53 protein-coding genes, 4 pseudogenes and 3 riboswitches (2 of these 60 cut by a window edge) are annotated in these 55,859 nt (G+C 71.3%); of the genes and pseudogenes, 33 read left to right on the top strand and 24 right to left on the bottom strand.

All coding sequences use genetic code 11. The annotated features are described in order from the left end of the window. The 4 genes and pseudogenes from Sdi02f_RS06665 to Sdi02f_RS36980 form a co-directional block, all read right to left on the bottom strand. Positions 1 to 794, bottom strand: a pseudogene (locus Sdi02f_RS06665) (IS3 family transposase); it reaches 411 nt to the left of the window's first position. Positions 795 to 864: 70 nt separating this feature from the next. Beyond that, positions 865 to 1,107: pseudogene (locus Sdi02f_RS06660) on the bottom strand (hypothetical protein); the annotation flags it as partial. Positions 1,108 to 1,546: 439 nt separating this feature from the next. Beyond that, complete coding sequence (locus tag Sdi02f_RS06655; protein WP_031085079.1) at positions 1,547 to 2,314, bottom strand: hypothetical protein; 768 nt, start codon at positions 2,312 to 2,314, stop codon at positions 1,547 to 1,549. Between the two features lie 290 nt (positions 2,315 to 2,604). Then, positions 2,605 to 2,766, bottom strand: a pseudogene (locus tag Sdi02f_RS36980) (IS110 family transposase); the annotation flags it as partial. 391 nt (positions 2,767 to 3,157) lie between these two features. On the opposite strand from Sdi02f_RS36980, the gene Sdi02f_RS06640 reads away from it, so the two are divergent. Beyond that, positions 3,158 to 3,811 (top strand): hypothetical protein, encoded by a 654-nt coding sequence (locus Sdi02f_RS06640; RefSeq protein WP_159107633.1) that lies wholly within the window; start codon positions 3,158 to 3,160, stop codon positions 3,809 to 3,811. A 556-nt stretch (positions 3,812 to 4,367) separates the two neighbouring features. Further along, entirely contained in the window at positions 4,368 to 4,520 is a 153-nt protein-coding gene (locus Sdi02f_RS06635; protein ID WP_159107632.1) for a hypothetical protein, read from the top strand. A gap of 207 nt (positions 4,521 to 4,727) precedes the next feature. On the opposite strand, the gene Sdi02f_RS06630 is transcribed toward Sdi02f_RS06635, so the two are convergent. The 5 genes from Sdi02f_RS06630 to Sdi02f_RS06610 form a co-directional block, all read right to left on the bottom strand. After that, on the bottom strand, positions 4,728 to 6,110 hold the full coding sequence (locus tag Sdi02f_RS06630; RefSeq protein WP_108932874.1) for an MFS transporter: 1,383 nt from the start codon (positions 6,108 to 6,110) through the stop codon (positions 4,728 to 4,730). A 48-nt stretch (positions 6,111 to 6,158) separates the two neighbouring features. Then, positions 6,159 to 7,082 carry an amidohydrolase family protein gene (locus tag Sdi02f_RS06625; protein ID WP_030401090.1) on the bottom strand — a complete coding sequence of 308 codons (924 nt, stop codon included), beginning with the start codon at positions 7,080 to 7,082 and terminating at the stop codon, positions 6,159 to 6,161. Between the two features lie 17 nt (positions 7,083 to 7,099). After that, the gene (gene ligK / locus Sdi02f_RS06620; protein ID WP_030401091.1) at positions 7,100 to 7,783 is read right to left on the bottom strand and encodes a 4-carboxy-4-hydroxy-2-oxoadipate aldolase/oxaloacetate decarboxylase; all 684 of its coding nucleotides are present in this window, start codon (positions 7,781 to 7,783) and stop codon (positions 7,100 to 7,102) included. 62 nt (positions 7,784 to 7,845) lie between these two features. Continuing rightward, positions 7,846 to 8,871, bottom strand: a complete 1,026-nt coding sequence (locus Sdi02f_RS06615) for an amidohydrolase family protein (RefSeq protein ID WP_053664020.1) — start codon at positions 8,869 to 8,871, stop codon at positions 7,846 to 7,848. Beyond that, on the bottom strand, positions 8,868 to 10,055 hold the full coding sequence (locus Sdi02f_RS06610; protein WP_108932873.1) for a 4-oxalomesaconate tautomerase: 1,188 nt from the start codon (positions 10,053 to 10,055) through the stop codon (positions 8,868 to 8,870). The genes Sdi02f_RS06615 and Sdi02f_RS06610 overlap by 4 nt, the downstream gene beginning before the upstream one ends. Before the next feature lie 289 nt (positions 10,056 to 10,344). On the opposite strand from Sdi02f_RS06610, the gene Sdi02f_RS06605 reads away from it, so the two are divergent. Further along, entirely contained in the window at positions 10,345 to 11,016 is a 672-nt protein-coding gene (locus Sdi02f_RS06605; protein WP_030401094.1) for a GntR family transcriptional regulator, read from the top strand. Between the two features lie 1,104 nt (positions 11,017 to 12,120). Here Sdi02f_RS06605 and Sdi02f_RS06600 read toward each other — a convergent pair. The 3 genes from Sdi02f_RS06600 to Sdi02f_RS06590 form a co-directional block, all read right to left on the bottom strand. Next, positions 12,121 to 13,785: an ADP-ribosyltransferase domain-containing protein gene (locus Sdi02f_RS06600; RefSeq protein ID WP_245962144.1), complete on the bottom strand. Its 1,665-nt coding sequence runs from the start codon at positions 13,783 to 13,785 to the stop codon at positions 12,121 to 12,123. Between the two features lie 124 nt (positions 13,786 to 13,909). Next, a complete protein-coding gene (locus tag Sdi02f_RS06595) occupies positions 13,910 to 14,578 on the bottom strand; it encodes a macro domain-containing protein (RefSeq protein WP_108932871.1) in 669 nt (222 codons plus the stop codon). A gap of 950 nt (positions 14,579 to 15,528) precedes the next feature. Further along, positions 15,529 to 16,008 carry a CGNR zinc finger domain-containing protein gene (locus Sdi02f_RS06590; protein ID WP_030401097.1) on the bottom strand — a complete coding sequence of 160 codons (480 nt, stop codon included), beginning with the start codon at positions 16,006 to 16,008 and terminating at the stop codon, positions 15,529 to 15,531. Positions 16,009 to 16,113: 105 nt separating this feature from the next. Here Sdi02f_RS06590 and Sdi02f_RS06585 point away from each other — a divergent pair, with 105 nt between their 5' ends. Then, entirely contained in the window at positions 16,114 to 16,980 is an 867-nt protein-coding gene (locus Sdi02f_RS06585) for an alpha/beta fold hydrolase (RefSeq protein ID WP_108932870.1), read from the top strand. A 169-nt stretch (positions 16,981 to 17,149) separates the two neighbouring features. After that, positions 17,150 to 17,317, top strand: a complete 168-nt coding sequence (locus tag Sdi02f_RS06580) for a hypothetical protein (protein ID WP_199819603.1) — start codon at positions 17,150 to 17,152, stop codon at positions 17,315 to 17,317. Between the two features lie 534 nt (positions 17,318 to 17,851). Here the strand turns inward: Sdi02f_RS06580 and Sdi02f_RS06570 are convergent. Then, on the bottom strand, positions 17,852 to 18,943 hold the full coding sequence (locus Sdi02f_RS06570; RefSeq protein WP_108932869.1) for an SIS domain-containing protein: 1,092 nt from the start codon (positions 18,941 to 18,943) through the stop codon (positions 17,852 to 17,854). A 98-nt stretch (positions 18,944 to 19,041) separates the two neighbouring features. Between Sdi02f_RS06570 and yhfZ the strand changes: the two genes are divergently transcribed. The 10 genes from yhfZ to Sdi02f_RS36820 all read left to right on the top strand — a co-directional run bounded on the left by yhfZ (position 19,042) and on the right by Sdi02f_RS36820 (position 27,630). Then, on the top strand, positions 19,042 to 19,980 hold the full coding sequence (gene yhfZ, locus Sdi02f_RS06565; protein ID WP_108932868.1) for a GntR family transcriptional regulator YhfZ: 939 nt from the start codon (positions 19,042 to 19,044) through the stop codon (positions 19,978 to 19,980). A 130-nt stretch (positions 19,981 to 20,110) separates the two neighbouring features. Further along, positions 20,111 to 20,485, top strand: coding sequence for a PRD domain-containing protein (locus Sdi02f_RS06560; protein WP_031044276.1), 375 nt, complete (start codon positions 20,111 to 20,113; stop codon positions 20,483 to 20,485). A gap of 110 nt (positions 20,486 to 20,595) precedes the next feature. Then, positions 20,596 to 20,955, top strand: coding sequence for a DUF2620 domain-containing protein (locus tag Sdi02f_RS06555; protein WP_031085055.1), 360 nt, complete (start codon positions 20,596 to 20,598; stop codon positions 20,953 to 20,955). A 39-nt stretch (positions 20,956 to 20,994) separates the two neighbouring features. Beyond that, positions 20,995 to 22,353 carry a YhfT family protein gene (locus Sdi02f_RS06550; protein WP_030401103.1) on the top strand — a complete coding sequence of 453 codons (1,359 nt, stop codon included), beginning with the start codon at positions 20,995 to 20,997 and terminating at the stop codon, positions 22,351 to 22,353. 22 nt (positions 22,354 to 22,375) lie between these two features. Next, positions 22,376 to 23,323: a phosphotriesterase family protein gene (locus Sdi02f_RS06545; RefSeq protein WP_055468820.1), complete on the top strand. Its 948-nt coding sequence runs from the start codon at positions 22,376 to 22,378 to the stop codon at positions 23,321 to 23,323. After that, the gene (locus tag Sdi02f_RS06540; RefSeq protein ID WP_030401105.1) at positions 23,316 to 24,440 is read left to right on the top strand and encodes an aminotransferase class V-fold PLP-dependent enzyme; all 1,125 of its coding nucleotides are present in this window, start codon (positions 23,316 to 23,318) and stop codon (positions 24,438 to 24,440) included. The genes Sdi02f_RS06545 and Sdi02f_RS06540 overlap by 8 nt, the downstream gene beginning before the upstream one ends. A 2-nt stretch (positions 24,441 to 24,442) precedes the next feature. Beyond that, positions 24,443 to 25,624 carry an alanine racemase gene (locus Sdi02f_RS06535; RefSeq protein ID WP_030401106.1) on the top strand — a complete coding sequence of 394 codons (1,182 nt, stop codon included), beginning with the start codon at positions 24,443 to 24,445 and terminating at the stop codon, positions 25,622 to 25,624. Continuing rightward, complete coding sequence (locus Sdi02f_RS06530; RefSeq protein WP_031085050.1) at positions 25,621 to 26,838, top strand: phosphopentomutase; 1,218 nt, start codon at positions 25,621 to 25,623, stop codon at positions 26,836 to 26,838. The genes Sdi02f_RS06535 and Sdi02f_RS06530 overlap by 4 nt, the downstream gene beginning before the upstream one ends. Positions 26,839 to 26,930: 92 nt before the next feature. Then, positions 26,931 to 27,197 (top strand): HPr family phosphocarrier protein, encoded by a 267-nt coding sequence (locus Sdi02f_RS06525; RefSeq protein ID WP_108932867.1) that lies wholly within the window; start codon positions 26,931 to 26,933, stop codon positions 27,195 to 27,197. 130 nt (positions 27,198 to 27,327) lie between these two features. Next, entirely contained in the window at positions 27,328 to 27,630 is a 303-nt protein-coding gene (locus Sdi02f_RS36820) for a hypothetical protein (protein WP_438363735.1), read from the top strand. A 149-nt stretch (positions 27,631 to 27,779) separates the two neighbouring features. On the opposite strand, the gene Sdi02f_RS06515 is transcribed toward Sdi02f_RS36820, so the two are convergent. From Sdi02f_RS06515 to Sdi02f_RS06505, 3 genes are all read right to left on the bottom strand, one after another. Continuing rightward, positions 27,780 to 28,022 carry a helix-turn-helix domain-containing protein gene (locus Sdi02f_RS06515; protein ID WP_053664013.1) on the bottom strand — a complete coding sequence of 81 codons (243 nt, stop codon included), beginning with the start codon at positions 28,020 to 28,022 and terminating at the stop codon, positions 27,780 to 27,782. Continuing rightward, positions 28,022 to 28,642, bottom strand: a complete 621-nt coding sequence (locus tag Sdi02f_RS06510; RefSeq protein WP_108932940.1) for a DUF2975 domain-containing protein — start codon at positions 28,640 to 28,642, stop codon at positions 28,022 to 28,024. The genes Sdi02f_RS06515 and Sdi02f_RS06510 overlap by 1 nt, the downstream gene beginning before the upstream one ends. 326 nt (positions 28,643 to 28,968) lie before the next feature. Next, on the bottom strand, positions 28,969 to 29,622 hold the full coding sequence (locus Sdi02f_RS06505) for a hypothetical protein (RefSeq protein WP_245962143.1): 654 nt from the start codon (positions 29,620 to 29,622) through the stop codon (positions 28,969 to 28,971). A 253-nt stretch (positions 29,623 to 29,875) separates the two neighbouring features. Between Sdi02f_RS06505 and Sdi02f_RS35570 the strand changes: the two genes are divergently transcribed. From Sdi02f_RS35570 to Sdi02f_RS36975, 3 genes and pseudogenes are all read left to right on the top strand, one after another. After that, entirely contained in the window at positions 29,876 to 30,058 is a 183-nt protein-coding gene (locus Sdi02f_RS35570) for a hypothetical protein (protein ID WP_030401112.1), read from the top strand. A gap of 403 nt (positions 30,059 to 30,461) precedes the next feature. After that, the gene (locus Sdi02f_RS06495) at positions 30,462 to 31,100 is read left to right on the top strand and encodes an NADPH-dependent F420 reductase (RefSeq protein ID WP_108932865.1); all 639 of its coding nucleotides are present in this window, start codon (positions 30,462 to 30,464) and stop codon (positions 31,098 to 31,100) included. A gap of 121 nt (positions 31,101 to 31,221) precedes the next feature. Then, a pseudogene (locus Sdi02f_RS36975) lies at positions 31,222 to 31,486 on the top strand (hypothetical protein); the annotation flags it as partial. 49 nt (positions 31,487 to 31,535) lie between these two features. On the opposite strand, the gene Sdi02f_RS06485 reads toward Sdi02f_RS36975, so the two are convergent. The 3 genes from Sdi02f_RS06485 to Sdi02f_RS06475 form a co-directional block, all read right to left on the bottom strand. Continuing rightward, positions 31,536 to 32,246 carry a (2Fe-2S)-binding protein gene (locus Sdi02f_RS06485; RefSeq protein ID WP_108932864.1) on the bottom strand — a complete coding sequence of 237 codons (711 nt, stop codon included), beginning with the start codon at positions 32,244 to 32,246 and terminating at the stop codon, positions 31,536 to 31,538. A gap of 36 nt (positions 32,247 to 32,282) precedes the next feature. Continuing rightward, entirely contained in the window at positions 32,283 to 32,624 is a 342-nt protein-coding gene (locus Sdi02f_RS06480; protein WP_108932863.1) for a hypothetical protein, read from the bottom strand. Positions 32,625 to 32,812: 188 nt separating this feature from the next. After that, a riboswitch (cobalamin riboswitch) is annotated at positions 32,813 to 32,936 on the bottom strand. 71 nt (positions 32,937 to 33,007) lie between these two features. After that, a complete protein-coding gene (locus Sdi02f_RS06475) occupies positions 33,008 to 33,988 on the bottom strand; it encodes a ferric reductase-like transmembrane domain-containing protein (protein ID WP_030401116.1) in 981 nt (326 codons plus the stop codon). Positions 33,989 to 34,206: 218 nt separating this feature from the next. Next, a riboswitch (cobalamin riboswitch) is annotated at positions 34,207 to 34,438 on the top strand. 193 nt (positions 34,439 to 34,631) lie between these two features. Here Sdi02f_RS06475 and Sdi02f_RS06470 point away from each other — a divergent pair. From Sdi02f_RS06470 to Sdi02f_RS06425, 10 genes are all read left to right on the top strand, one after another. Then, complete coding sequence (locus Sdi02f_RS06470) at positions 34,632 to 35,540, top strand: GHMP family kinase ATP-binding protein (RefSeq protein ID WP_108932862.1); 909 nt, start codon at positions 34,632 to 34,634, stop codon at positions 35,538 to 35,540. Continuing rightward, entirely contained in the window at positions 35,537 to 36,559 is a 1,023-nt protein-coding gene (locus Sdi02f_RS06465) for a cysteine synthase family protein (protein ID WP_108932861.1), read from the top strand. The genes Sdi02f_RS06470 and Sdi02f_RS06465 overlap by 4 nt, the downstream gene beginning before the upstream one ends. Continuing rightward, positions 36,556 to 37,797, top strand: a complete 1,242-nt coding sequence (locus tag Sdi02f_RS06460) for an ATP-grasp domain-containing protein (protein WP_031085036.1) — start codon at positions 36,556 to 36,558, stop codon at positions 37,795 to 37,797. Before Sdi02f_RS06465 ends, Sdi02f_RS06460 begins: the two co-directional genes overlap by 4 nt. Next, the gene (locus tag Sdi02f_RS06455; protein WP_108932860.1) at positions 37,790 to 39,058 is read left to right on the top strand and encodes an MFS transporter; all 1,269 of its coding nucleotides are present in this window, start codon (positions 37,790 to 37,792) and stop codon (positions 39,056 to 39,058) included. Before Sdi02f_RS06460 ends, Sdi02f_RS06455 begins: the two co-directional genes overlap by 8 nt. Next, positions 39,027 to 39,776 carry a class I SAM-dependent methyltransferase gene (locus tag Sdi02f_RS06450; protein WP_030401121.1) on the top strand — a complete coding sequence of 250 codons (750 nt, stop codon included), beginning with the start codon at positions 39,027 to 39,029 and terminating at the stop codon, positions 39,774 to 39,776. The genes Sdi02f_RS06455 and Sdi02f_RS06450 overlap by 32 nt, the downstream gene beginning before the upstream one ends. A gap of 35 nt (positions 39,777 to 39,811) precedes the next feature. Further along, positions 39,812 to 40,007, top strand: a riboswitch (cobalamin riboswitch). A gap of 28 nt (positions 40,008 to 40,035) precedes the next feature. Next, entirely contained in the window at positions 40,036 to 41,061 is a 1,026-nt protein-coding gene (locus tag Sdi02f_RS06445; protein WP_108932859.1) for an ABC transporter substrate-binding protein, read from the top strand. Then, on the top strand, positions 41,058 to 42,173 hold the full coding sequence (locus tag Sdi02f_RS06440; RefSeq protein WP_108932858.1) for a FecCD family ABC transporter permease: 1,116 nt from the start codon (positions 41,058 to 41,060) through the stop codon (positions 42,171 to 42,173). Before Sdi02f_RS06445 ends, Sdi02f_RS06440 begins: the two co-directional genes overlap by 4 nt. Further along, positions 42,170 to 42,970, top strand: a complete 801-nt coding sequence (locus tag Sdi02f_RS06435) for an ABC transporter ATP-binding protein (RefSeq protein WP_031085030.1) — start codon at positions 42,170 to 42,172, stop codon at positions 42,968 to 42,970. The genes Sdi02f_RS06440 and Sdi02f_RS06435 overlap by 4 nt, the downstream gene beginning before the upstream one ends. A 276-nt stretch (positions 42,971 to 43,246) precedes the next feature. Beyond that, the gene (locus Sdi02f_RS06430; protein WP_031085028.1) at positions 43,247 to 44,050 is read left to right on the top strand and encodes an alpha/beta fold hydrolase; all 804 of its coding nucleotides are present in this window, start codon (positions 43,247 to 43,249) and stop codon (positions 44,048 to 44,050) included. Beyond that, positions 44,050 to 45,336, top strand: a complete 1,287-nt coding sequence (locus Sdi02f_RS06425) for a PP2C family protein-serine/threonine phosphatase (protein WP_108932857.1) — start codon at positions 44,050 to 44,052, stop codon at positions 45,334 to 45,336. Before Sdi02f_RS06430 ends, Sdi02f_RS06425 begins: the two co-directional genes overlap by 1 nt. Before the next feature lie 30 nt (positions 45,337 to 45,366). On the opposite strand, the gene Sdi02f_RS06420 is transcribed toward Sdi02f_RS06425, so the two are convergent. Further along, on the bottom strand, positions 45,367 to 45,723 hold the full coding sequence (locus tag Sdi02f_RS06420) for a helix-turn-helix transcriptional regulator (protein ID WP_031051043.1): 357 nt from the start codon (positions 45,721 to 45,723) through the stop codon (positions 45,367 to 45,369). Between the two features lie 251 nt (positions 45,724 to 45,974). Between Sdi02f_RS06420 and Sdi02f_RS06415 the strand changes: the two genes are divergently transcribed. From Sdi02f_RS06415 to Sdi02f_RS06395, 5 genes are all read left to right on the top strand, one after another. Beyond that, positions 45,975 to 46,358, top strand: coding sequence for an STAS domain-containing protein (locus Sdi02f_RS06415; RefSeq protein ID WP_031085024.1), 384 nt, complete (start codon positions 45,975 to 45,977; stop codon positions 46,356 to 46,358). Between the two features lie 182 nt (positions 46,359 to 46,540). Continuing rightward, complete coding sequence (locus tag Sdi02f_RS06410) at positions 46,541 to 46,783, top strand: DUF5133 domain-containing protein (protein ID WP_031185502.1); 243 nt, start codon at positions 46,541 to 46,543, stop codon at positions 46,781 to 46,783. A gap of 905 nt (positions 46,784 to 47,688) precedes the next feature. Continuing rightward, on the top strand, positions 47,689 to 49,719 hold the full coding sequence (locus Sdi02f_RS06405) for a SpoIIE family protein phosphatase (RefSeq protein WP_159107631.1): 2,031 nt from the start codon (positions 47,689 to 47,691) through the stop codon (positions 49,717 to 49,719). A gap of 252 nt (positions 49,720 to 49,971) precedes the next feature. Beyond that, positions 49,972 to 50,142 carry a 50S ribosomal protein L32 gene (gene rpmF, locus Sdi02f_RS06400; RefSeq protein ID WP_007387878.1) on the top strand — a complete coding sequence of 57 codons (171 nt, stop codon included), beginning with the start codon at positions 49,972 to 49,974 and terminating at the stop codon, positions 50,140 to 50,142. 7 nt (positions 50,143 to 50,149) lie between these two features. Beyond that, the gene (locus Sdi02f_RS06395) at positions 50,150 to 51,337 is read left to right on the top strand and encodes a GTP-binding protein (RefSeq protein WP_053663992.1); all 1,188 of its coding nucleotides are present in this window, start codon (positions 50,150 to 50,152) and stop codon (positions 51,335 to 51,337) included. A gap of 224 nt (positions 51,338 to 51,561) precedes the next feature. Here Sdi02f_RS06395 and Sdi02f_RS06390 read toward each other — a convergent pair whose 3' ends face one another. The 4 genes from Sdi02f_RS06390 to Sdi02f_RS06375 all read right to left on the bottom strand — a co-directional run. Continuing rightward, the gene (locus tag Sdi02f_RS06390; RefSeq protein ID WP_051783386.1) at positions 51,562 to 51,873 is read right to left on the bottom strand and encodes a hypothetical protein; all 312 of its coding nucleotides are present in this window, start codon (positions 51,871 to 51,873) and stop codon (positions 51,562 to 51,564) included. A 326-nt stretch (positions 51,874 to 52,199) separates the two neighbouring features. After that, positions 52,200 to 53,606, bottom strand: a complete 1,407-nt coding sequence (locus Sdi02f_RS06385; RefSeq protein WP_030401132.1) for a salicylate synthase — start codon at positions 53,604 to 53,606, stop codon at positions 52,200 to 52,202. Positions 53,607 to 53,670: 64 nt separating this feature from the next. Beyond that, positions 53,671 to 55,428, bottom strand: a complete 1,758-nt coding sequence (locus Sdi02f_RS06380; RefSeq protein ID WP_108932855.1) for an ABC transporter ATP-binding protein — start codon at positions 55,426 to 55,428, stop codon at positions 53,671 to 53,673. After that, a protein-coding gene (locus Sdi02f_RS06375) for an ABC transporter ATP-binding protein (protein ID WP_108932854.1) crosses the window boundary here: on the bottom strand, positions 55,425 to 55,859 show its 3' portion. Its footprint extends 1,452 nt past the window's final position; only the last 435 of its 1,887 coding nucleotides appear in the window; its start codon lies beyond the right edge, outside the window; the stop codon is at positions 55,425 to 55,427. Before Sdi02f_RS06375 ends, Sdi02f_RS06380 begins: the two co-directional genes overlap by 4 nt.

Here is a 55,859-nt window from a genome sequence, read left to right as displayed (position 1 = left end):
GCCGGCCAGACGGCGTGAGGCGAGCTCGATGACGGTGGCGAGGTAGCAGAACTTCCCGCCGTCGAGGGGCAGGTAGGTGATGTCGCCGACGTACTTCTTGCTCGGTTCTGCTGCGGTGAAGTCGCGGCCGATCAGGCCGGGCGCCTTGGCCGCGGCCGGGTCGGGGACGGTGGTGCGGTGCCGGCGGCGCAACCGGACTCCCTCGAGCCCGGACGCCCGCATGATCCGAGCGACACGCTTGTGGTTGACCGCCTCATCGCCGGTCTCCCGGAGCTCAGCGGTGATCCTCGGGACTCCGTAAGTACCGTCCGACTCGAGGTGGACCGCCCGTATCCGGACGGCCAGACGGGCGTCGGCCGCCTGCCGGGCGGCCCGGTCCGCGGCCGTCCGGCGCCAGTAGTAGTAGCTGGAGCGGGCGATTCCGAGGATGGTGCACAGCCGCTTCACGCCGTGGCGGCGCTGATGGTCGGCGACGAACTGGAAGCGGTTCACCAGCGCGTCTCCCCGGCGAAATACTTCGCCGCCTTCCGCAGGATCTCGCGTTCCTCCTCCAACTCGCGGACCTTCTTGCGCAAAGCGGCGTTCTCGGCCTCCAGCGGTGTCGGCGGCTCGGTCGGCGTCTCTGCCCGCCGGCCCCGGGGCCGGCTCACACCAGCCGCCCGAACCCAGTACCGCAGGGTCTCCGGGTTGATCCCCAGATCGGCGGCGACCTGCCTGATCGTCGCCTCGGGCCGCGACTCGTACAACGCGACCGCGTCCGCCTTGAACTGCGGCGGACAGTTCTTCATGACCACGAGATGTCCGTTCTCAGATCCTCAGGATCCAGTGTCTCGTGTGTCCAACATCAAGGGTCAAGGCCCCAACCGGCCAGACCCGCAGGTCCGGACACTGGGCATCCGCCGGGCGGGACAGCACGGCCTCCGCCCGGGGCACCGGAAGCATTGTTCCTCCCTCGGAGTACTGGCGCTTCCAGCCCTTCTCCGCGACCAGACCGAGGAGCGCCTGCCAGTCCTCCACCGAGGCATCCGGGACACGCACGTCCGGCAGCGACCCCATCAAGTCAGGGTCGAAGAAGCACTTCACGTCATCCCACAGCAGATCAGCCACCCCGCCATGCTGCCCCGGCTCACCGACCCGACGCACCCCCGTTTCCCTTGACCAATGACATAGGGGCACCCCCCCCGGTCGCGCACCTGCCTGTGGCGGTTCTTGTCACGTGATGGGCCTCCCCGGGCCTCACTTGCGCAGGTTGGGAGACCCGCAGCGCAGACCCGGGCTGCTCCGGCATGGGCTGAAGCGCCCGGACGACTCGTGCGCGGCGGGGCCGGGGTGCTGTTCGTGGCTGCCTCGGGGTGGTTGTGGGCGAGGACGTCGGTCAGGGTGCGTACAGGACCAGGCGTTGCCGCTGCTTCATGGGGGCGACGTGCGGGATGCAAGGCGTCGGGTCCGCCGGGATGGTGGCGGACGCGACGCCTTGACCGTCGGAGCCGTTGCCGCCGGTTCTGCCCCCGTCAGCCCGCCGGCAACCGCACCAGCAGTGCGGACATCACTTCACCACGACGTTGTCCCCGGGCGACGTCGAAGGCCCGGTGGTGGTATTGCCGTAGTACACCCAGCGCCACATGCCCGTCTTGGAGGCCTTCACGGTCGTCCGGAGAACACCCGAACCGTTCGCGTACACCTTCTTCACCGTGGTGTAGGAGGCGGTGCCGGCAGGCTTGAACTGAAGGCTCATCAGGCGACCTCCGTAGGCGGCGTACTTCCTGGTCTCCCAGTTGGCGCGCGTGACCTTCCCGGTGACGGTGATGGTCCGTCCCTTGGACACCGGTTCGGGCGAGGCGTCGACGGTCAGGTGGGAGTTGCGCTTGACGTGGACCGTCAGGCCCTCGTCGTCGGTGTCACCGCCACCGCCCTTGAAGAACACCTCGGCCCCGACCTTCCAGGCTCCGGCCTCGCTGTTGCGCATCGCCCACTCGCTGGGGTCGAAGTACATCGTCTCGTTGAAGTCGCAGACTCCCGAGCCCGCCTTGATGCAGTCGCTCGTCTCGATGGCGTGCCACAGCCGCTCGCCCGCCGCACCACCGCGGTACAGGAATACCGCCGGCCATTTCCACTGGCGTGTGGTCGCCATCCGGAAGGATGCGGGCACCGCGACCTCGTTCGACACTCCGATAACGATCGGCTTGCCGCCGTTCACCCGGACGCGGGTGAACGAGACCCCGCCCTCGGCCGCCTCGGCCGGCACCGCGGCCAGGGCGGTGAACACCGCCGCCGCACCGCCAGCCACGACGGCTCTCCAGATCTGTTTCCCCACCTGATCCCCACTCTCCGTACGCGATGGCGCCGAAGGCTGTTCCCTCCGGCGTCCTACAGACGGCCGGCGTCCGCACGGGGTTGTACACCCGCGCGTCACGATGGGGCATCGGGACGGTCCCTGCGGTCATCGCCCGGCTCGGCGGGCACGCGGGCGCCGAGCAACGGCTCCAGGTCCGGGAATCTGAGGAGGATCTCGCTGTCGGCGTGCTGGGGAAGGGCGGCTGTGGCTGCCGGGGGTCCGCAACTGGGCGGGAGTGGGTTTCGCAGCCTTGGCCGGAGTCGGGGTCAAAGTTGGGTGCGCGGGTTGTTCGCCAGGACCAAGGCGTCGACCGGGTCGGGCTTCTTGCGGCTGGCGCCGTGGCGGTCGCGGTAGTGGTGGTGGGCAGTGGCGAGGGGGGTAATCGCGAGGGCAAGGCGGCTGCCGGTGTGCAGGCTCGTCACCAGGAGGCCGCAGAGCTCGCAGGCTCGTGGATGGGCAAGAGGTCGGCCCTGGAGCGGGCCCGTAACGGACAGCGATGCCGCTAAGGCGGGAGCAGCCAGCCTCAAACTGGCCATAGCAACTCGCTCTCGGCATCCGTGCCACTCCTGCCCTTTCGGCTGCGCCCCTGGCCAGGCCCAGGACCTCGACGATCCGCCGGACCGCGGCCGGGCCGTCAGCCTGCCGCACCGCAGCGAGGATGTGCTGGCCCGGTCTGGGTTCAACCGTGCCGTTCATGGCGAAGAGTTGGACGTGCCGTTGATCGTGAGGCGCGGATCCGAAAGGATTGGGCACTGGTGACGCGCCGGGCGGGCGCTTACGGGGATGCAGGGGGGGGAAGCAGTGACAAGGGCTCGGGGCATCGTGTCGGTTGTGGTCGGCGGTGTCGTGCTGCTGGCGTCGGCGTGCAGCGGGGGCGGCGGTGACGACGGGGAAAGGGCCGCTCCGTCCCCGACGAACCTGGCCACCGCAGCCTCGGCCGACCCTCACCCCACCGCGACGACCTCCAACGAACTCGGGGGGTACTGCTACCCGCATGGCCCCGAGACGCTGCTCACGGGCCAGCCGGCCTACCGGGGCAAGGGGCCGCATCCCGTGCAGCTCGGCACCAGCGACCCGTCGGGTGTTCCGGCCACGCAGGCGCCGCTCCCGTCGCCGGGCGAGACGGCGTCGGCCCCGCCGGTCGACACGTACCACCCCGATCCAGCGACGGTCCAGCTCATCGCCTGCGTCGCCAACGAGCACAAGGGCAAACTGGTGGCGACCTGCCGTTTCATGCACCAGGCCGACCACTACGTCCGCTATGTCCGGCAGGGTCAGTACACCGTCACGCTGTACGAGGCCAGGACGGGCCGCAAGATCGGCAGTACGAAGGTGAAGGGTGACGACCGGTATACATGTCCAGCTCAGCAGTTCTTCCTTGACGGGGAGCCTCAGTCGAAGACCGAGTGGCTGTCCGCCGGTCTGCCGGCGTTCCGCAAGGCCCTGGCTCCCTGGGTGGACGCCACGAAGCCCTGACTGATCCTTTCGGGACGAGGTGGCGTGTGGGAACGCGTTGCCCCGTTGCTTCCTCCTCGCCCGCCGGGGCGTCGGCGGTGTCCAGGCCGGTTCAGGCCGGTTGTCGACGGATGAGTGCGCTGCCTGTGCTGGATGCGGTGCTGCCCCCCTGTCCGAGGGGTACGCGGACGGCCATGTCGCCGGCCTCGCCGGCTGTTCGCGGACTGCGGCTACGGCCGCGGCTACGACATGTACTGGCGTCTCCTGCGGGCCTGCGGCGTCACGTCAAGGACCGTGTGGAAGGGCACTGTTCATGGTTCCGGCCTGGAGGGAGAGACCCGCCGGGTGATCGAGTGGGCCTTCGCCTGGGCTCCATCCGTGCAGACGGATCTGGATCCGTTACGGGATACGCGCCGGCCTCCACGTCGGCCTGCTCCAGCTCGCCTGCGGCGTCATCTCTCTCCTCCCCCTCCCCCGGGTGTTCCCGCTTCGTCTCGGTCGGCTCCGCGACGGCTTCATGTGCGTGGCGCGGAACGCGGGGGTGTCCAGGTCGTCACGGGTCGTGGGGTCCGTCAGCGTGAGCGTTTTTGCCGCGGGCCGGCAGCAGGCCAAGGTGTTCCGGGCCGACCGCGTGTTCCTCGGAGGCGACCTCACGGCCGTGGTGGTCTGGTCCCGGGTGCGGGTGGTGTGGGCGACCCGCGCGGCCGGTTTGTCGCTGCCGGGGCCGTGACCGATGGTGCCGGCCCCCGGGGTTCGTCTCCGGCGGGTGTTCTCCGTTCCGGCACGTGCTGTGCGGGGTGGGCGGGGCCGCCCTTGCCGTACGGCTGTGTCGAATTCGCCTGCTGGGCGGCTCTGGCGGCCGGGGGCTTCCGCGCGCGATGGGCGGGTCGGAAATGTTTTCCGGCCCGCCCGTCGTGCGTGGGGTCGTCCTCGTCCTTTAGGGGGTGGCGGTGACGGAACGCGGCCGGGGCTGGGCGGCCGCCTCCTCTGCCAGGCGCCGCCGCCGGGTCGCCGGTCCGAAGATTGCCAGGACCAGTGCGCCGAGCGTCCAGGTGCCCGCGATGACCATGAAGACCGCCTGGTAGCCGACGCCGTTGTACACACCGGCGATCATCAGCGGGCCCGCCGCGTTCGACAACCGCCCCAGGCCGTAGGCGATGCTGGTGCCCAGCGAGCGGCCCTCGGTGCTGTACAGCTCGGGGGCGTAGGCGTACGCCAGGGCGGTGTAGCCCCGTTCGAAGAGGTTGACCAGGAAGCCGAAGACGACGATGAGCACCGGGGTGAACGTGAGCCCGTAGAGCAGTCCGGACGCGGCGATGACCAGTCCGAACACCACCAGGCACCACTTGCGCTCGAAGCGGTCGGTGACCAGCGCCGCGAGGAACGAGCCGAGCGGTGCGCCCACCGTCGTCAGCGCGATGTAGAAGATCGAGTTCTCCACGCTGACGCCCTCGGCGGCCAGCAGGGTCGGCGCCCAGCTGGAGTAGCCGAAGAAGCCGATGGTCTGGGTGATCCACAGGACCGACAGCAGGATCGTGGGGTAGAGGAACTTCTTGTCCTTCAGCATGCCCAGGCCCGGCTTGGCCGCGGGGCCCTTGGGTGTGGGCTGCTGCGGCTCGGGCAGCGGGCCGCGCTCGGTCACCGCGTGGGCCTCGATCCGGGCCAGTGTCGCTTCTGCCTCCTCGTGCCGGCCGCGGGCCTCCAGCCACAGCGGGGACTCCTCGAGCCGACGCACGAGGAAGAGGAACAGCGCGCCCAGCGAGCCCCACAGGTAGACCAGCCGCCAGGACCAGTCGGACATCGGCACCACGGCGGAGGCGATGAGGTTGGTGACGGGCGTGCCGCAGATGCCGATGACGATGGCGTACGCCTGGTATTTGCCGCGTTTGGCGCTGGGGAACAGCTCGCTGATGTAGACGACGGCGACGACGGTCATCGCGGACAGGCCTGCCGACGTCAGCACGCGGAACAGTCCGAGGGACCAGATGTTCCAGGCGAACACGCAGGCGAACGACCACACCGTGAACCAGAGGGTGGTCAGGGTCAGGGTGCGTTTGCGGCCCAGCCGGTCGGCCAGTCCGCCGGCCACGACGGCGCCGATGAACATGCCCACGAAGGACAGGGAGGTGACGTAGGCGACGTGGTCGACGTCGGCGCCCCACTGTTCGCGCACCACCGGTGCCGTGATGGCGAAGGTGTTGATGTCCGCGAACTCGAAGAAGTACGCGAAGGCCACCGCGAGGATGGTCCGCTGATGGAACTTCGTGATCGGCAGCCGGTCGAGCCGGTTCGCCGCGTTGGTGGTGCGGATGTGCTGCACTGCACGCTCCAGGGAAGGCAGGACCCGTCTCGCCGGGCCGGGGGGACGTCAGCGGGTCTCTTCGGGCCAGTACAGACGCAGGGGGTTGTCGACCAGCAGGGCCTGCTGCCGCTCGGCGGTGGTCGCGAGGTGCGGGATGTGGTCGACGAGCAGGCCGTCGTCGGGCATGTGGTCCTTCAGGTTCGGATGCGGCCAGTCGGTCCCCCACAGTGTCCGGTCGGTGAACTCCTCGACGACCTTTCGTGCGAACGGCACCACGTCCCGGTAGGCGTGCCGCTCCCCGTCGAGCGCGGGCGGTCCCGAGACGGTCAGCCGCTCGGGGCAGGACACCTTCACCCACACGTCGTTCGCCTCCACGAACCGCAGGAAGCGCGCGAATTCGGGTCCGCCCGCGCCGCGGGTGACGTCCGGGCGGCCCATGTGGTCGATGACCAGCGGTACCGGCAGGGAGGCGAAGAACGGTTCCAGGTCGGGCAGGTCCGCCGCCTCGAAGTAGAGGACGACGTGCCAGCCCAGCGGCGCGATCCGGCGGGCCACCGTCTCCAGGGCCTGGCGCGGGGCCGCGTCCACCAGGCGCCGGACGAAGTTGAAGCGCACTGCGCGTACCCCGGCCTCGTGCAGCCGCCGCAGTTCGGCGTCGGTGACGTCGGGGCGGACCGTCGCCACGCCCCGGGCGCGCGAGCCGGCCGCGCGCAGGGCGTCGACCAGGGCGCTGTTGTCCGCGCCGTGGCAGGTGGCCTGCACGATGACGTTGCGGCTGACGCCCAGGTGGTCGCGCAGGGCGAACAGGTCGTGCCGGGAGGCGTCGACGGGTGTGTACTTCCGCTCGGGGGCGAAGGGGAACTCGGCGGCGGGGCCGAAGACGTGGCAGTGGGCGTCGACCGTTCCCGGCGGCAGGACGAAAGTGGGTGTGGCCGGGCTGCGGTGCCAGTCGAGCCAGCCGGGGGTGATCGTGGGGTTCCGGTCGGTCATGGAGGTGCTCCTCGATCTCAGTCGACGTAGGTGAGGCCGAGTTCGGACAGGGGGCCGCGCATGGCGTACAGGTCGAGTCCCAGCTCGCCGGCGCGGAACCGCTCGCGCTTGCCCTCTTCGGCCGCCTCGCGACGCGCGGACGCCTCGGCGACCTCGGCGGCCCGGGCGGCCGGCACGATCACCACTCCGTCGGCGTCGGCGACGATCACGTCGCCTGGGTTGACCAGGGCGTTGGCGACGACGACGGGCACGTTGACCGAGCCGAGGGTGGCTTTGACGGTGCCCTTGGCGCTGACGGCCCGGGAGAAGACGGGGAAGTCCATCCTGCGCAGGTCGTCCACGTCGCGGCAGCCGCCGTCGATCACCAGGCCCCGGGCGCCCCGGGCTCGCAGCGAGGTGGCGAGCAGTTCACCGAAGAAGCCGTCCTCGCTCTGCGTGGTGCAGCCGGCGACCACCACGTCGCCGTCGCGGACCTGCTCGGCGGCGACGTGGAGCATCCAGTTGTCGCCGGGCTGGAGCAGCACGGTGACCGCGGTTCCGCACAGGGTCGCGCCCTCGTACACCGGCCGTATGTAGGGGCGCATCAGGCCGAGGCGGCCCATCGCCTCGTGCACGGTGGCGACCCCGAACCGTGACAGGGCCTCGACGGCGGCCGGGTCGGCACGGTCGATGGTCCGGTGGACGACTCCGAGGTGGTGCATGGTGCGGCTCCTTGCTTGGGGGCTTCCGGTCCTGCCGGGGGGGGGCGGAGGGGGCGGGTGGGTCAGCGGCCCTGGGCGGTCAGGCGGGCGTCGAGGCGGGGATAGATCCGGCGGGCGTTGCGCTCCTCCACCGCCGCGAGGTCTTCGGGGGCGAGGCCCGCCTTCTCGACGTAGCGGCGAGTGTCGTCGAAGTGGTGGCCGGTGCGCGGGTCGATGCCGCGCACGGCGCCCACCATCTCGGAGGCGAACAGGACGTTCTTCACGGGCATCACCTCCAGCAGCAGGTCGATGCCGGGCTGGTGGTACACGCAGGTGTCGAAGAAGACGTTGTGCAGCAGCGACTCCTCCGGCTCGGGGCGGCCGAGCGCCTGTGCCAGGCCCCGGAACCGGCCCCAGTGGTACGGGACCGCGCCGCCGCCGTGCGGGATCACCAGCCGCAGGTTCGGGAAGTCGGCGAACAGGTCGCCGGCCAGCAGCTGCATGAACGCTGTGGTGTCGGCGTTGAGGTAGTGGGCCCCGGTGGTGTGGAAGGCGGGGTTGCAGCTGGTGGAGACGTGCACCATGGCCGGCACGTCCAGCTCGACGAGTTTCTCCCACACGGGGTACCAGGAGCGGTCGGTCAGCGCGGGAGCGGTCCAGTGGCCTCCGCTCGGGTCCGGGTTGAGGTTGACGGTGACCGCGCCGAGCTCCAGCACCGCCCGTTCGATCTCCGGTATCACGGTGGCCGGGTCCGTGCCGGGGGACTGCGGCAGCATCGCACCGGGGACGAAGCGGTCCGGGTACAGCTCGGACACGCGGTGGCACAGGTCGTTGCAGATCCGTGCCCAGGCGGCGGAGGTGGTGAAGTCGCCGATGTGGTGGGCCATGAACGAGGCGCGGGGGGAGAAGACGGTCACGTCGATGCCGCGCTCGTCCATCAGGCGCAGCTGGTTGCTCTCGATCGACTCACGGATCTCGTCGTCGCCGATCACCGGCCCCGCCGGGTCCGGCGCCCGCAGCGGGTCGGTGAGCGCGGCCGTCTGCGCGTCGCGCCACTGCCCGAGGGGGGCGGGGGCCGTGGTGTAGTGACCGTGGATGTCGATGATCACGCGTGCTTCTCCTGACGGGTGGGAGTGGGGTCCCAGACGGATCGGGGGACGAGCAGGTCGCCGGCCATGAGCAGCCGGGCGGTGCGCAGCAGCGCCGAGCGTGTCACCCGCTGCGGGTCGGCGGGGTCGAGGCCCAGCGTGACGCTGAACTCGCCGGACGGGTGCTCGACGGAGACGGTGGGCTCCGCGCCGGGCACCCCGGCCGCCACGTCCCGGGCGACCGTGCCCTCGATGACGCAGGCGGTGGCGGCGGTGACGGCGGCCAGCACGCCGATGGACCGGTGGCAGACCCGGGGGATGAGGCTGCGGGTGCTGAGGGTGCCGCCGTCGCGGGGCGGGGCGACCAGGGTCATCTTCGGGTAGTTGCGCTCGCTGACGTCTCCGAGGCCCATGGCTTTCCCGCACACCAGGCGCAGCGCCTCCACGCGGGCCTTGAGCGCTTGGTCGGCGTCGATGCCGTCCGGGGACTCGTAGCCGGTGGCGCCCAGGCGGGCGGCCTCGACGATCACCAGGGGCTGGCCGTTGTCGATCAGGGTGACGTCCACGGGGCCCAGCCCGGGCGCCTCCACGGTGTCGCGGGCGCGTCCGGTGGGCAGCAGGGCGCCCGTGACGGAACCGGCGGTGTCCAGGAAGGCGATCTCGACCGGGGCGGCGGTACCGGGGACGCCGTCGATGCGGGCGGCGCCTTCGTAGGTGATGTGCGGGATTCCGGAGGGGTCGGCCGGTGTGGCGACGGTGATCTCGGCGACCATGCCGGTGTTGCGGGTCAGCACCCGTGCCGTCGTACGGTCCCCGGCGGGTACGACCATGCCGGTCTCCACGGCGAAGGGCAGCACGGCGGCGAGCATGTTGCCGCAGTTGGCCGACGTGTCGACGGTGTCACCGTCGGGCTGTACCTGTGCGAAGGTCCACTCCAGGTCGATCCCGGCCTGGGTGCTCGGGCGCACCATGCCGATCTTGCTGGTCAGGGGGTGTGCTCCGCCGATGCCGTCGATCTGCCGCGGATCGGGCGAGCCCAGCGCCGCCAGTAGGACGGCGTCGCGGCGGTCGGGGTCGGCGGGCAGCAGCCGCGCGTCGAAGAAGGGCCCGCGTGAGGTGCCGCCTCGCATGAACAGGCACGGGATCGCGGTCTGGGAGCCGCGGAGGGTGACCTCGGGGGCCCGGGCGGCTGCGACGGCGGGCATGGTCGCTCCTTCGGTGGATCGGTGTGGGTGAGCGGAGGGCGGGTGAGCGGCCGACAGGTGGGCGAGCGGCCGGCGGGCGCGCGGGTGGGTGAGCGGCGGGCGGGTGGATGAACGGCTGGGGGCCGGTGTGCACCGAAGCTAAATCATCAACAAGATTGTTGACAAGATGTTCGACGAAAATGCTCACCTGACGGGATCCCGGGTGCTGCCGCCCCCGTGCCACGCACTAGGGTTCTTCCAGCGAGAGCCGCCGGGAACGGACGACGGAAGACGAGGAAGAGGTCGACGAGTGACGGACAAGCTTACGGGCGCCGCCGGCCGCGCGTATGTGGCGAACGCCATCAGGCAGGCTCTGCGCTCCGGGGACCTGGTGCCCGGACAGCGGCTCGTCGAACTCGACCTCGCGGAGTCTCACGGCACCACACGCGGCGCCGTCCGCGAGGCGCTGCAGGACCTCGCGGCCGAGGACATCGTCGAGATCGTCCCCCGCCGCGGCGCCCGGATCCGCGCGGTGTCCGTCGAGGAGGCCGTGCAGATCACCGAGTGCCGGTCGGCGCTCGAGCAGCTGTGCGCGCGCAAGGCGGCCACCCGGGCGAACGAGGAGCAGCGCGCCGAGCTGCTGCGGATCGGCGCCGGCATGCGTCAGGCCGTCGCGGACGGCGCCTGGGACACGTACTCCGCCCTCAACCAGCGCCTCCACGAACTGGTCGTCGAGGCCAGCGGACAGGAAGTCGCCCGCCGCCAGCTCGAGCGGTTGAACGGGCCGATGGTCCGCTTCCAGTTCCGGCTGGCCCTGCGGCCCGGACGTCCCGCCCAGTCCCTGCCGCAGCACCTGGCGATCATCGACGCGGTCGCCGGCGGCGACCCCGACGCGGCGGCGCGGGCAGCCGCGGCGCACCTGGACGACGTGATCGAACAACTCCGGTCGCCGGCCACCCGCACCCCGGTACCCGGCCGCTGACGGGCCCCGCCGCCTGCCCGCGCACGACCGCTTCCCCTCACGGCCCCGGAGGCCGTCGCCCCGGTGCCCGGGCGGACGGAGCACTTCGCCGAGGAAGCGTCTCGCCGCGCCCCGGCCGTGCTCGCGGAACACGAGCAGGACGACGCCTAGACGCCCCACACCGCGCCCGGCGTGGCTCAGTGCACGAGGCGGGGCAGCGGGTGTTCACCGCTTCGGGAGGCGGCCGCGGCGTTTCGGAGGTGAGGGGTCACCGTCTGCGGCAGCACTAGTCGCCGCTGCCCAGTGGCGGTACGCGGCTGTCGCGGCGGCGGACGCGGCCGCCGTGCCGATCACCGAGACCCACGAGCCGCGTCGGGGGCGACGGGCTCGTATGAGGCCTGGCGCTGAGTGGTCTGCCCGACTCGATCAATGTCCCTGCCCGGTCACGAGGATGTCCCGGCCCGCGAGGAACGGCACCCTCTTTTCGGTCTCTACGTCCTGCTGCACGGGCGTTGACCGGCTGGAGTAGGACCGGCGGCGGCAGGGTCGGACGCGGCCCGCGGCAGCAGGGCACGGACCTGGTGGATCGTCCGCCGGGCACGCGGCCACGGCCTGACGGCGGACAAGCCCGGCACCGAGGGCACCCCTGTCCCGCTGAACGTCACGCTGGAACCGCTCCGGTCCACCTCTGTCGAACTCCCCCACAAGCCGGACGCCCGCACCGACCAGACCCTGACCACCGACCACCTGGCCCCCAACCGCGGCAACCTCGCCGCCGGCCAGATCGGGCACTGCGCCCCACGCACCAGCCCGGGCGACGGACGTGTCGCGTCACGGCCTCACTCCCCCACCGGCCGTGCAGGCCGTGCAGGGCGGGAGGGCGCGTCCTTCTCACGTGCCGACGGCAGGCAGCGGCACCCCGGTACGGTACTGAGGCGAGGGCGCCGCTGCCGCGGTCCGTCGACGGCGGCCCGGGCGTGCCGCGGGGCCCCGGTGAGCAGGGTCGTGTCCGGCTCCGGGCGCGGTGTCGCGATCGCCGTCTCGTTCACGGCCGTCGGGTGGGGAGGCCCCGCTGGGGCCCGCACCGCGTGCCGTGCGTGCCCGAGCCCCAGCGGGGCCTCCAGGTCATGACACCAGGCCGGCTCCTTCCAGCTCGGTCAGCCGTACGGTGCACAGACCCCCGCGTTCGGCCTTCACGTCCGTCACCTTCAGCTGCGTGCCCGGCGCGAGGATGTACTCCTCCTCACCCGTGAACGCGGAGAACTGCCGGATCCCCACCGCCCGCGCGGGCGTCACCTCGAACAGCGTCCGCCGGCCGCGTCTGCCGAGGAACGCGCGGGCCACACCCGGCTCGGACGTGCACGACGACACGCCCCACCACGTCACCGTCCTCCCCAGCGGGTACTGGGACCGCAGGTCCAGCGCCACACCACGCCACAACGGCCGCGTCCGCGCCGGCAACGCCTCCATCGCCGAGAACAGCAACCGCAGGTACGGGAGGTACGGCACCACGCGCTCACGGTCCGACGAGCGCAGCACGGCGTTGATCTCGCGGTAGAAGCCCGACTCGCACGTGTACAGGTAGAGGGCCGAGATCGCGTCCGCCGACAGGCTGGCTGCGGCCTGCCCGGACAGCGGGCCCCCGGACGCCGCCTCCGCGGCCTTCGTCTCCCCGAAACGCCTCGACAGGTCGATGTGCCGGTCCAGGTGTGCGAGCACCCGCGAGACCGGCTCGAGGGCCTTTCGGAAGTCCACCAGCGGCGTGTCGAACACCCCGGTGACGGGCGGCAGAACGAGCCCCTCGTCCCTGACGCCGGCGAGCCGCTCCAGATACAGCTGGTGCAACTCCATCGTGGACGCGATGAACGCGCCCATCCGCTGCGCGACACCACCGTCCCCGGGCCCGCCGGCCCCGTGCGTCCCCTGGTCCCAGCCCTTCCGCGGCAGCCAGTCGACCGGCTCGGCCCCCACGGCCGCCAGGGCGTCGTTCACCTGGGCGAAATGGTCGCCCTCGCAGAACAGGTCCCCCTGTGCGGCCGGATTGACGTGGTCCAGGTGACGCACCTGCACCCCCGGGTACTTCTGCGCCAGCCGCTGAACAACCCTCTTCAGGCTGCGGGCGTGCGCGCCCCACCAGGCGAACACCACCCCCCGGTCGTCCTCCTCCGCCGCACCCTGCTTCGCCCGCAGGATCTCCTCGACGATCTGCTCGACCACCGGGCGCCAGAACGACGTGTGCCGGTCGGTCGCCATCGCCCCGTCCGCGCTCGCCGTGAGGGACGCGTTCAGCAGCAGCACACCCTGGGTGAGCATCGCCTGAAACCACTCGGGCGGCTGAACCGTGTCCTCCTTCTTCAGCAGGGCGCGGACGTCCGCGATCGGAGTCTTCCTGACGATGCCGTACTTCCACATCGCGGCCGCCTTGATGAGGCAGCGGATGCTGACGACCCTGCCGAACCGGCTGTCCTTCCAGTCGTTGAAGGTGTTGTCGAACATCGCGATGCCGGTCGCGCTCTCCGCCCGCGGATAGGGGTTCTGTCCGAAGACGACCACCTTCCACTTCTCCGGCGGATGCGGCTTCAACGCCTGGAACGTCAGCTCGCGTACCGGAACGATCTCCGGGCTTCGCTTCGGGCCGATGAAGTCGGCGGCTCCCGGCTGCGCCTCGATCACCGGTCTGAGCAGCGGCAGCCACGGCTCGCCGCCACCGGCGAACAGGCCGGCCAGTCCCAGCGGGTCTTGGGCCGGGGAACCGGCATCGCCCGCGACCGTCACATCGGCATTACTCACGAGGATGGAACTCCCGGTACTCGCACCGGAGGCCTCCACGGGCGCCCCGGCATGCTGAACAGATGCGGCAGGGCCGGCACCGGTGCCCGCGCCCTGGACGGCCGGGGCCTGCGGGCCCTTCGGGTCAAGGACGATAGGAAGGCCGCTGCGGCACGTTGATCCGGACCCGCCGCGCGGACCCCGCTCCCTCGATGTCGTCGAGCTGCGCCAGGACAGCGGCCCGCAACTCGTCGTAGTCCGCGAAACCGTGGTCGTGGAAGAGGGTGTAGCCCGTCCACATCAGGTTGGCGCACACCTTCGCGGGCACCTGCCCGGTCTGCGCGCCCATCCCGACGAGGGCAACCGACCGGATGCTGCCCGGCTTCGCCCGGTTCTGCAGATGCACCGCCTGGAAGGCGGCCGCGCAGGCCAGGGCCACGTTCACCGTGTCGCTGACATCCTGTGACGACTGGCGCATGGTCGGCGTCGAGATCAGGTACCGGGGCACCTCCGCCCCGGAAGGCACGCACACCGCGCTGCCCACCGGCAGCCGCCCGCCGAACCGGTCACGGATCGCCCGCTGCACCCGCACCTGGATACCCGCACCGAGGTACCGCTTGACGACGGCGTCGACCCCGCCGTCCATCCGGCCACGCTCGTTGGTGGGCGAGACCCAGGCGTCGGCGTCCACCTCCAGAAGAGACCCCCGCCTGATCCCGACCTCCGGCGTGTCCGCGAAAGCGGACCGCCAGGCCGTCACCACCTCGTCGTTGACGTCGACCAGGACCACACTCAACGCATGCCTGACACCCACGAATTCACCCCTCCCGCCCCGCGATCTCGAACAGTCCCCAAGCTACCGCGCACCACTGACAGCGCCGTCCGACAAGCCTGCTCGGACAAGGGCAGGGAGGAGTCGGCCCCGGCGACGGACGGGCCCGCACCGCACGCACCGCACCGCACCGGATGCCGTCCGCGACCCCGTGGGGCCGCAACCCGGCCATGCACGACGTCCACCCCCAGCAGAGCGACGACCGCGTCGAAGCAGTCGAACATGCAAAACCGGCCCCCGGCCCGCAGCCCGGACACCGGCACGTCCGTCGCTGCTCCCCCCGCGCGCCGCGGCGTCCTGGCACGCGGTGAGGACCAGGCCGGCGCTGTCGCCCGCCCATGCCGCATAGGCACTGAACCGCATCTTCGGGTGCCCGGTCAGACAGCCCGGGAGAAACTCGACGTCTCCCCCGCCGGGGACGGACTGTGCCGGTAGCTGACGTACGGACCGTCCCGGGCGAGCAGGACCCGCCAGGGGCTCAGCCACGGGTCTCGGCCACGTCGTCGGACACCGCGAAGGACTGATCCCCGTAGTACTTGTCACCAGGCTGCACCCGCGCGCCTTCGGTCTTCGCAGGCCCGGCCCACAGGCTCGCCGCCACCATGAACTCTGCGACAGGGGATCCGCTCGCCCTCGCCACACGCAGGGAAGCGCCCGGCCGCCCGCGGCGAAATCCTCACAGAACCGTCCCCCGACGCCAGAGCCCGGGTGGCGAACCGGTCTCACGGTGCTCGGTGAGACGGCGGTGACGCGGCTGCCACCGACGCGACGGCGACGGCTCGTCCTGCCGCTGCTGGCCCCTCGGTCCCGCCGGTCCCGCCGGTCTCGCCGGTCCCGTCCTTCCCGACACATCCGATGCCCGTGGCGGTGTCGCCGCCGGCCCTCTCCTGGACGGGCCTCGGCAGGTGATCGCCCGGCCCGCCGGGCTCGGGTCAGCGGGTGCGTTCGTAGTGGCGGCGTGCCTTTTCGCGGTTGCCGCAGACGGCCATTGAGCACCAGCGGGCGCGGTTGGCGCGGCTGCGGTCCAGCAGGAACATCTGGCATTCGCCGTTGGCGCAGGGGCGCAGTCGGCCGGGCAGCCGCTTCTCGGTGGCCGCCCAGGCGAGCACCGTCTCGACGGCCAGCCGGGCGTGCGGAGGAGTCTCAAGCGTCCATTCCAGACCGTCCGACGTGATCTCCGGTGTCTGACGGACGCCGTCGAGCAACGGCTTCAGCACGTCGGGCGCGCGTTCCCCGCGTACGACGTCCCGCAGGGCGTCCCGGGCCGCGCGCAGCAGCGCCAGTTCGGCGAGGCTGCCGTCGCCGCCGTGCTCCCGCGCCCAGCGGGTGCCGGTGGCAGGGTCGCCGAGCGCGTCCTGCTCCCTTCCGTCGACCAGCGGCCTGCTGTTGAGCAGGTCCAGCAGGGCGTCCATCGCACACCACCCACTCTCTAACCAGATTCCGTCGCTTGACAGGTTAGTCCGCCCCGTGCTTGCCTGGCGACACCTAACCACATCAAGCACCCAAAGGGGTTAGACATGAGTTCGGTGCACCACCGGACCGCCACCGTCGGCGGCCACAGGGTCTTCTACCGCGAGGCCGGCCCCGCCGACGCCCCCGTGATCATCCTGCTGCACGGTTACCCGACCAGTTCGTTCATGTTCCGCGACCTCATCCCGCTGCTGGCCGACAGGTACCACGTCATCGCGCCGGACCACCTCGGCTTCGGCCACTCCGAGGCCCCCCTCACCGACGAGTTCACCTACACGTTCGACGCCCTCGCCGACGTCACCTCCGGGCTGCTCGACCATCTGGGCCTCGACCGCTACGCCCTGTACGTCCAGGACTACGGTGCCCCGATCGGATGGCGCCTCGCACTCCGGCACCCCGAGCGGATCGCCGCCGTCGTCACCCAGAACGGCAACGGCTACGAGGAGGGCTTCGTCGAGTCGTTCTGGAAGGACGTGTGGGCCTACGGGGCCGACCCCGGCCCCGCCACCGAGCCCGCCGTCCGTGCCGCACTCGGCATCGACGCCATCCGCTGGCAGTACCTGCACGGGGTGTCCGACCCGAGCCTGGTCAGCCCGGACACTTGGGAGCACGACTTCGCCCTCGTCTCCCGCGAGGGAAACGACGAGGTCCAGCTCGCACTGTTCCGCGACTACCGGAACAACCGCCCGCTCTACCCGCTGCTGCACGAGTTCCTGCGCAGCAGTGAGGTGCCGGTACTCGCGGTGTGGGGACGCAACGACGAGATCTTCGGCCCGGCCGGCGCAGAGGCCTTCGCCCGTGACGCCAAGGATGCGGAGGTGCACCTGATCGACGGCGGCCACTTCCTGCTGGAGAGCCGGCTCGACGTCGTCGCGGGGTACCTGCGCGGCTTCCTCGGGCGGGTGCTGGGCTGAAGTCTGCCGGTGGATTCGAGTGCAGCCATTACCGAGGGGGGACGACACACGTCAACGACGGGGCAGCACACCCCGGAGGGGCCGAGGCCGGGGCCGGCTCCGGGGAGTCCTTCGGCTGAATGCGGAAGCGGGCCGGCTCGGGCCCGGCCCGGTAGGCCACCGGCCGGCTGTGCACACGGCCGGCGGCTCCGAGACGCAGTTCGGCACCGGCCACCCCGGTCTCTTCGCACTCACCGGGCTGCTGCCGGACCCGATGCCGCCGGTGCCCGGCTCGCGCGTGGTGGCGGTCAGCAGCAGGGCCACCGCGTCCGGGTCTCCGAAGACCTCACCGGCGTGAACTTTCCCGTCATTCGGCCCAGCGGAAGCGAGAGTGGTTCGGCACAGGGCGTGCACAGGTGCGAGTCCTTGCCCTCGTCGGCGCACAACTTGCCTCCCGCTTCATTCCGGCAACCTCGCGACGCCGACGTGGAAGGCGCTGCGCTCCGGCAGCCGGACTCGTCGGTGACCTCGACGACCCGGTCGGAGCCGTTCCGTCCGTGCGCCCGGTACAGGGTGATCCCGGCCGAGCCGAGCCAGGACACCTGCCCGCCGTCCTTCCAGTCCGAGGCGGAGACGTCACGACGGCGGAGCACGGCCGCGACGGCGCGGTCGCCGGAGACCGCCTCCCGCACTCCCGGCAGTTGCCTGGCGGCGCGCAGCGCCGCCGTGTGCGCAGCAGCGCCTTGGTCGGCATACACGCCCGCTAGGAACACTCGCCGCCCACCGGTCGGCGGCACGGGCGGGAGAGACCGGCACGGGGCGGGCCTTCGGCGGTGGGGCAGGCCGGCCCCGGGGCGTGGCTGCCTGGTCCCGCGCCCGTGCCGGAGCCCGGTCAGTGGGTCTCGGTCACCTTCGCCAGGGCGCGGGGGGCGTCGGGATCCTGGCCGCGGGCGACGGTGACCTCGTGGGCCAGCAGTTGCAGCGGAAGGATCTCCAGGATCGGCTGGACCTCCTCCGCCACCCCGCCCGGCAGGACGAAGCCGGCCGGTGCCGCTTCCACCTGGTCCCGCTGTCCGATCACCGCCAGGTCCGCCCCCTGCCCCCGGAGCCGCTCCAGCACCGGCCGCAGGGCGTCGCCGCCGCGCCCGTCGGGCACGACCGCGATCACCGGCGAGGCGCTGTCCACCATCGCCAGCGGCCCGTGCAGCAGGTCCGCCCCGGAGAACGCGAGAGCCGGGATGTACGTGGTCTCCATCAGCTTCAGCGCCGCCTCCCGGGCCGTCGGGTATCCGTAGCCGCGCGACGTGAGCACCAGCCGCTGTGCGAACCGGTACCGCTCCGCCAGCGCCCGGACCTCCTCACGGCGGGCAAGGAGGGAGGATGCCAGCTCCGGCACCACCCTCGCGGCCCCGCCGTCGGAACCGCGCAGCCCTTCCACCAACAGGTACAGCGACAGCAGTTCGGCCGTGTAGGTCTTGGTGGCAGGCAGTGCCTTCTCCGGACCTGCCAGGACGTCGATGTGGTACTCCGAGACCGCTGCCAGCGGTGAGCCGGCGTTGTTCGTCACCGCCAGTGTGATCGCGCCCGCTTCCCGTGCCGACCGGGTCGAGGCCACCAGGTCGGGGGACCCGCCGGACTGGCTCACCGCTATCACCAGGCAGTCGCGCAGGTCCGGCTCGGCACCGTACACCGTCGTCGTCGACATCGAGGTCAGCCCGGCCGGTCTGCCGAGCACCACCTCGACGAGGTACTTGGCGTACAGCGCGGCGTTGTCGCTGGTGCCGCGCGCGGTGAGCAGGACGAACCGCGGACCGCGGGCCGCGATCGCCCTCGCGACCCCGAGGATGTGCGGCGCCCCCTCGTCGAGCACGCGCTGCAGTACGGCCGGCTGCTCGGCGATCTCGCGCGCCATGATCTGGCCGGGGCGAGCGGAACCGGCGTCGGCCGAAGGGGTGGCCGGCGGGGTGGCCGAAGGGATGGACATGGGGGAAACCTCCAGGTGGATGGTCTGCAGGAGGGTGGATCGCGGGTGTGACCGGCGAGACCCTGGCCAAAAAGCAGAATACTGTTTATTGTCGCGGTGTGGACAGCATCGATGAGCCCCTTCTGAGCCGGAACGGCCTGGCGGCACGGCAACTCGCGGTGTCGCTCCTCGACCACGAGGAAGAGACCCGACTGCCGCGCCTGCGCGACTTCGCGGAGGAGCTGGGTGTGGGCAACGGCACCGTCCAGGCCGCCTTCCAGCTCCTGGAGGAGGCAGGCGCGATCAAGACGGTCGCCCGCGGGCACCTGGGCACTTTCCTGGTCCGCGCGGACCGGTCCGTCCTGTGGCGCCTGTCCGGTCTCGGAACCCTGCTGGCCGCGATGCCACTGCCGTACTCACGCCGCTACGAAGGGCTCGCCACCGGCCTGCGCAGTGCGTTCGAACAGGCCCGGGCGCCGTTCGCGGTCACGTTCATGCGCGGCGCCCACACCCGTGTCGCCGCCCTGCTGGAAGGCAAGGTGGACCTGGTCGTGCTCTCGCGCTTCGCCGCCGACCGGCTGATGGCGCAGCACCCGCTGTCCCTGGTCGCCGACCTGGGTCCGGCCACCTACGTCGGTGCGCACGGCCTCCTGGTGCGCCAGGGCGTCGACGTGGAATCCGCCGGCCTGCGAATCGCCCTCGACCGCAGCTCCGAGGACCTAGAGCTGCTCACCCAGCGCACCTTCGCGGGCCGCACGGACGTGCGATGGGTGGAGGCCTCGTACATGCAACTGTGGGACCTGTTCGCCCGCGGCAAGGTGGACGCCAGTCTGGCGAACCTCGACGAGGCGCGGCGGCACAAGGGAGAAGGGGTCGACGTGCTGCCGCTCGGCGACGAGGTGAGCCGTGAGCTGGCCCTGCGCAACTCCTGTGCGGCGATCGTCGGCCGGGCCGACACCCCGAGCGCCCTGCGCGCGGTACGCCGATCCCTGGACCTGACGTTGGTGACCGCGTTGCAGGACGAAGTGGTGCGGGGCGAACGCCTCCCCTCCTACTGACCGGGCGTCAGCCGGCCCTCCTCGCGAGGAGCTGACGCACCGTCGGAGAATCCAGAATCCCGAATACTGCTGAGTCAAACGAGCGGCGGGTGCCGCCGGACGGGCAGTGGACCAGGAAGGACCCACGCAGATGGAAGAGCGGCTCGCACTGAGGCTGCAGATGTTCCGCGAGGGCGGCCAGGCCGAGCCGCGGGTGACCGACTTCGTCGCCGGCGAACTCGATGCCCTGGCGGCCGCCGGAAACGTCGTCACCGAGGAAACCGCCGGCATGCTCACCAGCCATCTGGTCATGGCGCTCACCCGGCTGCTCAGCGGCGAGGCCATCGAACAGTTCCTCACCGACGAGCAGGTGGTGGCCGAACTGGCCCAGCACCCCGAGGCCGTCGCCTCGGCCCGTGCCGTGGCCGCACGGGCCGAGGCGGCGCTGGGGGCGGCCCTGCCCGAGTCGGAGATCAACTTCCTGGGCATGCACCTCGCCGCCCTGGCCCAGCACTCACGCACCTGACCCCGCTCCGGCCCCGCGGCCCCAGACGGCCCACGACCCGGCAAGCCCGGGTCACCGCGTACAGCCCGTACAGCCCGTACAGGTCCTACGAGAAGAATCGAGGAAAGACCATGACGAAGATCCTCACCGGCGGTGTCGGCAAGACCGAGGTCGCCCAGACCGTCACCGCGATGGCCCTCGACGGCATCGAGGCCGTCGTCTCCAACGACATGGACGCGGCGATGAAGCTGCGTGCGGGCCAGGCCCAGTACTACCTGGGCACCTGCCACACCGGCGCGGGCGCCTCCCTCGGTGTCCTGGTCGGCCTGATGGGCAAGAAGGCCTGCCACACCTTCGGGCGCTCCGTGCCCACCGAGGACGAGGTCACCGCGCTGCTGGACGACGGCATCAAGGTCTTCGGTTTCAGCATGGACCAGATCGACAGTGTCGCCCCGGTGATCACGCGTGCCATCGCCGCGAAGAACAACTGACCGTTCCCGACCCGCAGGGGCAGGGAAAAGGAGCCACCCTTGACCACGTTTCTCGCCGCCGGCAGCACCGATCTCAGCTTCTCGCTGCCCCAGGCAGCCGTCGTCATCGCCCTGTGCGCCCTGACGGCCCTCATATCGCACCAGGCCCTGGCGGTCTTCAACGACGGTGTCCGGCCCTTCATGCTCGACTTCATCCGGGGCGAGAGCACACGCAGCGCCACCACCGCGGTGTCGTTCGGCCTGTCCGCCGGATTCATCTTCGGCCTCGGGGCCCCGATGGCCCTGTCCACCGGCGTACTGAACCCGTGGCTGGTGTTCCTTCCCACCGACATCCTCGGCATCCTCTCGCCGAAGCGGTGGCTGGCGCCGATCCTCGGAGCGGCCTGGGGCGCCGTCGTGGTCTTCGGCCTCGGCGGCGCCAACAGCGCGGCACACCGCCTGCCGGTCGACTTCCTGACGGCCCTGCAGGAGATGTCCACTCCGATCCTGTTCCTGTTCACGCTCTTCCCGGTGCTCGCCATCACCAAGCAGTTCGGCAGGCTGCGCGGCGGCATCGCGGGCGTGGTCGAACTGGCGCTGGTCGTCGCCACGATGAAGCTGTGGCCGAACGTGTTCGCGGGCTCGATCGCGATGGCCGCGGGCGTGCTGATGCTCATCGGCTTCGCCGCCTCCCGTGACATCCGCCAACGCCGCGCCGAGCGGGCCGCCGCCACCGACGGCGCCACGGGCCAGGACACCGCGGGCACCGAGGACGACGACCCGATGGCGTCGCTGTTCGGCGCGAGCGCGGCCCGGCTGCGCAAGCACCTGCCGCTGTTCATGCTGCTGGGAGCGGGCGTGTGTCTGCTGGCCCAGCTCCACATCTTCGGCGGCGGCGAGGCCACCAGCTTCCTGATCGCCAAGGGCGACTACAGCGGGGCGGCCCAGGTCGACTTCTACCGCGTCTTCGGATTCATCCCGCTGATCGCGACGACCGCGCTGGCCTCCGGCGCGTACGGCATCGCCGGTTTCACCCTGGTCTACCCGATCGGCTACCTGCTGCCCAACCCGTGGCTGGCGCTGGTCTGCGGTGCCCTCGTCTTCGCCGCCGAGGTGCTGCTGCTGTCCCGCCTGGGCAAGCTGCTGAGCGTGTTCCCCTCGGTCCGCGACAGCTCGGAGCACCTGCGCAACGCGATCACCGAGACCCTCGCGCTGGCGATCCTCTTCGGCTCGCTGATGGCCGCCAACACCATGGGCGGCGGGCTCGGCATCCTCGTCGTCGGCGGGCTGTACCTGCTGAACGAGGCCATGGGCCGGCCCGTGGTCCGCATGGCCGCCGCTCCCGCCGCGGTCATCGTCGGCGGCGTCGTCCTCAACCTCCTGTACTGGCTGGACCTGTTCACGCCCGTCAAGGGCTGAGCGGGAACCGGAAGGCACCCTCATGCACCACATCCGGACCGTCACCGGTCCACTGGACCCCTCCACCGTCACCGGCCCCGTCCTCGCCCACGAGCACCTCGCCCTCGACCTGCGCCGCGACAGCGACGACGAGGCCGTGCTCGACGCGCGGCACGCCGACCCGGTCATCCGTGAACTGGCCGGCCTGAGCGAAGCGTTCGGGCTCTCCCTGGTCGTCGAGCAGACCTGTCGCGGCATGGGCCGTGACGTGGCGTCGCTGGCCCGTCTCAGTGCGGCCTCCGGCGTCGCCGTGATCGCCGCCACCGGGTGGTACTACGAGCCCTTCCACCCGCAGGAGGTGGGCGCGACGGACGTCGGCCTGCTCACCGACACCCTCGTGCGCGACGTCCACGAGGGCATCGACGGCACCGGCATCGCCCCGGGTGTCATCGCCGAGGTCGGCAGCCACGGGGAACGGCCCAGCGAGCCCGAGCGGCGCACGCTCACCGCCGCGGCCCGCGCCGCCGTCCGTACCGGGCTGCCGGTCGCCACCCACGCCCACCTGGGCGTGGGCGGCCCGGCCCAACTCGCCCTCCTCACCGCCGAGGGCCTGCCCCCGCACCGGGTGGCCCTCGGCCACCAGGACCTCCTCGACGACCCGGCCGTACACCGCCGGCTGGCGGCCGAGGGCGCCTACGTCTCCTTCGACACCGTCGGCAAGAACGGCTACCAGAGCGACGAGACGCGGCTGCGGCTGGTGCTGGAACTGATCGAGTCCGGACACGCCGACCGCGCGCTCCTCTCCTGCGACATCTCCCGCCACGGCTACCTGACCGACGAGGGCGGCACCGGCTACGGCCACCTGTTCCGCTCCTTCCTCCCCGCACTGCGGAAGGCGGGCGTCGACGCGGACACGCTCGACCTCATCACCCGCCGCAACCCGCTGCGCTTCCTGGCCGGCGCCGACCCGCGGGAGAGCTCCGATGACTAGTCCCGCACCCCGCCTGCCGCAGACCTTCCCGCTGCCGACGGTGCCCCTGGACGACGCCGTCGCCACGCAGTTCCGGCTGCTGGAGTGCACCGCCCGCCACTTCGAGGGCGAACAGCTCTTCGCGGCCGACGCCGGAGTCGTGCCCGGGCTGGGCCGTCCCCGCACGACCGCACGCGTGGAGGCCGTACTCGCCGACTTCTTCGGCGCCGACGCCGCCGCCCTCGTCCAGGGCGCGGGCACGGGAGCCATCCGGGCGGCGCTCGGCGCCGTGCTCGACGCGGACGCCGAACTGCTGATCCACCGCGCGCCGGTCTACCGCACCACCGCCGCCACGCTGCGCGCGCTCGGTGTCCGCACCGCCGAGGTCGACTTCAACGACCCCCGCGCCCTGGACGAGGCCCTGGCGTCCGGACGGTTCGCCTGGGCGTACGTCCAGCACACCCGGCAGCGGCTGGCCGACCGCTACGACCCGGGCGAGGTCCTGGCCGCCTGCCGCGCCCACGGGGTACGCACCGTCGTCGACGACAACTACGCGGTGATGCGTGTCCCCGCCTGCGGCGTGGAACTGGGCGCGGACGCCTCCTGCTTCTCGCTGTTCAAGCTGCACGGCCCGGAGGGCGTCGGCGTCGTGGTCGGCTCGCGGGACCTGGTGGAACGCGTCCACGCCGACAACTACTCCGGCGGCGGCCAGGTCCAGGGCCACCAGGCGCTGGACGCGTTGCGCGCCCTCACCCACGTACCGGTGATGTGGGCCGTCCAGTCCCGGGCGGGCGCCGAGGCGGCCGAACGGCTCGCCGCCGGGGAGGTCGACGGTGTCGCCGAGGTCCGCGTCGCCAACGCCCAGGACCGCTGCCTGCTGGTTCGTCTGGAGCGGCCCGTGGCCCGGGAACTGCCCGCCGTCGCCGCCCGGTACGGCGCCGCGCCCTACCCGGTGGGGTCCAACTCCCGCTACGAGGTGGCGCCGCTCTTCTACCGGATGTCCGGATCGAACCTCGACGACGCTCCCGAACTCGCCGACTGGACGGTCCGCATCAACCCCATGCGCGCCGGCGCGGACCTGGTGCTGGACATCCTGCGCCGTTCCCTCGCCGACCTGTACCACCGCAAGGACGACTGACCGTGTTCCTGGACACCGTGCTGACCCGCAATCCGGAACTGGTGGAGAGTGCCGCCGAACTGCACACCAGTGGCGCGATCCCGCCCGACACGTACGTGATCGACCTCGACGCCGTCGAGGCCAACGCGCGGCTGCTGGCCGCCGAGGCCGAACGCCTGGGAATGACGCTGTGGTTCGTCGCCAAGCAGTTCGGCCGCAACCCCGAGCTGATTCGGGCGATCGCCCAACACATCCCGAGGTTCGCCGCCATCGACCTGCCCGAGGCCCGCATCCTGCACGCCTCCGGGGCCCGGGCCGGCAACCTCGGCCACCTGGTGCAGATTCCCACCCGGTCGCTGCCCGAGGTGCTCGCCTGGCGCCCCGAGGCCGTCACCGTCTACGACGCGGCCAACGCGGAGGCCGTGGGCCGGGAAGCCGAACGCCTGGGCACGGTCCAGGACGTCCTGGTCCGGCTCCAGGGCGCCCCCGGAACCGTCTACCCCGGCCAGGAGGGCGGCGTACCCCTCGACCGGCTGGACGACTTCGCCGAGCGCGTGGAGCGGCTGCCCGGCGTACGGATCGCGGGTGTCACCGCCTTCCCGTGCGTGCTGTGCGACCCGGTCACCGGAGAGCCGGAGCCCACCGCCAACCTGCCGCTGGCAGTGGCCGCCCGGGACCGGCTCGCCGCCCGTGGGCACGAGGGCCTGAAGCTGAGTGCGCCCAGCGCCAGCTCGGTGACCACGCTCGCGCTGCTGGCCCGCCACGGCGCCACCCACGCGGAGCCCGGACACGCGCTGACCGGCACCACCCCGCTGCACGCCGTCGACGCGCACCAGCCCGAGCGCCCCGCCTACGTCTACGTCACCGAGGTCGCGCACACCCTCGCCGACGGCCGCCCCGCCGTCCTCGGCGGCGGTTTCTACCCCCGCGCCCGGATCAAGCAGGCGCTGCTGCCCCGCTCCGGAGCGCGGCTGGCCGTGCAGGACGCGCCCGCCGAGAACATCGACTACTACCGGCTGCTGGACGTGCCGGCGACGCCCGACGCCGCCCGGATCGGCGACACGGCCGTCCTCGCCTTCCGCACCCAGATCTTCGTGACCCGCAGCAACGTCGCCGTCGTCGCCGGACTCTCCCGCGGCACGCCGAGGCTGTGCGGCCTCTACGACGCACTGGGCCGGGCCCTGGACCAGGAGACCCCCTCATGAGCAAGACCGTCATCGTCGTCCTCGACGGATTCGGCGTCGGTGCCATGCCCGACGCGGGAACCCTGCGGCCCGGGGACGCCGCCGCCGACACCCTCGGCCACCTCCTCGACCACTGGCGCACCGCCCACGGCCGGGACCTGAAGCTGCCCGCCCTGGCCGGCCTCGGTCTGGGCCTGGTCCACCCGCACCCCGCTCTGGCCGCCCGCACCGGCCTCCCGGTGGCGGTGGGCCGGGCCGCCCTCGGTTACCCGGGCGCGGACACCTACGCCGGCCACCAGACGATGATGGGGGCCGACTTCAGCGCGGTGACCGTGGCCCTCCTGGCCGACCACCTGGACCCCGTGGCCGGTGCGCTGCGGGCCGCCGGGCACGCCGTGGAGCCGCTCAAGGACCTGCCGGTGCTGGTCGTGGACGGGGCTGCGCTGGTGCACGACAACCTGGAGGCCGACCCCGGCATCAACTGGAACGTCTCCGGCCGCCTGGAGGACCTGTCGTTCGGGCAGATCCTCTCCATCGCCGAAACGGTGCGCTCGGTGGCGCCCGTCGCCCGCGTCATCGCGGTCGGCGGCCACGCGGACGGCCCGCTGTCCGCGTTCGTCCGCCGCGGCGACGGCGGCACCGTCGGTCTGGACACACCCGCCAGCGGCGTCTACCGCAACGGCGGTCTCGAGGTGCAGCACCTGGGCGCTCCGCTGGACCACACCCGCCAGCTCCCCGACCTCGCGGCCCGTGCCGGAATCCCGGTCACCCTCGTCGGCAAGGCGGCCGACATCCTCGCCTGCGACGCCGCGGTGCGCCGGCCGGCCGTGCCGACCGCCGACGTCCTCGCCCACACCCTGGAAGCCGCCCGCGCCGGCGGCGACGCCCTGGTCGTCGCCAACGTGCAGGAGACCGACCTCGCCGGGCACCAGCAGGACGCCGACCGCTACGGCACGGTACTCGAACGCGCCGACCAGGGGCTGGGCGACCTGATCGCCCTGCTGGACTCCCCCGGCGACCGCCTGATCGTCACCGGCGACCACGGCAACGACCCCACCCTCGGCCACGCCTTCCACACCCGCGAGTACGTGCCCGTCCTGGTGCACCGGCCGGGCACGGCCACCGCGCACCTGCCCGACGCCGCCAGCTTGGCCGACCTCGGCGCGACGGCGGCCGAGAGCCTCGGCCTCGCGCCCGCCGGACTGGCCAACGGCACGGCTCTGTCCGTGTCCTGACGCCCCATCACTACTACACGCGGCCCGCCGGTCCGACCGGCGGCCGCTCCCGACGAAACCCCCGAAACAGGCTCCCGAAAGGAACACCGCCCATGCCCAGCATCCAGGCCACCGTCGCCGCGGCCGAGGGTCTGCACGCCCGCCCCGCCTCCCTGTTCGTCCAGGAGGCCGCCCGCCAGCCGGTCAAGGTCACGGTCGGGCGGCCGGGCTCGGCGCCCGTCGACGCCCGCAGCCTCCTCGCCGTGATGACGCTGGGCGCCCGGCACGGCGAGACGCTCGAGCTCAGCGCGGAGGGAGACGAGGCGCTTGCGGCCCTGCACACCCTCGCCGCCCTCCTCGCAGCCGACCCCGTGCATTAGGCCCTCGCCGCCGGAGCGGGCCCCGGGTCGTGGCGAGTTGCCGGTGCCGGCGCTCTCACGCCTGGTGCACGGTCTTCACCGCCTGCATGCGGTCGCTGCCGGAAGCGTCGACGCCGCCCGGGTCGGACTCATGGGCGGCAGCTACGGGGGCTTCATGTCCTCCTGGCTGGTCACCCAGACACCCTCTTCACGGCGCGGTCCCCGTCTCCCCCGTCACCGACCGGTACAGCCAGTCCCTGACCGGCAAAGTCGGCAAGTGGGGCAACTCCTTCCTCAGAGCCGACCTCACCGAGCCGGAAGCGCCCGCCCGCACACGCCGCCCCGCACTCCGGGCTCACGGGGCGCGCACGCCCTGCCTGGTCGTCTCGTCCGTGCTCGGCGGACCGATCATGTCGGAGCACGGCCTCGGGAGCACGGTGTGGACGGACGATGACGAGCGCGGGATGCGTGAGAACCGTCCGACCGGTGGTCGTGTCCCGTCGCACTGCGGCCGGACACGACCATCGATCCGTCATGGAGCCGCGAGCCCCGATCGATTCCGTGGCCGGCCGCGACGTGCGCGACGGATCGACATCCCGCTGTTCAGGCTTGCGGACGGGGTCGGTCCTTGCGGATGCTGAGCAGGTCGCCGGGTTGGCAGTTCAGTTCGCGGCAGATCGCGGTGAGGGTGGAGAAGCGGATCGCCTTCGCCCTGTCGTTCTTGAGGATGGAGAGGTTGACCACTGTCACCCCGACCCTGGCCGCCAGTTCGGACAGGGTCATGCCGCGCTCGGCCAGCAGTCGGTCCAGGTGGACCTGAACCCGGTGCTCCTCTTCTGGAGGCATCAGACCAGCCCCTCCATATCAGCGCGCAGCTTGGTTCCGCGTCGGAAGACTTCCCCCAGCGCAAGGATGAGGAAGGCCAGTAGCACGTACTCGCCGGTGAAGGTGACCGAGAACGGAACCTGCTCGGCCATGGGGGTACCGCTCACCAGCATTCCTGTGGTGAGGGACGGCAGTACCGGGGCGAGGACGGCGTACACCAGCACCACGAGTCCTATGACGCTCAGGCGTCGCGCGTTCACGGGCACGAAGACGTCGCCGCCGCGCAGGGTCCGGGCCATCTTGAAAAGGAGGGCGAGGATGAGGAACAGGAGTAGGCCAGCGACGATTTCGGGCAGGGCCAGCAGCAGGCGCTGACCCAGGTCGGGGTCGGCGAAGACGAGATCCGCCTGGTGGGTGCCTGCGAGAGTCACATCGTGCCCCGCCACCGCATCAGTCACGATTTCCGGTACCTGGGTCGCCGTCGCGGCCTCAACCTCGCGGGTGTACGTCGGATCCATCAGACCGGCCACTCCGAGGGCCGGAAACAGTACCCCGAAGACGCCGACCACCAGAGCAGCCAGGCCCAGAGCTGCCTCCAGCAGCCGGCTGTCGGTCTGGCTCCACCAGGACTTGGCACCCATGTTTTCCCTCACCCACTGCATGTGTATCGTTTTTCGATACTATCGATAAACGATACGTCGCCTGTCAAGGAGATACCTGAACAGCGAGCCCGTTCACCTGAGAGTGCCGGCCGTGGCTGGGGCGAAGGCCCACTCGGGCTGTAGATCATCCGTCATCGGGCGATCTCGATGTTCGCGAGGACGAGCACGGCCCGCAGGAGCATGGTCGTGTGATGGCCTGCCACGAGCCGGTTGGCGGGTTCTGGGGTGGTCGTCCCGGGCCGACTCGTAGGTTCCTCAACGGGAGACACGGCCCTTCCGCACGGCCGCCCTTCCCCCCAGTCCGGTCACCGGGACGGGCGAGGCGCGCCGTACCAGCGCCAGCTCGTGCGACGCGGCCGCTCGGGGCTCCCGATGCGCCCGGTGGCCCACAACAGGGTGGACGAGGCGTCGTCGGTGAGGGGTACGTCGGGGAACAGCCGGACCAGGGCCCGGCGGCTCAAGTCATCCGGCGGGACTCCGTCGCGTTCGAGCCCCGACGCGATGTCGTACGTGTGGACAAGGGTCTCGGCGACTCCCATGGCCGCGAAGCCCTCCGGATCGGAAGCGCCGAAGACATGCGGGGCCAGCACATCGGGAGCAGTGCTGTCCACAACCGACGCGAGCAGACCACCGCACGCCTCGACAGCGGTGAGCAGCCCCTCAGGACCCGCCGCTGTGTCACCGAAAATGACGTTCACCGGCCCCGCGGCCCGGTCGCTGGACAAACGCAGAGGAACTCGGGGGACGTCCATGGGATTCTCAAGCCCGAACCGCAACGCGTAAGTGAGCAAGTCGTCCGCGAGGTGCTCCAAGCTCTCCCAGCACGTCCACTCCAGATCGCCGGCACGGGCACCCCACCGGGAGGACGGAACACCGGAAAGCGTCTTGACACAGTGCGCCACAGCCTCGCGCACATGCTTGCCGCCCACCAGCACATCTGCCATCTCAGAACCCGACATACGGGCAGGTTACTGGTAGTGCTTGGCCGACTCGGGACCGGCTGTGACATGCAGTGCTGCCGGGCCGGGCCGGGCCGACCGACGCCGATCCAGACCGGAGGATGGTCGCAGTCCGCCGGCGACCTCGCAGAGGCTCAGGCCGGCGCTGCCTTTACGTCCGGGCCCTGGATGCTGCCGATGCCGTGACCAAGCAATGTGCCCAGGAGCACCACGAAGCAGCGGTCGCGTCACTTCTGCTCCAGGCAAGATCCCTTTGAAGACGGACCCCGGGGACGGCAGCGTGAAGCCGTGCGGGATACAGGCGGCGAGACAGGGCCGCTTCGCGTACGGCTCGGAGAACGTCACCGCAGGTGACGTCTACGACCCCGAGGGCGTGTTCGACGACAACTTCGCCCTCACGCCCGCCGCGAACCACCCCGGAGGAAGCACCCCGTGAGCGACTACGGCCGCGAACTGTGGTTCGGCAGCTTCGTCACCCGCACCGCCCGCCCGCCTCAGGCGCCGGTCGAGCTGGCCCAGACCTCCAAGAGGGCCGGCCTCGACCTGGTCAGCCTCCAGGACCGGCTCGGCCATCGACGGCCGCCGCCGGTAGGCGTTCGCTCCTCTGGCCGAACACGGACCGGACAGGGCGACGCCGAGAGAGACGTCGCGACACGCTCGGACGCAAGGGTGACGCGCAGGCCTCCGGCGCTTACAAGCGGCGTCAGACCGGGCAGACATGCAGCTGCGGCAGGCAGCGACCGGACGGGCCGCGAGGGCCTTCGCCCGGCCTCCGCTCGCTTCCTGGACAGACAGCCGGGGCACTGCCGCTCACCCCAGCGCAATCGGAAGGCAGCCACTTGAAGATCAACATTGTGGGTCCCGGCAACATGGGCCGAGCCATCGCCGCCCGCGCACTCACCGGCGGCCACAGCGTGTGCCTCGTCCACCCCGACGCCGACCGCGGCCGAGCGGCAGCCGCCGAGCTCGAGCAGCGCTTCCCGGACGGCGAAACCGGCTCGGCCACTGCGGCGCAGGCGGCCGACATGACTGTGCTGGCCCTGCCCTACGACGCAACGCTGGAGGTCGCCGGGTCCGCCCGTGGCGCGCTGTCCGGACAGGTCGTGGTGGACATCTGCAATCCCGTCGACTTCGCCACCATGGACTCGCGCGTTACGCCCGCCGACACGTCGGCCGCCGAGCAGATCCAACAGGTCGTCGGCACGGACGCAAAGGTCGTCAAGGCGTTCAACACCACGTTCGCCGGACTGCTCACTACGGGTGAAGGCCACGGTTTCCCGCTCGACGTACTGATCGCCGGCGACGACTCCGCTGCCAAGGCCAAGGTCACGGAGCTCATCTCCTCCGGCGCGATGCGTCCCCTGGACGTCGGTCCACTGCGCCGCGCCCGAGAACTCGAGGCGTTGGGGTTCCTGCACATCTCCGTCCAGCAACCTCTGGAGCTGAACTGGCAGAGCGCCATCAAAATCCTCCCCTGACAGAGACGGACGGGTTGGTGCGCCAGGCCCTCCCCCCCCCCCCAGTCGGCGGCAGCCCGCACGAAGTGCTCGGACGGCCCGCAGGCTGGCGAAGGCCGTCAGTCGCGGCCGTAGATCGTGTCGCGAGGCCGGACCCGGCGTGTAGCACATCCACTCCCCGCGCGTGCCGATTGCCGCCGAGGCCGCGGAACTCCTGGGCACCGACCTCAAGGCCATCCCCGCCGAACGGCTTTGGGGCGACCCCGGCCGCGGCCGAAGACCCCGCGCCTGGTCCGGAACCCGCGTCTGACCCGAGACCCGGGCCTCGTTCGAGTATCTGGGGGGCCGCCGCCCGCACCGTCCGTGACGTGCTCTCCCGCTCCCGACCCCCGGCTCACCGGGCCTGACGCACCAATTTCGGGCCCCGTGAGCGGCGCAGCCCGGAACGGACGCACCTCATCGCGGGGCTCGGCGGGGCACACCCTGGGCCAGCCCGCAGTCACCGCACTTCGAGCCGTCCGGTGCGCGGTAGTAGAGGCAGCAGCTTCGGCGGCGGAACGCGAGGTCGGGGCCGGTGAGCACTCCGGTGCCCGCCAGGTGTCCGGTGTCCAGCAGCGCGGTCGTGAGGTCGGTGAGCGGTCGGCGTACGGCGGGCCGGAGTGCGAGCAGGGCGTGGGCCGCCCCGGCGAGCGCCGAGGCCGAGTTGCCGTCCAGCAGACGCGGGGCGACCTTGACGCGCAGTCCGTCGGCCAGTGCCGACAGGTGGCGTGTCACCTGCTGGTACACGGCGCGTGCGGGGTCGCCGTCGAGCCGGTCGGCGTACCAGCCGGCCGGGCGGGGCACCCGGAGGGCCGGTCCGTCGTCGGCCCGCTGCAGTCCCTCCAGGTCGGGGACGATCCCGTGCAGGACGACGCAGGCCAGGGCCGGTGACCAGAGGCGGGCGGCGTGACCGAGATGGGCGAGGGAGACGTCGATGCGCGGTTCCGGGGTGCGGTGGCGGCGGGCGACGGCTTCGGCGAGGTCGGTGAAACCAGCCGCGTAGGAGCGGGCGACCGGATGCCAGCCGTCGTCCCGGCCCCCGACCCGCAGGGCGAAGAAGCCGCCGAGGCCGGCCACGTCGTGCAGGGCGGCGGTGACGGACACGGTTGAGGCGCGGGCTTCGTGCACGCTTCCTGTCCTCCCTCCAGCTCTCCGTCCGTACGGTCAGGACGCCGTACGCCGTCGCGGCGGCGTGATGGCGTACAGGTCGAGGATGTCCGGCCGGGGCGCGGCGCCCGGGCCGCCGGCGCGTGCCCAGGCGGCGATGTCCTCGGTCGCGTCCGGGTCGTTGACCAGCCCGAGCCAGACGGGCCGGGCGCCCGCGGCGCGGCCTTCGGCGGAGGGCTGAACGACGATGACGTTGGCGTGGTCGCAGGCGTCGAGGCAGTCGGAGACGCGTACCGGTGCGGCGGCACGCAGGCGTTCGGTCTGAGATGCGTGGTCGACGCCGGTCACCTTGGGGCTGCCGCAGCAGCAGTCGCGGCACACGACGATGCGGCACGGCACGGGGCCGGTGACCGTCGCGGACCTCTCGTCGTCCGTCGTTGGTCCGGTCGGGTCCGTCGTAGGTCCGGTTGAGTCCGTCGTTGGTCCGGTCGGATCCGTCGTAGGTCCCGTCGGCGTTGCGGGCATGCGGTGCCGTCCCTCTCTCCGGGGAGATCCGCCCCGGTGGTCCGTCGAGGAGGCGACCGCGTGAGTCTCCTGGCTCTCGGGTCGATGCTCGTCCCGGCCTTCCCACCCGTTGCGGGGTAGTGGCCTGTCGGGACTCGCTCGCCGATCACAGTGGCGGGACCGCGCCGGATTCACACCGGCTTCCTCGTTCCGCCGTCGCCCTGTCGTCCGTCATCCTCCCATCCCGGTACGTCCTCCGGCCCGCCCGGTGCCGGCCGTCAGTCCGTCTCCTGGGCGTGCGGGGCCGTCGCGGGCGGATGGGTCGGCCGGTCCCGTCCGCCGTCGCGGCCGGACACCACCACGACGACCAGCCCGACGACAACGGCCCCGACCACGACCCGTCCCGCCACCCGCACCCACCACCCCGGCCGGGCCACACCCCCGCCGGGTGGACCCAGTCGTTCGGCCCGCCGGGCGGGCCGCAGCAGACGGACCAACAGGAGTACGGCGACCGGGAGTTGCAGCAGCCAGAGGACGGTGCGCGGCCACTCCCCGTACCAGACGTTGGTTCCGTAGAGCAGCGTGTGCCACACGCTCAGCACGTAGACGACGATCACGAACCGGTGGAGCCGTCGCCAGGTGTTCGCACCGATGCGGTGCCGGACGTAGAAGAGCAGCCCCAGCGGAATCGCCAGGTAGAGGGCCCCCTGGCCGATGGGGATGGCGATCCGGCCGGTTCCGGAGTCGTACCAGCCGGGCACGAAGCTGTCGGCGAAGGCCACCCAGAGCCGTTCCGCCCAGTCCACCTTGGTCTCGTAGCGTACGAGTTCCGCCGCGAACATCAGCGCGTGGGCGAACATCAGCGCCATGGTCGTCAGGCTCGTGGTGCGGTGCCAGCGCTCCAGCACCTGCCGGGAGACCGGCAGCCGGACGGGTCGCGGCCCCGACAACAGCAGGCCGAGCATGACCGTGCCCCACGCCCACAGCAGCCCGGACCAGCCGAACGCCTGGCTGAGCAAGTACATCCAATAGGTGCCGGCATCGTCCATGAACGGCATGACCGCGACGGTGTCCGAAGCACCCGACTCCATGCGCGCCCACAGGAGGGCGAACACGAGCGCGGTGACCACCACCGCCGCAGTGGCGTCGGGAAGGGCGGACCGCAGATCGCCGCGCAGAGCGACACGGTCCCCGGGAGGCCGTAGCCGTCCGGGCGGGGCCACTGCCCCGTCTTCGTCCGGCCTCGTGTCTGACGTCATCAGGGGCCTCCCGGTCACGGGTCACCGCAGCAGCAGCGGTGCTCATGTGGCGTCATGTGGCGTGGGGCAACAAGTCTGGCCGATGAGGGAGTGATCTCCAGAGGCCTTATCCGGCCAGAGCCGCCACGAGGACTGCACGGGGCACACCTGGTTTCTGCCGCCCCTCCACATTCAAGACAACAGCCGAAGCCCCACTGTCGCAGGGATGGACGCGCCTCTACGCTGATGCACGCAGTCGGTTCGCGCCTCCCGTCCGCCCGGACGCCGGCGGCGCGACGCAAGAGGGAACCCGGTGCGAATCCGGGGCTGTCCCGCAGCGGTGAGTGGGAACGAAAGCCGTCGATGTCACTGGGCCCGCGTCAGGGCCGGGGAAGAGACGGCCGGTAGGTGTCCGCCCTTTCGGCGGACGAGCCCGCGAGTCCGAAGACCTGCCACTGCGCCCGCGTTGCGCGCGGGCTGTGCACGTGACCTCGTGGACTGGGTCGGCGGTATGAGCGGTCGTACGTCGTGCGTGTGACCGCGCCTCCTTCCCTGTCGGTGTGCAAGGCCCGGTACGGAGGAGGATGCTGTGCGGGACCCAGCCGGTTCGCGTCGGCCCTACCGTCCTTGGGCCGACGTGTCGTCCGACGGACCGGGGCCGAGGATGCCCGGGCCCCGCGCGGGCGTTCTCCAGGGACCGGACGGGCCCGGCGGCACGGTGTCCGGTGTCTGCCACGGCACTCTCGGCGAGCTGTACCAAGGCCCGTTGCGAGCGGGCACCGATCCTGAGATCGCGGTGGTGTCCTTCCCCGTGGACCGTCACTCCTGGGTGTACTTCAGCCCGAGGACGACGGCCGGCCCGCCGCGTTCGCCGGCCCTGGGTGAGAAGTCGGCGACAGCGGCCCGGCTCTTCCTCGACCACTACCGCCTCGCCCTGCCCCCGGGCGACTGGCACACCCGCTCCGAACTGCCGGTGGGCGTGGGGATGTCCAGTTCCACGGCGGACATCGTGGCGACGCTGCGCTGTCTGTTCCGCGTCTTCTCCCTGCCGTACGAGACGGACGTGGTCCGCGGTGTCCTGGCGGACATCGAGCGCGCCGACAGCGTCTTCCTCGACGAGTTCGCCCTGTACCTCAGTGGCCGGCACCGGGTGGTGCGGCGGCTGGGCACGGACATCGGCTTCCACACCGCCTACGTCACGGAACCCGGCACGGTGGACACCGCCGCCGTCGCTCCCCTGCTGCTGGACCACTACCGGCGCCGCGGCGAGGAGTACCAGCGGTGCCTCACCGATCTGCTGAAGGGCTTCGACTCGGGTGACCCGGCCGCCGTCGCCCGGGCCGCGACGACCAGCGCCGCGTTGTCCCAGGAGGTGTTGCCCAAGGCGACCTTCGCCAGCCTGCGCGCCCATCGTGAGCGGTTCGGCGCCGACGGCGTCTTCGTCGCCCACACCGGCTGCCTGGCCGGCTATCTCTTCGCCTCGCGCCCAGGGGCCGGGGCCAAGTCCGAGCTCTCCGCGTTCTTCCACTCGCTCGGCCACCAGTGCACCTTCGCCCAAGGAGGCTACGGGTGATCCACCCCCACATCGCCGACGCCCTGAAAGTCCCGGACCTCGTCCGGCTCACCGACGGCCTGGTCCTGCTGCGGTTCGAGTCGATGAAGATCTACTCGGCCCTTGCCGCCGTCCGTCATCTGCTGGAGCGGGGCACGGTCCGTCCGGGTCAGACCCTGATCGACAGCTCCAGCGGCATCTACGCCTACGCCCTCGCCCTGGCCTGCCACCGGTACGGCATGCGGTGCCACATCGTCGCGTCCACCACCGTCGATGCCACCACCCTCGCCCAACTGGAGATCCTCGGCGCCACGGTGGAACAGGTGAGACCCTCGCGCACTCTCGAACTCGACCAGGAACTGAGGGTGCGGCGGGTGCGCGAGATACTCGCCGAGCATCCCGGGCACCACTGGATGCGCCAGTACCACGACGACGTCCACTACCTCGGCTACCAGGAAGTCGCCGACCGGATCACGGCGGAATTCCCGGCCGTACCGCTGACCGTCGTCGGCGGGGTGGGTTCCGGAGCCTCGACCGGAGGCATCGTGGAACGCCTGCGCGTCACCGACCCCTCGGTACGTCTGGTCGGCGTCCAGCCCTTCGGGAGCGTCACCTTCGGCAGCCAGGACCATCACGATCCCGAAGCGATCATCGCCGGCATCGGCTCATCGATCATCTTCGACAACGTCCGTCACCACCTCTACGACACCGTGCACTGGCTGGACTTCACCCACGCCATGTCCGGTGCGGTCAGCCTGCTGCGCGAACACGCGGTGTTCGCCGGGCTGTCCACCGGTGCCGGCTACCTGACGGCGACGTACGAGGCCCGTCGCCACCCCGACCGGCTGCACCTGGTGATAGGGGCCGACACCGGACACCGCTACGTGGAGCGCGTGTTCGCCCGGCACGCCGAGGCCCTGGACCCGGCCGCGCTGAAACCCCTCGAGGTCCGCACTCCGGAGGAGATGACCATGCCCTGGTCGAGGATGACGTGGCAGCGCACACCCTGTCCGGCCCCCTGGAAGGAGCGGGCGGCATGACCGTGGCCTGCCTGGAGTCACTGACCTTCGGCCTCGGCCATCTGGTCCGCGCCGCCGGCCGGCTCGGCGAGCGCCTGCTGCTCCTCACCCGGGACCCCGCCTACTACGCCTACGAGCTGGACCGGCTGCCCGACGACGCCCTCGACGTGGTCGTGACCGACACCTTCGACGTGGAACGAACCGCCGATCTGCTCCGGCGCGTCCCGGGGCTGCGCGGTCTGATCAGTTCCACCGACACCTGGACCCTGGCCGGCGCCGCCCTCACCGAACGCCTCGGCCTGCCCGGTCTCGATCCGGCCGTCCTGCGACTGACCCGGGACAAGGCCGCCGTCCGCAACAGACTGCACGACGCGGGCCTCACCCGCGGAAGGGCCGTCGACGTCGCCGAGCCGGACCGTGAGGCACGCGGGCTGCTGCTCAAGGAGGCGGGACTGCCGCTCGTACTCAAGGACACGGCGGGCACCGGGAGTCAGAACGTGTGGCTGGTCCGTGACACGGGCGAACTCGACGCGGCGCTGGCGGAGGCGTCCGGTCGGGACCTGAAGGGGCGGTTGTTCGCCGAGCCGTACTTCAGCGGTCCGGTGTACAGCGCCGAGACGCTCACCTGGGACGGTCGCACCAGGCTGCTGGGCGTCTCCAGTCGGCTCATGTCCCCGGAGCCGCACTTCCGGGAGGAGATCACCGCGTTCCCCGTCGCCTTCCCGGCCCCGCAGCGGACGTCGCTGGAGCGCCGGCTCGACCGGGTGCTCGCCGCCATCGGCTACACCGACCGGTTCGCCCACGTGGAGTTCGTGCTGACCGCCGACGGCCCGGAGGTGGTGGAGGTCAACCCCCGGATCGGGGGCGCCCTGGTCGGGGAGGGCATGTGCCGGGCGCTCGGCGTCAACGTCTACGAGGCGATGATCGAGGCCGCGCTCGGCCGCCGCCCCCGGCTCATGGAGGGGGACCTGCCCGGTGGTCCGGCCGTCGCCTTCGTCCTGGGCTATCCGGCCGCGCCCGGCGTCTTCTCCGGGGTCGCCGGGCTCGACCGGCTCACCGACATGCCGGGGACGCCCGCCTGGTACCCGGTCAAGCAGGCCGGTGACCTCATCGAGCATCTGGAGGACAGCCGCGGCTACGCGGGCATCGTGTACGCCGAGGCGGAGACCGCCGAACTCGCCACCCACCGCGCGGTGGCCGCCGCGGGCGCCCTGCGGGTACTCACCGACCCGGCCGGCCGGGAGGCGCCCGGTGGGTGAGCGAACCACCCGAGGAGCGAGTCTGCGGGCCTCGCTGCTCCCGCTCACCGGCCCGCTGCGGTTCCTCCTGCTCAGCTCGTTCCTCATTCCGCTCGGCAGCTTCATGGTCCTGCCGTTCATGTCGGTGTTCCTGCACGAACGGCTCGGGATGGGGCTCGGCACGGTCGGCGTCGTCCTGGCCGTGGCGTCGCTCGTGCAGTTCTCCGGCGGCATCGTCGGCGGAGCCCTCGCGGACCGGATCGGGCTGCGCCGCACGATGCTGTGGGCCCTGGTCGTACGCACCGCCGGTTTCGCCGGGCTCCTGCTGGCCCTGCGCTGGCCGCCCCTCGCGATCTGGGCGCTGGTCCTGACGTGCTGCGGTGCCGCGCTCTACCTGCCCGCGAACAAGGCGTACCTGGTGCACGGCGTCGACGACGAGCGCCGCCCGGCGTTCCTGTCGGCGGGCAACGCGGCACTCAACGCGGGCATGGCCGTGGGCCCGTTGATCGCCGGACCGTTCGTCCTGTCGTCGCCCGGCTGGCTGTTCGCGGCCGTCACGGCGCTGTTCCTCGCGGTCACGGCGGGACACGCACGGCTGCCGGGGACCCCCGCGGAACTCCCCACCGGATCACAGGAGACGGTTTCCTCGGGTCTCCTGGCCGGCGTGGCACTCCTGCCGTTCGCCGCCAACGCCCTGGCCTTCTACCTCTACTTCCACTTCCAGCACTTCCTGGCGGTGTACGCCGTCGAGCGCGCCTCCAGCGCGTTCTACAGCGTGGTGCTGCTGCTCTGCTTCACGCTGGTCATCGTCGTACAGCCACTGGCGTCCGGCCTGATCCGGCGCATGCCGTACGCCCTCGCCCTGGCGATCGGCTTCGCAGGCCTGGCGGCGGGCCTGGCCGTACTGGCGGCCGGTACCCGGGCAGCACTGCTGACGGGCGGCGCGCTGATCACCCTGGGCGACATCGTGCTGTTCCTGAAGAACGACCTGGAGGCGCTGCGCCGCAGCCCCCGCTCCGACGCCGTGGTCTTCGGCCAGCAGCGGCTGGCGGCGGGCCTGGGCGCCTGCGCGAGCGGCGTGCTGGGCGGGCAGGTGTACGGCCTCGGCGAACGGGCCGGGCACACCGGCTGGTTCTGGCTGCTGGCCGCCGCCCAGTGTCTGCTGCTTCCCCCGCTTCTGCTCACGCTGCGCCGTCGCACGGCGCGGCGCCCTGTCCCCGACGGCGACCACGAAGGAGCACTGACGCGCGATGACACGGACGGGCGGATTCCAGGACGATGACTTCTGGACCGAGTTCCACGACTTCCTCTTCTCCGAGCAGCGCCACGAGCAGGCCGAGGAGCTGCTGGACACCTCTCCCCTACTGGCCTTCCCGCAGGGGTCGCGCGTGCTGGACCTGTGCTGCGGGCCGGGAGTGTTCACCGTGCCGCTCGCCCGCCGCGGCCACCGCGTGACCGGAGTGGACCTGAGCCCGGCCATGCTGGACCGGGCACGCAAGCGGTCGGCCGACGCCGGTGCCGAGGTGACGTACGTGCGGGCCGACGCCCGCGAGTACGAGGCACCGGGCGGCTTCGACGTCGTCCTCAACATGTTCACCTCCTTCGGGTACTTCGAGGATCCCGCAGACAACGCGCGTGCACTGCGCACCATGTACGCCTGTCTGGCGCCCGGCGGCACGCTCGTCCTGGACCTCGCCGGGAAGGAGCTTCTGGCCCGCAGGGTCACCCCGCCCAAGGTCGTGCGGCGGGGCGACGACCTGATGGTGCAGACCGACACCGTGCTGGACGAGTGGGCGCGGCTGCGCAGCGAGTGGGTGCTGGTCCGGGGCGAGCGGGTGACGCGGGCCACCTTGACGTGGTTCGTGTACAGCGCGGTGGAGCTGCGGCGGATGGCCGAGGAGGCCGGATTCGGCCGCGTGGAGGTCTTCGGCGGGTTCGACGGACGCCCCTACGACGAGAACGCCGAGCGGCTCGTCCTCCGGGCGGTCCGCGAAGCGTGAGGAAGGCGGGGCGTGCGGCCGGGTCCGCACGCCCTTTCACCTCCGACTCAAGGGGTCGTAGGATCATCTGGTCATCGCCGCGACGGGAGACAGGAAGCCGGTGCGAATCCGGCACGGTCCCGCCACTGTGACCGGGGAGCGCCCCTCCGACATGCCACTGCGCCGAGCGCGGGAAGGCGGAGGGAACGTCGATCCGGGAGTCAGGACACTGGTCCGTCGCGGGCCCGTCCCAAGGAGCGCGGACTCCAGGAGGCTTCACGTGTCCCCTTCGTTCACCCCTGCCCGCACATGCGGGTTTCTCCGTGCCGCGGCCACTGCCCTGGCTCTCTCCTCCGTGCTGCTGGCCACCGGCTGCGATGCGTCCGGCGTGGGCGGCGGCGACGCGAAGGCCACGGCTGCCGTGCCGGCGGGCTTCCCGGTCACCGTCGACAACTGCGGCGTGAGGACGACGTACGAAGAGCCGCCGTCGCGGGTGGTCACCATCCACCAGCACCCGGCGGAACTCATGCTCGCCCTCGGCCTGAAGGACCGCATGGTCGGCACGGCCTTCCCCGACTCCGCCGTCCTGCCCGAGCTGAAGCAGGACTACGAGTCGATCCCCGAACTGGCGAAGAAGGAACCGTCGTTCGAGAAGATCCTGGACGCCGAGCCGGACCTCGTCTACGGCGGCTACGGAAGCGCCTTCGCCGAGAACGAGGGCCGCTCCCGCAAGGCGTTCGCCGACGCCGGCATCGACACCCACCTCAACCGCGAGTACTGCGGCAAGAAGCGCGTGACGATGAAGGACACCTACGACGAGATCCGCACCATCGGCAAGATCTTCGGCGTGCCCGACCGGGCGGACGAGCTGGTCGCCGGCCTCCGGGCACGGGTCGACAAGGCCACCACCGCCGTCGAGGGCGAGCCCCGGGTGCCCGTCTTCGTCTACGACAGCGGCGACAAGAGCGCCTTCACCGCGGGCGGCAAGGGCCTCGGTACCGAACTGATCCGGCTGGCCGGCGGCGAGAACGTCTTCGCCGACCTGGACGACGTCTTCGGCGACGTCTCCTGGGAGCAGGTCGTCGAGCGCAAACCCGAGGTCATCGCCGTCTACGACTACGCCGGTGCCGGTAGCGTCGAGGAGAAGAAAAGGTTCCTGCTCTCCCAGCCCGCGCTCGCCGACGTACCCGCCATCAGGAACAAGCGGTTCGTCGTCCTGCCGCTGACCGCCACGCTGGTCGGCATCCGCTCGGCCTACGCGGTCGAGGACCTGGCCCGCGGACTGCACCCCGAGAGCTTCCGGTGATCCCGTCCGTCACCGGCACGCCCGCCGAGCGGACGGTTCGACGGCGAAAGGCCGACGAGTCGGGGGTGGGCCGTACAAAGTGGGCCGTCACACTGCTGGTACTCACCGCCTTGCTCACGGTCTCCGCAACGGCGGGCCTCGCGATCGGCTCCGTGCGCGTACCGCCGGGCCAGGTGTGGGGCATCGTGACGCACGCGCTGGGTGCCGACTGGCAGCAGCCGGACTGGTCGCGGGCCCGGGAGACCATCGTGGTGGACGTGCGGGCGCCGCGGGTGCTGCTCGGTGCGGTCACCGGCGCCGGCCTGGCGGTGATCGGCACCGCCCTGCAGGCCCTGGTGCGCAACCCGCTCGCCGAGCCGTACCTGCTCGGCGTCTCCTCCGGGGCGTCGCTCGGCGCGGTCTCGGTCATCGTGTTCGGGTTCACCCTCTTCGGACCGGCCTCCCTGTCGGTGGCCGCCTTCGTGGGCGCCCTGGGCGCGCTCGTCCTCGTGTACGCCACCGCCCGCACCGGCGGACGCATCACCTCGTCGCGGCTGGTGCTGTCCGGAGTGGCGATCGCGGCGGTGCTCACCGCGGTCCTCGATCTGCTGCTGCTCACCACCGGCCGGGGCAACGAGGCCCGCGCGGTCCTCGCCTGGACCCTGGGTGGTCTCGGCGGCGTCAACTGGGGAACGCTGTGGCTGCCGAGCACGGCCCTGCTGCTCGGCGTCGGCGTCCTCATGGTCCAGGCCCGCAACCTGAACCTGCTGCTGGCCGGTGAGGAGGCGGCCACCACCATGGGCCTGGACGTCGCCCGCTTCCGCGCCCGGCTGTTCGTCCTGCTCTCCCTCGTCACGGGCGTGCTGGTCGCGGCGGCCGGACCGATCGGCTTCGTCGGCCTGATGATGCCGCACATCGTGCGCCTGTTCGTCGGCGGCGACCACCGCCGGGTCCTGCCGACGGCGGCACTCGGCGGAGCGGTCTTCCTCATCTGGGCCGACATCGCCGCACGGACGATCGCCGCACCGATGGAGATACCCGTCGGCGTGCTCACCGCCCTGTGCGGCGGGCCCTTCTTCCTGTGGCTGATGCGCCGGGACGCCCGACGCGGCACCGACCGAGGAGTGGCATGACCGCGACCGGCACCACCCCGACGGAACTGCGCGTCGACGGCGTCACACTCACCGCCGGAGCCCGCCACCTGGTGCGCGACGTCTCCCTGACCGCCCGCCCGGGCGAGACCGTCGGCCTCGTCGGCCCCAACGGCAGCGGCAAGTCCAGCCTCCTGCGCACCGTCTACCGCGTCCTGCGTCCCGACGCCGGCCAGGTCCGGGTCGACGGGGACGACGCCTGGGCGCTGCCGGTACGGCAACTGGCCCGCACCGTGGCGGCGGTGGTCCAGACCTCGGCCGCCGACTTCGATCTCGCCGTCCGCGAGGTCGTCGCCATGGGCCGCACCCCGCACAAAGGACTCCTCGCCGGTGACACCCCCGAGGACGCCGACCTCGTCGACCGCGCACTCCTCGCGGTCGACGCCGTCCATCTGGCCGACCGCCCCTTCGACCGTCTCTCCGGCGGTGAGCGCCAGCGCGTCCTCATCGCCCGCGCCCTCGCTCAACAGCCCACCCTCCTGGTCCTCGACGAACCCACCAACCACCTCGACATCCGCCACCAACTGTCCGTGCTCAGCACCCTGCGCCGCCTCCCCACCACCGTGCTGCTCGCCCTGCACGACCTCAACCTGGCCGCCTACTACTGCGACCGCCTCTACGTCCTCCACGACGGCAGGGTCACCGCCTCCGGACGGCCCGCCGACATCCTCACCCCGCAACTCCTGGCCGAGGTCTACGGAGTGACGGCGGAAGTCGCCACCCACCCGCGTACGGGCGCCCCGCAGGTGACGTTCCTCCCCGAAGAGCCACGCAGCTGAAGGGCAGGCCTGCAGGTGCACGAGCTAGCTGTGCCAGCGCTGCGGCAGCGTCCTGGAACTGCCGCACGACGCGGAGCTCACCGAGGACCAGGGCTGGGGTCCGCCGAGATATCGAGCGACGGGGAGATAGCGTCCGGCACTCCTGGGTACGCGGACCCTGCCCGTTCCGTCTCTGCATGGCGTACGCATGTGCCTGAGCAGGAAAGACGGCGGCTGGGACATGGGGAAGAGCGGTCCCGTTGCCGGGAAGGCGGGGGAACCTGAGAAGGTGGATGCATGGACGTCAAGCGCAGGAACAACGTCACGGTCACGGGCAACCCGCTGGGGCGTACGGTGCTGCTCGCCCACGGGTTCGGCTGTGACCAGAACATGTGGCGGCACACCCTGCCGGCTCTGGTCGACGACTACCGGGTGGTGCTCTTCGACTACGTGGGTTCGGGACGTTCGGACCTGTCCGCCTTCTCCGAAGACCGCTACACGTCCTTGGACGGCTACGCCACGGACGTGGTGGAGATCTGTGAGGCGCTCGACCTGCGCGACGCGGTCTTCGTCGGTCACTCGGTGAGCGCGATGATCGGCGTGCTGGCCGCCGGAAGGGTTCCGTCGCGGATCGGCGCTCTGGTGATGGTCGCGCCGTCCCCCTGCTACATCGACGAGGAAGGTTACCGCGGCGGCTTCAGCGCCGAGGACATCGACGAGCTGCTCACCTCCCTGGAGTCGAACTATCTGGGCTGGTCGGCGACGATGGCACCGGTCATCATGGGCAACGCCGACCGGCCGGAGCTGGGCGAGGAGCTGAAGAACAGCTTCTGCGCCACGGACCCGGACATCGCCCGGATCTTCGCCCGGACCACCTTCCTCTCCGACTCGAGGCAGGACCTCAAGGGCGTCGGGGTGCCGACGCTCATACTGGAGTGCACGCAGGACGTCATCGCCCCCCGGGAGGTCGGGGCGTTCGTGCACCAGGCCATCGCGGGCTCGACCCTGATCACGCTGGACGCCACCGGGCACTGTCCGCAGCTGTCCGCGCCCGAGGCGACCAATGCGGCGATCACCGACTTCCTGGCGCGTCTGCGGTGATGTGCCGCACCGGGCACGAGCCCGACCCCTCCGACCCGGACAACGGCGAGGCGTCGAGCGCGGCTTTCGCCTCCCTGCTGGAGGACAGCGCGGAGGAACTCTACGAGAGCGCGCCCTGCGGGTATCTGTCCACGCTGATGGACGGCACCATTTGCAAGATCAACGCCACGCTGCTCGGGTGGCTGGGCCTTGAGCGGGCGAGCGTGGTCGGCAGGCTGCGCTTCACCGACCTGCTCACCGTGGGGGGCAAGCTCTACCACGAGACGCACTTCGCGCCTCTGCTTCGGATGCAGGGCCGGATCAGCGGGATCGCGCTGGAGGTGAAGCAGGCCGACGGCGGCCGCATTCCGGTCCTGGTCTCGTCCGTCGTGAAACACGGCAGCTCCGGCGAGCCCCTGCTGATCCGCACCACCGTCTTCGACGCCCGCGACCGCCGCTCCTACGAAGAGGAACTGCTCCGCGCCCGGAAGGCCGCGGAACGAGCGCGTGAGCAGGCGGAAGCGGACCGGGCCAGGCTCCAGGACGCCCTGGCCGTTCTCCAGCAGTCGCTGCTGCCGGCGGATCTGCCGTCCGTACCGGGGATGGAAGCGGCCGCGCACTACCGCACCGCTTCCCCCGACCGCCTCGGCGGCGACTTCTACGACCTCTTCCCCAGTGACGGAAAGAGCTTCGCCTTCTTCCTCGGTGACGTGTGCGGCAAGGGTCCCGAGGCCGCCGCGGTCACCTCGCTGACCCGCTACACCCTGCGCGCCGCGGCCGCGCACGACCCGGACCCGGTCGCCGCGCTGACAACCCTCAACCAGGCACTCCACGAGCGCTACAACGGGAGTGACCCGCGCTACTGCACCGTGATCTTCGGCACGTTGGAGCCGGACACAGCATCCGGGAAGGTCACCGTCCGACTCGCCTCGGGCGGCCACCCGCCGGCCCTGGTCCTGCGCGCCGACGGCACGGCCGACTTCCTGCCCACGCCGGGCGGCCTCCTCGTCGGCATCCTGCCCACGGCCTCGTTCGCCACCGCCACGACGGTCCTGGGAGCCGGGGACACCCTCCTCCTGTACACCGACGGCCTGACCGAAGCCCGTACGGGGGAGGACCGTAGCGCTTTGTACGGAGACGAGGCCCTGCGTGCCCTGGCGGCCTCACACGCCGGCGAGTCGCCCCAGGCCGTGGTGGAAGCTCTGGCGGCACTGCTGGACGGCTTCGGTGACGGCCTCGACGACGACACCGCTCTCCTCGCACTCGGCGTCCCCGCCCCGGCCCCCACGCACCAGGCCACCTCATGACCTCCCGCGTGATCGGACCGCCCAGCCCTTCTATCGCGCGGCGCTGAAGCGGGCCGCAGGGGAGGTGCCGGCGGACCGTCCGTGGTCCGTCTCGTCCTGCACGAGCAGCGACAGCAGCGCGGCCACGGTCAGGCCCGCTTCCGCCGGGTGGCGAAGAACCTTGTCCGGTTCGATGCGGTAGGTGTTGCTGCGTCCGTCGCGGGTGTGGGAGAGGTAGCCGTCCTGTTCCAGGTCGGAGATGATCCGCTGGACGGCGCGTTCGGTGAGTCTGCAGTGGGCGGCGATGTCGCGAATCCGCACGTTTGGATTGTCCGCGATGGCCGCGAGTACACGTGCGTGGTTGGTGACGAACGTCCATCCGGAGTGAGATTCAGGCAGTTCAACCATGCGCAGCATCCTAGGGACTACTTTTGCCCGACATCCTATACGTGACATACGTGTCGCGCAATGACGTCGGTTTGCAGCAAAGGTGTCGCAGGCCGTGACGGGGCGCCTGCCTCCGCCGTCCGGGCCGCGCTCCGCCGGCGACCCGCACACGCAACCATGAGACCGTCTTTGCGTGACACCAAATACATGACATACTTTTCGCGCTAAAGGTAACGTGTTCCGTCCAGGGGGAGACGGAGGAGGGACCGAGAGTGTTTTCGGATGAAGCGGTCGCAGCGTGCTCGCACACCGGCCAGAGCCGGCTCCCGGTCACGGACCCACCCACGCAGACGCAGTACGAACTGCACGGAGCCCGGGTCGTCAGCGCCCAAGGCTCGTACGACATGCACTCGATCGAGCCGTTGGCCGTCGCACTGGAAGCCGCGGCCAAGGAATCCCCGAGGGTGGTCCTGGACGCCTCCGGCATCGCCTTCGCCGACTCCACCCTGCTGAATCTACTGATCCTCACCCACCGGGCGACCGACTTCAGAGTGGCCTCACCGACGCCCCAAGTGCAGCGGCTTCTGCACATCACCGGCGTCGACACCGTCCTGAAGGTGCTGGCGACGGTGGAGGAGGCCGCCATCGACCAGTGACAAGGCCCCGCCTGAACGCGAGCCGTGTCGCTTGGAGACGCGGACAAGGGGCATCCGACGTTCTGCCTGACGCTCCCGGATGTGGACCGTGGCCGTCAGGCGCCATGAAGACGGTCGATTCCCCCTGGCACGGTCGGCCGTGCCAGGGGGGAAGGACTTGCGACGGGAGAGGAAAGACATCCGTGATCCTTCCGGCCGAACAGGAACTGCGGGCCGTACTGGCCCGGTTCGCCCAGGCGCGCATCGACCACGAGGTGCGTCCCACCGGCTTCACGAGCAGGCTCCTCGAAGACGCCACGTACACCCTGTGCGTGTTGACCGGGGCCCGCACCGCCGAACAGGCCCTGCGCACGGCGGACACCCTGCTCGAACAGTACGCCGGACGCGCCAACGTCTCCGTGAAGGACGAGACTTTGGCTGCCTGAGACGAGGGCGGCCACCAGGCTCCTCCCCCGGCCGGGGCCCGCGGTCCGGGTCGAGGGGAGGAATTCCCTGCAGGCAACGGCGGGTCCGCCGCCCCTGCCGGAACGGCGGCGGACCCGAGCACATGAGGAAGTGAGACAGACATGGGCGACACCGGGCTTCGGCGACGTACCGGGACGAGCAGCAGGCCGGCCGGCGACATCCCGGCACCACAGTGGCGGAACCTCTTCCTGGCGCCCGACTGGGGCCCCGATGACCAGTCCGTCATCGAGGAAACGAGGGGCCGGTCCGAGTACTTCACCAGTGCGCGCCGTCCGCGCGGCGCCGGTCGCCGACCGAGTCGCAGGAGCGCGTGACTCCGCCCGACGCGCCGGGTCGGTACCGGCATCCTCGCCTGAGGCGAGCCCCACCACCCACGCCACTCATGTCGCGATGATTCGGCCAGGGAGCCCCTCTCCAACGGTGCCGGGTGGCTGTGCAGGAGGAGGGCGACGTCTGAACTGATCATCGCCATCACGCCCCGGCGGACGCCCGCGCCGAAGCGGGTCACCACGGCTGTCCTCACACCGGGTACACACTGGATCAACCCTTCCGCGGGACGCTGATGCGGGAGGAGGTGGCCCTGTTTGGCGTAGGGCCACGGGCGCGGCCGGTGTGCTCGTCATTGGATGGTACTCATGACCGCAAAGGAGCGCGGGCCCGCCGACCGGGCCTGGCGGGGCCGAAGAACCATGCGTCACCGGTGCGGGGCGGGGCGTCCGAGTCCAGGCGTGCCGAGCGGTAGCCCTGATGCCGGCTGGGGAGGGGCGCGAGGTGATGGCAGTGCTCCGGCGGCCTTCCGGTCTGAGCCGAGCCCGGCAGACGCACGGCGCGGAGGGCGGGCATGAGCTCGAGGAGAGCGCTCGACGTGCGGCTCTTCGATGAGACGGTGGCGGCGGTCGCGTTGTTCGCGGGCGCTGAGCACCGGTTGGTCTATCAGAACGAGGCATGTGCCAGGCTGCTCGGAGCCCGGCCGGTCGGACTGCCCGCGAGGGAGGCGTTCCCCGAACCGGATGCCGGAGAGTTCCTGACGGTGCTGGACGAGGTGGTCGCCACCGGGCGGCCGCGTCAGCTTCCCGAGGCGCGCGAGCCCGACCCTGGTGCCCCGGAGCAGGCCCGGTACTTCGTGTACTCCTGTACGCCCGTCACGATGTCCGAAGGGCGCGGCGCGATGGTCGTCGCGCTGGATACCACGGCCGAGACGATGGCACTCGAGCGGTACGAGGCGGTCGTGACGGCCGTCTCGCAGATGGTGTGGGTGCTGCGTGCGGACGGATCCGCGCAGGAACTCGTCCCCGGCTGGCAGCAGTTGACCGGGAGCCCTTGGCGCGACCGGATGGACGAGCAGTGGGGTGCGCATATCCATCCCCATGACCGGGCGCGCCTTCGGCAGGAGTGGTATGCCGCCCTCGCCAAGGAGTCCCCCGGGCTGTTCGAGACAACGTTCCGGGTGCGGGCTTCCGACGGCTCGTACCGTCATATGTCGACGCGGTGTGTGCCCATCCTTCGCAACGGCCGCGCCGAGGAATGGATCGCCGCGACCGACGACGTCCAGGACACATGGAGCGCCACACTGCGCGAACGCCTTCTCGCAGAGATCGCACAAGTGTCCGGTGGGGGCCTGGACGAGTCCTTCGCCGCGGTGGCGAAGGCAATCGTCCCGGAGCTCGCGGACGCCTGCGTGATCATGCTCCTGGACCACGAGGAGTGGCCCCCGCCCGAACACGTACCTGTCACGGCCAGACGGGCCGCCTCCGCCACCCGCCACGGCTTGCCGGCTCGGCCTCCGCTGCAGGACCAGACAGTCGTCATCAGCGGCACGGTCCGAGACGTGCTGGCGAGACGCGCTCCCTGCACCTTCGATCTGTCGGCAGGCAAGGGGATGCCACCAGGCATTGTCCCGACAGTCACCGAGCAATGGCTGAGGAGCGCGGACGCCACCAGCCTGACCCTGTACCCGCTGGTGGCGGAGGACGTCGTTCTCGGCTATGCCGCCACCAGCGCGAACGGGAACTCCCCCGCTCCCGGCCCCGCCGACACCACGCTGATACAAGGGATCTTCCGTGCCTCGGAACGACCCATCCGCAAGGCCCTCGACCTGCAGCGGGCCCGCCGCACCGCTCTGCGCCTCCAGCATGCCCATCTCACCAGCCCGCCGGCCGTTCCCGGTGCGAGCCTGGCCGCCTGCTACGAGCCGGCCAGCTCCGCGAACGAGATCGGCGGCGACTGGTACGACGCCGTCATCCACGCCGAGGACACCCTCGTACTCGACATCGGAGACGTCTCCGGACACGACCTCACAGCAGCCACCGCCATGGGACAGCTGCGCAGCATGCTCAGGGGCCTTGCCTGGAACAACGGCCCAGAATGCCTGCCCTCGGCCGTCCTGACCATGCTGGAGGACGCCGCCGAAGGGCTCGACATCGCCTCCTTCACGACCGCCGTCCACGCCCGCCTGCAACGTCGCCCCGAAGGCGCATGGCACATGACCTGGTCCAACGCCGGACACCCGCCGCCGCTGCTCATCCCCGCCCGGGCTGATCCCTACTTCCTCACCGGCGCGGACACGGACCCCCCACTCTGCGTCGCCCCGGTCCTCCCCCGTACCAGCCACACCCACATCCTCGCCCCCGGAGACACCCTCCTGCTTTACACCGACGGCCTCATCGAAACCCCCACCGCATCCCTCGACGACGGCCAGCACAGACTCCTGACCGCGGCCGCACACCAACGCGGCGCTTCCCTGTCCGATCTTCTCGGTTCCCTCCAGCGCAGTCTCTCCGACAACCGCGACGACATCGCTCTCATCGCCTTCCGAGCCGACCCACCCACCTCGGCCCCACCCGGTCACCGCGGCCCACTCCGTGGGCGAGCAACCCGCCAGCGGCCCGGACGCTGAGTTCCTCCCGTTCGGCATGGATCGGCGCACGTTCCTCATCCTGGTACGCGAGTCGCTTCGGGAACTGCTGGGCCGCCGTCCACGACCACGCCTTGGGCCGGCCAAGTCAGCATGGCTGAGCTGCGGTTGACCCCCGGAGCATCACACGAGCGTTCAGCGTCACGGTGCGAAGGGACGCGACAGCGCCGATCGTAATGACATCCATTTTCATGTATCGTCTGTCCCGCTCACCGATCGCACCCGGAGGTCCTCATGGCCGTACCCAAACGCAAAATGTCGCGCAGCAACACACGGCACCGTCGCGCGCAGTGGAAGGCCACGACGCCGCAGTTGGTGACCGTCACGGTGGACGGCGTGCCGTACCTCGTTCCGCAGCGGCTCGCCAAGGCGTACGAGCGCGGCCTCCTCCGTCCGGAAGGCTGAACCCGGCATGGCCCACGCCCCCTCGCGGCGCCTTCCCGTCACCGTCCTGTCCGGGTTCCTGGGCGCCGGAAAGACCACTCTGCTCAATCACGTCCTCCGTAACCGTGAAGGGCTGCGCGTCGCGGTCGTCGTCAATGACATGAGCGAGGTCAACATCGACGCCGCCCTGGTGCGCGGCGGCGAGGCCGCCCTGTCCCGCACCGAGGAACGCCTGGTCGAGATGACCAACGGGTGCATCTGCTGCACCCTGCGCGACGATCTGCTGGAGGAAGTCGACGGGTTGGCACGCGAGGGGCGTTTCGACTACCTCCTCATCGAGTCCTCCGGCATTTCCGAGCCCATGCCGGTGGCCGCCACCTTCGCCTTCGCCCGCGACGACGGCGCCACCCTCGGCGACCTGGCCCGGCTGGACACGATGGTCACGGTCGTGGACGCCGCCAACTTCCTGCCCGAGCTGGCCGGCGGCGACGAACTGACCGAACGCGGCCTGGACCAGTACGAGAACGACGAACGCACGGTCAGCGACCTGCTGATGGACCAGATCGAGTTCGCCGACGTCATCGTCCTCAACAAGCTCGACCTCGTCGACGCCGCGTCCGCCGACCGGCTGCGGGCCACCCTCGCCCGCCTCAACCCCGCCGCCCGCGTGGTGCCGGCCGTGCGGGGGCGCATACCGGTGGGCGACATTCTGGGCACCGGCCGCTTCGACCTGGAACGGGCGCAGCAGGCTCCGGGCTGGGTTCGGGAACTCAACGGCGACCACGTTCCCGAGACGGAGGAGTACGGCATCTCGTCGACCGTCTTCCGCTCCTCAACGCCCTTCCACCCGGGACGGCTGTGGACGTTCGTGACCCAGGCGCTGGACAGCGGCGCCTACGGGGAAGTCCTCCGGTCCAAGGGCTTCTTCACCCTCGCCAGCCGACCCCTGGTGACGGGACTGTGGTCGCAGGCCGGCTCGGTGGCCCGCTTCGAGCCCTCCTCCGCCCGTGACGCCGACAGCCCGTACGCCCAGGAACTCGTCTTCATCGGAACGCATGTGGACGCGGAGCCGCTGCGGGCGGCCCTGACCGACTGCCTCATGCGGGAAGGCGAAGCCCCGCCCGCTTCCGACCCCTTCCCTGCCTGGGACACCTACGGCTTCGACGAGAGCTGCGCGCACGAGCACGACCCCCTCACCACCGTGACGGGGCGCTGAAACTCCGGGCCGGGCGGTGGTCGCAGCCACGGCACCGCCCGGCCCGGGACGGTGCGGGAGACTCTCCTCATACCGCTGCATGCCGGCGCTGTCTCGATGAGAAGCGACTTCTTTGGTTCTGCACCAGCCTTTTCCCCAGACGACGCGGAAGCACACGAAAATGCACCCCTTGAAGAAGGGGTGCATTTCGTTTGTCGCTGGAGGGGTGCGCGTAGAGCGGTCTGTCAGTGGTCGTCCCAGTGGTCGTCGTGAGCGGCGTGCCGGTGACCGTCGTGCACGTAGTCCATGTGGTCGCCGTGGGGAACCGCGACATGCCCACAGCCCTCGCCGTGCACGTGGGCGTGTTCGCCATGCTCCCGGTGTTCGCCCGCCTCGCACTCATCCACGTGGCCGTCGTGCTCGCGGTGCAGATGGCCGTCGTGGACGTAGTCGATGTGACCCTCGTGAGGGACTGCCACGTGCCCGCAGCCCTCACCATGCGCATGGTCGTGCGCGGGATGCGGCTGATGCTGCAAGGATGTCGCCACTTCACTCATCTCCATGAATGCAGACCACCGCTCATGCACGACGGCGGCTTCCATCACCGTTTCTCTTTTCCACCTTCGCGTAAAGAGGCTGCCACGGGAGGCCCCTCCGGGCAAACAGGCCAATGACGCGGCATTTTATCGACAACGATTTTCCCTGCCACGTCATGGAATCGGCGGTCTCACGCGCAGGCCCTTTCGACTGCCCCATTCAGTGGTGGACAGGCCCATGTCGGCGAGGACCTCGTCCGGGGTGGGAGGTGTGGGTCCTTACGGGCCAGACCGTGGCGGCGGCCGAGGCGCCGCCGCAGAGGGGCGCCTGGCTCACGCGGACGCGGTCAGCCCGTGGCGTACCTCAGGTGCGGGGCGACGCTGCGGAGCTTCTCGCAGGTCTCCTCGATCTCGCGTTCGGGGCTGGACTGAGCGGTGACGCCCGCGCCCGCGCGCAGCCACGTCTCGTTGCCCTCACCGATGAGTGTGCGCAGGACGAGGGCGGCGTCGAGGGCACCGCCGGTACTCCCCCGGAAGACCGCGCCGGCGTACAGACCGCGGGGTCCCTCTTCGTGGCGGGCCAGTGCCTGGAGGGCGGAGCGTTTGGAGACGCCGGTGGCGGTGATCGCGGGGAAGAGGGAGGCGAAGGCGTCCCAAGTTCCGGCATCGGGCCGCAGCCGGCCTGTCAGCCGCGACGCGAGGTGTTGCACCGAACCGCGCGGCCGGACCGTCATGAACTCCTCCACGGCGACGGACCCGGGCTGACACACGGCCGCCATCTCGTCCCAGGCCAGGCGCACGGACACGGCGTGCTCGTGTATCTCCTTGGGATCGGTGAGCAGTTCCGCGCGCAGGCGCTCGTTCTCCGCCGGGTCCGTACCGCGGGCGCGGGTGCCGGCGAGCGGCTGGGTGCTGACGCGGCCGTTCTCCCCGACCTCCAGGACCGTCTCCGGGCTGAACCCGGCGGCCCGGTAGCCGCCGAGATCCAACAGGTAGGAACGGGCCGGTGTGTTGGCCCGGCGGCCGGCGAGGTACGTCGCGGTGAAGTCCACGGGTGGTCCGGCGGGCAGCGGGACCTTCCGGGAGACGACGGCCTTCTCCAGGAGCCCGGCACGGATGTCCTCGACCGTCCGGGACACCGCGTCGCCGTAGGCGGCGGCGCCGGCCGCGACGATGCGCTCGGTCACGTCCCAAGGGGTCTCCTCCGGTGGGCGTTGCCGGGGCGTCGGCTCCGCCAGCAGGTCGGCGACCTTGCGGAGCCACGCCTCGTCCGCCGCGCGGACCACGGTCCGGTCGCCGGTGAGGGTCACCTCGACGGACGGAATCAGTGCGTGCAGCACAGGAGCGTCACCGGTGGCCGCGGGGTCGGCGTGGAGGAGGTGGGCCAGTTCGAAGGCCGCCCAGCCGTAGAAGTGACGTCCGCCGTCGTGCGCACCGTGCGCGGCCGACAGGGCGCTCAGTGCGTCGGAGAACACCGTCAGTGGCCTGCCGTCGGTGGGGGCGGTCCAGGTGCGTCCCGCCGCCCGCGCGGTGAGGGTGGCCGGGTGCGCGGTGAGGCTCACGGCGGAGCCGGCCGCGAAGTGCCAGACACCGCCCGCTGCCTCGTAGACCATGTACTGGTCGGCGAGAGCGGCTCGGGCCAGGTGGGTGGCGGCGGCCGCGAGGTCACGGCACGGCTCCAGGGTGCTCGAGTGCAGGAGTGCCGGGACGGAACTCGTCCACGAGTCCCACATGTTCCTCGAACGGGTGCTCATCGTGTCGTGCCTTCCTTCTGACGCTGCGGCTGTGTCCGGTGGGTCGCTGGTGCGGGGTGTGGGGTCACGTCCGTGCCGCCTCCAGCCGCCAGCCGTGGGCCCGTGCCCGCCGCTGCCAGAAGGACGCGTAGGTTCCGCCTGCCGTGACCAGGTCGTGGTGCGTGCCCCGCTCGGTGATCCGGCCGTCCTCCAGGACCAGGATCTGGTCCGCGTGCACGACGGTGCTGAGCCGGTGCGCGATGACCAGCAGCGTCTTGCGGTCGGCCAGGGCACGCACAACCTCGGCGAACAACGCCTCGTTCTCCTGGTCGAGCGCGGCGGTGGCCTCGTCGAGGACGAGGATCGGAGCGTCCTTCAGCAGTGCGCGGGCGATGGACACGCGCTGGCGCTGCCCCCCGGACAGCCGCGCGCCGCCCTCCCCCACCCTGGTGTCCCAGCCGTCGGGCAACTCCGCGATCACCCGGTCGAGTCCGGACAGGGCCGCGGCCGTGGCCAGTTCGTCCGGGGTGGCGTCCGGGGCCGCGGTCCTGACGTTCTCCTCGACGGTTCCGTCGAAGAGGTAGACGTCCTGGAAAACGAGGGAGACATGGGCGGCCAGGTCGTCGGCCGCGATCTCGCGCACGTCGACGCCGCCGATGCGGACGGTGCCCTCCGTGGTGTCCCGGAAGCGGGCGATCAGGCCGGCGACCGTGGTCTTGCCGGCGCCGGAGGGCCCCACCAGGGCGGTCATGCTGCGCTCGGGCAGACGGAAGGTCACGTCATTCAGGACCGGGCGTGCCGGACCTCCGTCGGCCGCCCCGTCGTCGTAGCGGAAGCCGACCCCGGTGAACTCCACGCCGGCGTCGCGGGGTGTCTTCGGCTCGGCGGGCTGGGGGAACGGCGGTTCGTCGAGGACGGCGCCGAGGCGTTCCAGGGTGTTGCGGGCGATGCGCATGCCCGCGCCGGCCTCGGCGGCGGACGAGACGCTGTCGATGAGGCGCACGAGCAGGACCAGGAGCGCCAGCAGGGTGGGCACGGTGAGCGTTCCGTCGAGCTGCCAGGAAACCCCGAGTGCGAGCAGCAGGGCGAACACGAGCCGGGTGGCGAACGTGAAGGAGACCAGGCCGGGCAGGCCGCGCGCGATGAGCCGCCGATCGGCGCGCGCCTCGGCCGCCAGGGCGTCGTCCAGTGCTCCGTACCCCTCCGCGGTCCGTCCGAACGCCCGCAGGACCGGCTGGTTGCGGGTGTACTCCAGCACCCGGTCGGCGGATTCGCCGATCGCGGCGTCGCGGCCGAGGTCGAGTCGGCGCATCAGCGACGTGCTCGCCCGCTGGACGGCGAACAGCACGGGCGCGCAGACCAGGAGCACCGAGGCGGTGCGGACGTCGAAGAAGAAGGTGGCGACGACCAGCGTCGCCGGGGTGAGGAGGGAGGTGATGAACGGGCGCAGCAGATGGGCCGGCGTGCTCATCACCTGGATGACGTTCTGGCCGGCCAGCCTGCTGAACTCGGCCGTGCGGCCTGCGGTGAACCACCCCAGCGGCAGCCTCAGCGCGTGGTCGGCCAATCGGCGGTGCAGCACCCGGGAGAGCTGGGAACCGACGGAGAATCCGCCGCCGAGGGCGGCACCCTGGAGCACCGCGTAGGCGAGTACGCAGCCGGTGAACGCCGTCAGCCAGGGCCAGACGCCGTCGGGGTCCGTGCCGAGCAGGGCCTTGAGGACGGGCACGAGCAGGGCGAAGGCGACGCCCTGGAGGACGGCCGCGCCGGACTGGAGGAGCAGCAGCCGGTTCAGGGGGCGGGAGCCCTCCGCTCCCAGGACGCGGTAGAGCTGACGGATCATCGTGCGCTTCCTTCCCGGATGTCGTCCGTGGCGCGGTCGGCCCCGGCAGGTGCGGGCCGGTGGTGCGGTGTGCGTTCGCTCTCGTCCGGGACCGTGGTGAGCTGGGCCTCCCACAGCGCGGCGTACCGGCCCTGGGCGGCCAGCAGGTCGTCGTGTCGGCCCTGTTCGGTGACGCGTCCGTCCTCCAGGACCACGATCCGGTCGGCGGAGCGGACGGTCGGCAGACGGTGGGCGATGACGAGGAGGGTGCGGCCGGCCGCGAGCGCGGACAGCGCGTCCTGGATCTGTGCCTCGGAGTGCGGGTCGGCGTAGGCCGTCGCCTCGTCGAGGACGAGGACCGGGGCGTCGGCGAGCAACGCCCGTGCGATGGACAGGCGCTGTGCCTCTCCGCCGGAGAGGGTGACGCTCCCGCCGAGTTCGGTCGCGTAGCC

This window comes from Streptomyces ardesiacus, assembly GCF_003112575.1.
Lineage (GTDB): Bacteria > Actinomycetota > Actinomycetes > Streptomycetales > Streptomycetaceae > Streptomyces > Streptomyces ardesiacus.
The sequence above is the reverse complement of the archived record's forward strand: the minus strand, read 5'-3'. Positions and strand labels throughout refer to the sequence as shown.

What these genes read in the sequence shown, in the direction of transcription:
- Sdi02f_RS06625 (WP_030401090.1), bottom strand. Translation starts at nt 7,082, where the DNA reads ATGACCGACCGGAACCCCACGATCACCCCCGGCTGGCTCGACTGGCAC.
- ligK (WP_030401091.1), bottom strand. Translation starts at nt 7,783, where the DNA reads ATGCACCACCTCGGAGTCGTCCACCGGACCATCGACCGTGCCGACCCG.
- Sdi02f_RS06610 (WP_108932873.1), bottom strand. Translation starts at nt 10,055, where the DNA reads ATGCCCGCCGTCGCAGCCGCCCGGGCCCCCGAGGTCACCCTCCGCGGC.
- Sdi02f_RS06590 (WP_030401097.1), bottom strand. Translation starts at nt 16,008, where the DNA reads ATGGACGCCCTGCTGGACCTGCTCAACAGCAGGCCGCTGGTCGACGGA.
- Sdi02f_RS06585 (WP_108932870.1), top strand. Translation starts at nt 16,114, where the DNA reads ATGAGTTCGGTGCACCACCGGACCGCCACCGTCGGCGGCCACAGGGTC.
- Sdi02f_RS06570 (WP_108932869.1), bottom strand. Translation starts at nt 18,943, where the DNA reads ATGTCCATCCCTTCGGCCACCCCGCCGGCCACCCCTTCGGCCGACGCC.
- Sdi02f_RS06560 (WP_031044276.1), top strand. Translation starts at nt 20,111, where the DNA reads ATGGAAGAGCGGCTCGCACTGAGGCTGCAGATGTTCCGCGAGGGCGGC.
- Sdi02f_RS06555 (WP_031085055.1), top strand. Translation starts at nt 20,596, where the DNA reads ATGACGAAGATCCTCACCGGCGGTGTCGGCAAGACCGAGGTCGCCCAG.
- Sdi02f_RS06545 (WP_055468820.1), top strand. Translation starts at nt 22,376, where the DNA reads ATGCACCACATCCGGACCGTCACCGGTCCACTGGACCCCTCCACCGTC.
- Sdi02f_RS06540 (WP_030401105.1), top strand. Translation starts at nt 23,316, where the DNA reads ATGACTAGTCCCGCACCCCGCCTGCCGCAGACCTTCCCGCTGCCGACG.
- Sdi02f_RS06530 (WP_031085050.1), top strand. Translation starts at nt 25,621, where the DNA reads ATGAGCAAGACCGTCATCGTCGTCCTCGACGGATTCGGCGTCGGTGCC.
- Sdi02f_RS06525 (WP_108932867.1), top strand. Translation starts at nt 26,931, where the DNA reads ATGCCCAGCATCCAGGCCACCGTCGCCGCGGCCGAGGGTCTGCACGCC.
- Sdi02f_RS36820 (WP_438363735.1), top strand. Translation starts at nt 27,328, where the DNA reads ATGGGCGGCAGCTACGGGGGCTTCATGTCCTCCTGGCTGGTCACCCAG.
- Sdi02f_RS06515 (WP_053664013.1), bottom strand. Translation starts at nt 28,022, where the DNA reads ATGCCTCCAGAAGAGGAGCACCGGGTTCAGGTCCACCTGGACCGACTG.
- Sdi02f_RS06510 (WP_108932940.1), bottom strand. Translation starts at nt 28,642, where the DNA reads ATGGGTGCCAAGTCCTGGTGGAGCCAGACCGACAGCCGGCTGCTGGAG.
- Sdi02f_RS06505 (WP_245962143.1), bottom strand. Translation starts at nt 29,622, where the DNA reads ATGTCGGGTTCTGAGATGGCAGATGTGCTGGTGGGCGGCAAGCATGTG.
- Sdi02f_RS06475 (WP_030401116.1), bottom strand. Translation starts at nt 33,988, where the DNA reads ATGACGTCAGACACGAGGCCGGACGAAGACGGGGCAGTGGCCCCGCCC.
- Sdi02f_RS06470 (WP_108932862.1), top strand. Translation starts at nt 34,632, where the DNA reads ATGCCCGGGCCCCGCGCGGGCGTTCTCCAGGGACCGGACGGGCCCGGC.
- Sdi02f_RS06460 (WP_031085036.1), top strand. Translation starts at nt 36,556, where the DNA reads ATGACCGTGGCCTGCCTGGAGTCACTGACCTTCGGCCTCGGCCATCTG.
- Sdi02f_RS06450 (WP_030401121.1), top strand. Translation starts at nt 39,027, where the DNA reads ATGACACGGACGGGCGGATTCCAGGACGATGACTTCTGGACCGAGTTC.
- Sdi02f_RS06435 (WP_031085030.1), top strand. Translation starts at nt 42,170, where the DNA reads ATGACCGCGACCGGCACCACCCCGACGGAACTGCGCGTCGACGGCGTC.
- Sdi02f_RS06430 (WP_031085028.1), top strand. Translation starts at nt 43,247, where the DNA reads ATGGACGTCAAGCGCAGGAACAACGTCACGGTCACGGGCAACCCGCTG.
- Sdi02f_RS06425 (WP_108932857.1), top strand. Translation starts at nt 44,050, where the DNA reads ATGTGCCGCACCGGGCACGAGCCCGACCCCTCCGACCCGGACAACGGC.
- Sdi02f_RS06420 (WP_031051043.1), bottom strand. Translation starts at nt 45,723, where the DNA reads ATGGTTGAACTGCCTGAATCTCACTCCGGATGGACGTTCGTCACCAAC.
- rpmF (WP_007387878.1), top strand. Translation starts at nt 49,972, where the DNA reads ATGGCCGTACCCAAACGCAAAATGTCGCGCAGCAACACACGGCACCGT.
- Sdi02f_RS06395 (WP_053663992.1), top strand. Translation starts at nt 50,150, where the DNA reads ATGGCCCACGCCCCCTCGCGGCGCCTTCCCGTCACCGTCCTGTCCGGG.
- Sdi02f_RS06390 (WP_051783386.1), bottom strand. Translation starts at nt 51,873, where the DNA reads ATGAGTGAAGTGGCGACATCCTTGCAGCATCAGCCGCATCCCGCGCAC.
- Sdi02f_RS06385 (WP_030401132.1), bottom strand. Translation starts at nt 53,606, where the DNA reads ATGAGCACCCGTTCGAGGAACATGTGGGACTCGTGGACGAGTTCCGTC.
- Sdi02f_RS06380 (WP_108932855.1), bottom strand. Translation starts at nt 55,428, where the DNA reads ATGATCCGTCAGCTCTACCGCGTCCTGGGAGCGGAGGGCTCCCGCCCC.